At 63.6% G+C, this 56,745-nt stretch carries 55 protein-coding genes (2 of these 55 cut by a window edge); 27 read left to right on the top strand and 28 right to left on the bottom strand.

From position 1 onward, the window contains the following. The 3 genes in view from BM222_RS04720 to cysG are tightly spaced (at most 11 nt apart) and all read right to left on the bottom strand, a layout consistent with a single transcriptional unit that may run on beyond the window. On the bottom strand, positions 1 to 1,572 hold the 5' portion of the coding sequence (locus tag BM222_RS04720; RefSeq protein ID WP_092227097.1) for a nitrite/sulfite reductase. The gene continues 84 nt to the left of window position 1, outside the view; only the first 1,572 of its 1,656 coding nucleotides appear in the window; its start codon is at positions 1,570 to 1,572; its stop codon lies beyond the left edge, outside the window. Positions 1,573 to 1,583: 11 nt separating this feature from the next. Next, on the bottom strand, positions 1,584 to 1,901 hold the full coding sequence (locus BM222_RS04715; protein ID WP_092227096.1) for a DUF2849 domain-containing protein: 318 nt from the start codon (positions 1,899 to 1,901) through the stop codon (positions 1,584 to 1,586). Further along, positions 1,898 to 3,322, bottom strand: coding sequence for a siroheme synthase CysG (cysG, locus tag BM222_RS04710; RefSeq protein WP_092227095.1), 1,425 nt, complete (start codon positions 3,320 to 3,322; stop codon positions 1,898 to 1,900). Before cysG ends, BM222_RS04715 begins: the two co-directional genes overlap by 4 nt. 245 nt (positions 3,323 to 3,567) lie before the next feature. Between cysG and cysD the strand changes: the two genes are divergently transcribed. The 3 genes from cysD to BM222_RS04695 all read left to right on the top strand — a co-directional run bounded on the left by cysD (position 3,568) and on the right by BM222_RS04695 (position 8,777). Beyond that, positions 3,568 to 4,362: a sulfate adenylyltransferase subunit CysD gene (gene cysD / locus BM222_RS04705; protein WP_092227297.1), complete on the top strand. Its 795-nt coding sequence runs from the start codon at positions 3,568 to 3,570 to the stop codon at positions 4,360 to 4,362. Positions 4,363 to 4,382: 20 nt separating this feature from the next. Next, positions 4,383 to 6,320: an adenylyl-sulfate kinase gene (cysC, locus tag BM222_RS04700; RefSeq protein ID WP_092227094.1), complete on the top strand. Its 1,938-nt coding sequence runs from the start codon at positions 4,383 to 4,385 to the stop codon at positions 6,318 to 6,320. A 291-nt stretch (positions 6,321 to 6,611) separates the two neighbouring features. Then, on the top strand, positions 6,612 to 8,777 hold the full coding sequence (locus BM222_RS04695) for a malate synthase G (protein ID WP_092227093.1): 2,166 nt from the start codon (positions 6,612 to 6,614) through the stop codon (positions 8,775 to 8,777). Positions 8,778 to 8,838: 61 nt separating this feature from the next. Here the strand turns inward: BM222_RS04695 and BM222_RS04690 are convergent, their stop codons facing one another. Then, the gene (locus tag BM222_RS04690) at positions 8,839 to 8,994 is read right to left on the bottom strand and encodes a Thivi_2564 family membrane protein (protein ID WP_008546817.1); all 156 of its coding nucleotides are present in this window, start codon (positions 8,992 to 8,994) and stop codon (positions 8,839 to 8,841) included. Between the two features lie 234 nt (positions 8,995 to 9,228). On the opposite strand from BM222_RS04690, the gene BM222_RS04685 reads away from it, so the two are divergent. Further along, positions 9,229 to 11,322: a methyl-accepting chemotaxis protein gene (locus BM222_RS04685; protein WP_092227296.1), complete on the top strand. Its 2,094-nt coding sequence runs from the start codon at positions 9,229 to 9,231 to the stop codon at positions 11,320 to 11,322. A gap of 6 nt (positions 11,323 to 11,328) precedes the next feature. On the opposite strand, the gene BM222_RS04680 is transcribed toward BM222_RS04685, so the two are convergent. Next, complete coding sequence (locus BM222_RS04680) at positions 11,329 to 11,982, bottom strand: DUF2865 domain-containing protein (RefSeq protein ID WP_092227092.1); 654 nt, start codon at positions 11,980 to 11,982, stop codon at positions 11,329 to 11,331. Positions 11,983 to 12,000: 18 nt separating this feature from the next. Beyond that, positions 12,001 to 12,771: a L,D-transpeptidase gene (locus BM222_RS04675; RefSeq protein WP_092227091.1), complete on the bottom strand. Its 771-nt coding sequence runs from the start codon at positions 12,769 to 12,771 to the stop codon at positions 12,001 to 12,003. 208 nt (positions 12,772 to 12,979) lie between these two features. Between BM222_RS04675 and BM222_RS04670 the strand changes: the two genes are divergently transcribed. The 6 genes from BM222_RS04670 to BM222_RS04645 all read left to right on the top strand — a co-directional run bounded on the left by BM222_RS04670 (position 12,980) and on the right by BM222_RS04645 (position 17,547). Beyond that, positions 12,980 to 14,092, top strand: coding sequence for an AI-2E family transporter (locus tag BM222_RS04670; protein ID WP_092227090.1), 1,113 nt, complete (start codon positions 12,980 to 12,982; stop codon positions 14,090 to 14,092). 79 nt (positions 14,093 to 14,171) lie between these two features. Continuing rightward, entirely contained in the window at positions 14,172 to 14,543 is a 372-nt protein-coding gene (locus BM222_RS04665) for an ElaB/YgaM/YqjD family protein (protein WP_092227089.1), read from the top strand. 90 nt (positions 14,544 to 14,633) lie between these two features. Further along, positions 14,634 to 15,086: a hypothetical protein gene (locus BM222_RS04660; RefSeq protein WP_092227088.1), complete on the top strand. Its 453-nt coding sequence runs from the start codon at positions 14,634 to 14,636 to the stop codon at positions 15,084 to 15,086. 189 nt (positions 15,087 to 15,275) lie between these two features. Next, positions 15,276 to 16,418 carry an OpgC domain-containing protein gene (locus tag BM222_RS04655; RefSeq protein WP_092227087.1) on the top strand — a complete coding sequence of 381 codons (1,143 nt, stop codon included), beginning with the start codon at positions 15,276 to 15,278 and terminating at the stop codon, positions 16,416 to 16,418. 104 nt (positions 16,419 to 16,522) lie between these two features. After that, on the top strand, positions 16,523 to 17,131 hold the full coding sequence (locus BM222_RS04650; protein WP_177243015.1) for a TetR/AcrR family transcriptional regulator: 609 nt from the start codon (positions 16,523 to 16,525) through the stop codon (positions 17,129 to 17,131). A gap of 59 nt (positions 17,132 to 17,190) precedes the next feature. Beyond that, complete coding sequence (locus tag BM222_RS04645; protein WP_092227294.1) at positions 17,191 to 17,547, top strand: RidA family protein; 357 nt, start codon at positions 17,191 to 17,193, stop codon at positions 17,545 to 17,547. Positions 17,548 to 17,557: 10 nt separating this feature from the next. Here the strand turns inward: BM222_RS04645 and BM222_RS04640 are convergent, their stop codons facing one another. The 16 genes from BM222_RS04640 to urtA form a co-directional block, all read right to left on the bottom strand. Further along, positions 17,558 to 19,216 (bottom strand): CHASE domain-containing protein, encoded by a 1,659-nt coding sequence (locus tag BM222_RS04640; protein ID WP_092227086.1) that lies wholly within the window; start codon positions 19,214 to 19,216, stop codon positions 17,558 to 17,560. Positions 19,217 to 19,515: 299 nt separating this feature from the next. Further along, a complete protein-coding gene (ureG, locus tag BM222_RS04635) occupies positions 19,516 to 20,139 on the bottom strand; it encodes an urease accessory protein UreG (protein ID WP_092227085.1) in 624 nt (207 codons plus the stop codon). A 39-nt stretch (positions 20,140 to 20,178) separates the two neighbouring features. Next, on the bottom strand, positions 20,179 to 20,907 hold the full coding sequence (locus BM222_RS04630) for an urease accessory protein UreF (RefSeq protein ID WP_092227084.1): 729 nt from the start codon (positions 20,905 to 20,907) through the stop codon (positions 20,179 to 20,181). Beyond that, complete coding sequence (gene ureE / locus BM222_RS04625; RefSeq protein WP_092227083.1) at positions 20,888 to 21,505, bottom strand: urease accessory protein UreE; 618 nt, start codon at positions 21,503 to 21,505, stop codon at positions 20,888 to 20,890. Before ureE ends, BM222_RS04630 begins: the two co-directional genes overlap by 20 nt. Before the next feature lie 6 nt (positions 21,506 to 21,511). Continuing rightward, positions 21,512 to 21,811, bottom strand: a complete 300-nt coding sequence (locus BM222_RS04620) for a putative quinol monooxygenase (protein ID WP_092227082.1) — start codon at positions 21,809 to 21,811, stop codon at positions 21,512 to 21,514. A 140-nt stretch (positions 21,812 to 21,951) separates the two neighbouring features. Beyond that, entirely contained in the window at positions 21,952 to 23,667 is a 1,716-nt protein-coding gene (gene ureC, locus BM222_RS04615) for an urease subunit alpha (protein WP_092227081.1), read from the bottom strand. 34 nt (positions 23,668 to 23,701) lie between these two features. After that, the gene (locus BM222_RS04610; RefSeq protein ID WP_092227080.1) at positions 23,702 to 24,241 is read right to left on the bottom strand and encodes an HD domain-containing protein; all 540 of its coding nucleotides are present in this window, start codon (positions 24,239 to 24,241) and stop codon (positions 23,702 to 23,704) included. 3 nt (positions 24,242 to 24,244) lie between these two features. Further along, positions 24,245 to 24,625 carry an endonuclease domain-containing protein gene (locus BM222_RS04605; RefSeq protein ID WP_244547010.1) on the bottom strand — a complete coding sequence of 127 codons (381 nt, stop codon included), beginning with the start codon at positions 24,623 to 24,625 and terminating at the stop codon, positions 24,245 to 24,247. A 98-nt stretch (positions 24,626 to 24,723) separates the two neighbouring features. Continuing rightward, a complete protein-coding gene (locus tag BM222_RS04600; RefSeq protein WP_092227079.1) occupies positions 24,724 to 25,029 on the bottom strand; it encodes an urease subunit beta in 306 nt (101 codons plus the stop codon). A 9-nt stretch (positions 25,030 to 25,038) separates the two neighbouring features. Beyond that, positions 25,039 to 25,341 carry an urease subunit gamma gene (locus tag BM222_RS04595; protein ID WP_007605424.1) on the bottom strand — a complete coding sequence of 101 codons (303 nt, stop codon included), beginning with the start codon at positions 25,339 to 25,341 and terminating at the stop codon, positions 25,039 to 25,041. Between the two features lie 24 nt (positions 25,342 to 25,365). Then, positions 25,366 to 26,208 (bottom strand): urease accessory protein UreD, encoded by an 843-nt coding sequence (locus BM222_RS04590; RefSeq protein ID WP_092227078.1) that lies wholly within the window; start codon positions 26,206 to 26,208, stop codon positions 25,366 to 25,368. A gap of 53 nt (positions 26,209 to 26,261) precedes the next feature. Beyond that, positions 26,262 to 26,957, bottom strand: a complete 696-nt coding sequence (urtE, locus tag BM222_RS04585) for an urea ABC transporter ATP-binding subunit UrtE (RefSeq protein ID WP_092227077.1) — start codon at positions 26,955 to 26,957, stop codon at positions 26,262 to 26,264. Positions 26,958 to 26,960: 3 nt separating this feature from the next. Then, positions 26,961 to 27,722, bottom strand: coding sequence for an urea ABC transporter ATP-binding protein UrtD (gene urtD / locus BM222_RS04580; protein WP_092227076.1), 762 nt, complete (start codon positions 27,720 to 27,722; stop codon positions 26,961 to 26,963). A gap of 5 nt (positions 27,723 to 27,727) precedes the next feature. After that, entirely contained in the window at positions 27,728 to 28,891 is a 1,164-nt protein-coding gene (gene urtC, locus BM222_RS04575; RefSeq protein WP_092227075.1) for an urea ABC transporter permease subunit UrtC, read from the bottom strand. Further along, on the bottom strand, positions 28,888 to 30,498 hold the full coding sequence (gene urtB / locus BM222_RS04570; RefSeq protein WP_092227074.1) for an urea ABC transporter permease subunit UrtB: 1,611 nt from the start codon (positions 30,496 to 30,498) through the stop codon (positions 28,888 to 28,890). The genes urtC and urtB overlap by 4 nt, the downstream gene beginning before the upstream one ends. A gap of 82 nt (positions 30,499 to 30,580) precedes the next feature. Beyond that, positions 30,581 to 31,903, bottom strand: a complete 1,323-nt coding sequence (gene urtA, locus BM222_RS04565; protein WP_092227073.1) for an urea ABC transporter substrate-binding protein — start codon at positions 31,901 to 31,903, stop codon at positions 30,581 to 30,583. A 502-nt stretch (positions 31,904 to 32,405) separates the two neighbouring features. On the opposite strand from urtA, the gene BM222_RS04560 reads away from it, so the two are divergent. The 3 genes from BM222_RS04560 to BM222_RS04550 all read left to right on the top strand — a co-directional run bounded on the left by BM222_RS04560 (position 32,406) and on the right by BM222_RS04550 (position 34,744). Beyond that, positions 32,406 to 33,956 (top strand): DEAD/DEAH box helicase, encoded by a 1,551-nt coding sequence (locus BM222_RS04560; RefSeq protein WP_092227072.1) that lies wholly within the window; start codon positions 32,406 to 32,408, stop codon positions 33,954 to 33,956. 23 nt (positions 33,957 to 33,979) lie between these two features. Then, positions 33,980 to 34,267 carry a translation initiation factor IF-1 gene (gene infA, locus BM222_RS04555; RefSeq protein WP_008131890.1) on the top strand — a complete coding sequence of 96 codons (288 nt, stop codon included), beginning with the start codon at positions 33,980 to 33,982 and terminating at the stop codon, positions 34,265 to 34,267. A 264-nt stretch (positions 34,268 to 34,531) separates the two neighbouring features. Next, positions 34,532 to 34,744 carry a cold-shock protein gene (locus BM222_RS04550; protein ID WP_092227071.1) on the top strand — a complete coding sequence of 71 codons (213 nt, stop codon included), beginning with the start codon at positions 34,532 to 34,534 and terminating at the stop codon, positions 34,742 to 34,744. A gap of 235 nt (positions 34,745 to 34,979) precedes the next feature. Here BM222_RS04550 and BM222_RS04545 read toward each other — a convergent pair whose 3' ends face one another. Next, the gene (locus BM222_RS04545) at positions 34,980 to 35,480 is read right to left on the bottom strand and encodes a pilus assembly protein N-terminal domain-containing protein (RefSeq protein WP_092227070.1); all 501 of its coding nucleotides are present in this window, start codon (positions 35,478 to 35,480) and stop codon (positions 34,980 to 34,982) included. A gap of 143 nt (positions 35,481 to 35,623) precedes the next feature. Further along, positions 35,624 to 36,451: a sterol desaturase family protein gene (locus tag BM222_RS04540; protein ID WP_092227292.1), complete on the bottom strand. Its 828-nt coding sequence runs from the start codon at positions 36,449 to 36,451 to the stop codon at positions 35,624 to 35,626. 255 nt (positions 36,452 to 36,706) lie between these two features. On the opposite strand from BM222_RS04540, the gene BM222_RS04535 reads away from it, so the two are divergent. The 10 genes from BM222_RS04535 to BM222_RS04495 all read left to right on the top strand — a co-directional run bounded on the left by BM222_RS04535 (position 36,707) and on the right by BM222_RS04495 (position 45,587). Beyond that, the gene (locus tag BM222_RS04535; RefSeq protein WP_092227069.1) at positions 36,707 to 36,871 is read left to right on the top strand and encodes a Flp family type IVb pilin; all 165 of its coding nucleotides are present in this window, start codon (positions 36,707 to 36,709) and stop codon (positions 36,869 to 36,871) included. Positions 36,872 to 36,942: 71 nt separating this feature from the next. Beyond that, positions 36,943 to 37,089, top strand: coding sequence for a hypothetical protein (locus BM222_RS40885; protein ID WP_177243013.1), 147 nt, complete (start codon positions 36,943 to 36,945; stop codon positions 37,087 to 37,089). Between the two features lie 95 nt (positions 37,090 to 37,184). Beyond that, the gene (locus BM222_RS04530; protein WP_092227068.1) at positions 37,185 to 37,709 is read left to right on the top strand and encodes an A24 family peptidase; all 525 of its coding nucleotides are present in this window, start codon (positions 37,185 to 37,187) and stop codon (positions 37,707 to 37,709) included. Positions 37,710 to 37,834: 125 nt separating this feature from the next. Then, the gene (gene cpaB / locus BM222_RS04525; RefSeq protein ID WP_177243012.1) at positions 37,835 to 38,632 is read left to right on the top strand and encodes a Flp pilus assembly protein CpaB; all 798 of its coding nucleotides are present in this window, start codon (positions 37,835 to 37,837) and stop codon (positions 38,630 to 38,632) included. Between the two features lie 11 nt (positions 38,633 to 38,643). Then, entirely contained in the window at positions 38,644 to 40,107 is a 1,464-nt protein-coding gene (locus BM222_RS04520) for a type II and III secretion system protein family protein (RefSeq protein WP_177243011.1), read from the top strand. 20 nt (positions 40,108 to 40,127) lie between these two features. Beyond that, positions 40,128 to 40,862, top strand: coding sequence for a CpaD family pilus assembly protein (locus tag BM222_RS04515; RefSeq protein ID WP_092227065.1), 735 nt, complete (start codon positions 40,128 to 40,130; stop codon positions 40,860 to 40,862). Then, positions 40,859 to 42,124: a CpaE/TadZ family protein gene (locus tag BM222_RS04510; protein ID WP_092227064.1), complete on the top strand. Its 1,266-nt coding sequence runs from the start codon at positions 40,859 to 40,861 to the stop codon at positions 42,122 to 42,124. Before BM222_RS04515 ends, BM222_RS04510 begins: the two co-directional genes overlap by 4 nt. Positions 42,125 to 42,145: 21 nt before the next feature. Continuing rightward, positions 42,146 to 43,609 (top strand): TadA family conjugal transfer-associated ATPase, encoded by a 1,464-nt coding sequence (locus BM222_RS04505; RefSeq protein WP_092227063.1) that lies wholly within the window; start codon positions 42,146 to 42,148, stop codon positions 43,607 to 43,609. Between the two features lie 16 nt (positions 43,610 to 43,625). Continuing rightward, positions 43,626 to 44,603: a type II secretion system F family protein gene (locus BM222_RS04500; RefSeq protein ID WP_092227291.1), complete on the top strand. Its 978-nt coding sequence runs from the start codon at positions 43,626 to 43,628 to the stop codon at positions 44,601 to 44,603. Positions 44,604 to 44,612: 9 nt separating this feature from the next. After that, entirely contained in the window at positions 44,613 to 45,587 is a 975-nt protein-coding gene (locus BM222_RS04495) for a type II secretion system F family protein (protein WP_092227062.1), read from the top strand. A gap of 130 nt (positions 45,588 to 45,717) precedes the next feature. Here BM222_RS04495 and BM222_RS04490 read toward each other — a convergent pair whose 3' ends face one another. Next, on the bottom strand, positions 45,718 to 46,530 hold the full coding sequence (locus BM222_RS04490; protein ID WP_092227061.1) for a tetratricopeptide repeat protein: 813 nt from the start codon (positions 46,528 to 46,530) through the stop codon (positions 45,718 to 45,720). A 192-nt stretch (positions 46,531 to 46,722) separates the two neighbouring features. Then, a complete protein-coding gene (locus tag BM222_RS04485; RefSeq protein WP_092227060.1) occupies positions 46,723 to 46,926 on the bottom strand; it encodes a hypothetical protein in 204 nt (67 codons plus the stop codon). A gap of 189 nt (positions 46,927 to 47,115) precedes the next feature. On the opposite strand from BM222_RS04485, the gene BM222_RS04480 reads away from it, so the two are divergent. Both BM222_RS04480 and BM222_RS04475 read left to right on the top strand, forming a co-directional pair. Next, a complete protein-coding gene (locus BM222_RS04480; protein WP_092227059.1) occupies positions 47,116 to 48,492 on the top strand; it encodes a leucyl aminopeptidase family protein in 1,377 nt (458 codons plus the stop codon). Then, positions 48,482 to 49,324 carry a C40 family peptidase gene (locus tag BM222_RS04475; RefSeq protein ID WP_092227058.1) on the top strand — a complete coding sequence of 281 codons (843 nt, stop codon included), beginning with the start codon at positions 48,482 to 48,484 and terminating at the stop codon, positions 49,322 to 49,324. The genes BM222_RS04480 and BM222_RS04475 overlap by 11 nt, the downstream gene beginning before the upstream one ends. A 212-nt stretch (positions 49,325 to 49,536) precedes the next feature. Here the strand turns inward: BM222_RS04475 and BM222_RS04470 are convergent, their stop codons facing one another. Both BM222_RS04470 and BM222_RS04465 read right to left on the bottom strand, forming a co-directional pair. Then, positions 49,537 to 52,869, bottom strand: a complete 3,333-nt coding sequence (locus BM222_RS04470; RefSeq protein ID WP_092227057.1) for an adenylate/guanylate cyclase domain-containing protein — start codon at positions 52,867 to 52,869, stop codon at positions 49,537 to 49,539. A 231-nt stretch (positions 52,870 to 53,100) separates the two neighbouring features. Beyond that, the gene (locus BM222_RS04465; protein ID WP_092227056.1) at positions 53,101 to 54,087 is read right to left on the bottom strand and encodes an ABC transporter substrate-binding protein; all 987 of its coding nucleotides are present in this window, start codon (positions 54,085 to 54,087) and stop codon (positions 53,101 to 53,103) included. Positions 54,088 to 54,566: 479 nt separating this feature from the next. Here BM222_RS04465 and BM222_RS04460 point away from each other — a divergent pair, with 479 nt between their 5' ends. Both BM222_RS04460 and BM222_RS04455 read left to right on the top strand, forming a co-directional pair. Then, the gene (locus BM222_RS04460; protein WP_177243010.1) at positions 54,567 to 55,694 is read left to right on the top strand and encodes a substrate-binding protein; all 1,128 of its coding nucleotides are present in this window, start codon (positions 54,567 to 54,569) and stop codon (positions 55,692 to 55,694) included. A gap of 32 nt (positions 55,695 to 55,726) precedes the next feature. Beyond that, positions 55,727 to 56,745 carry the 5' portion of an adenylate/guanylate cyclase domain-containing protein gene (locus BM222_RS04455; protein WP_092227054.1) on the top strand. Its footprint extends 487 nt past the window's final position, so only the first 1,019 of its 1,506 coding nucleotides appear in the window; the start codon lies at positions 55,727 to 55,729; the stop codon falls past the right edge of the window.

The following is a 56,745-nucleotide window of genomic DNA, read 5'->3' as shown; positions in this document are numbered from 1 at the left end:
GCGCAGCGCCAGATAGGCTTCCACGATGTCCTCGATCACGTCGGCGACCTCGTCGAATTTCACGCCGGGACCGATCAGCGTTCCGAGCACAGCCCCTTCGTCGGCGCGGCCGCCGATGGTGATCTGGTAGACCTCCTCGCCGTTCTTCTCGACGCCGAGAATGCCGATATGGCCGACATGGTGATGGCCGCAGGCGTTGATGCAGCCGGAGATGTTGATGTGCAGACGGCCGATCAGATTGGCAAGCTCGTGATTGGCGAAACGCCGCGTCAGCTCCTGCGCGATCGGGATCGAGCGCGCATTCGCCAGCGAGCAATAGTCGAGACCCGGGCACGCGATGATGTCGGTGATCAGATTGACGTTCGGCGTCGCCAGCCCAAGCTTGTCGAGCGCCTTCCACAGCGCCGGCAGGTCGCGTTTGGCGACGTGCGGCAGCGCCAGGTTCTGCTCATGGCCGACGCGGATCTCACCGAACGAATACCTGTCGGCGAGATCGGCCAGCGCATCCATCTGCTCAGCCGTGGCATCGCCCGGAGGCTTGCCGATCGGCTTCAGCGAGATGGTGACGATGGAGTAACCCTGGGCCTTGTGCGGGGCGACCGAGTTCTTGCGCCATGCTTCGAAGTCGGGATCGGCGGCGGCCTGACGCAGCTCGTCAGGCATGTGCGGCAGCTTCTCGTAAGCGGGATAGGTGAAGCGCGAGCGGATGTCCTCGATCACCTCGTCGTCGATCTGGAGCGAGGAATTGCGGATGTGCTGCCATTCCTCCTCGACCTCGCGCGAGAATTTCTCGATGCCGAGCTCGTGCACCAGGATCTTGATGCGGGCCTTGTAGATGTTGTCGCGGCGGCCGTACTGATTGTAGACGCGCAGGATCGCCTCGATATAGCTGAGGATATCGCGGCCATGCACGAATTGCTTGATGGTCTTGGCGATGAACGGCGTACGGCCGAGACCGCCGCCGACCAGCACTTCGAAGCCAGTTTCGCCCTTCTCGTTCTTGATCAGCTTGAGCCCGATGTCGTGGATCTTGATCGCGGCGCGGTCATGGTCCGAAGCGGTGATCGCGATCTTGAACTTGCGCGGCAGGAACGAGAATTCCGGATGCAGCGTGGTGTGCTGGCGGATCAGCTCCGACCAGATCCGGGGATCCTCGATCTCGCCGGGCGCGACGCCGGCCCACTGGTCCGAGGTGACGTTGCGCATGTTGTTGCCGGAGGTCTGCATCGCATGGATGCCGACCTTGGCGAGATCTTCCAGCGCATCCGGCAGCTCGGCGAGCTTGATCCAGTTGAACTGGATGTTCTGCCGTGTGGTGAAATGGCCGTAGCCGCGGTCGTATTTGCGCGCGACATGGGCGAGTGCCCGCAACTGGTTCGTCGCCAGCGTCCCATAGGGAATCGCGACGCGGAACATGTAGGCGTGCAGTTGCAGATAGACGCCGTTCTGCAGGCGCAGGATCTTGAACTCGTCCTCGGTGAGCTCGCCCGAGAGGCGGCGCTTCACCTGGTCGCGGAACTCCGAGACGCGCTCGTTGACGAGCGTGCGATCGATTTCGTCGTAAGCGTACATAAGAGGTTGCCTTAAGCCTGGGCCTGCTGTCCGATGGTCACACCGGTGCGGCGGATCTGCTCGCGCAGATTGCCGGGTTCGATCTTGCCGTCCGCGCCAACCTGCACCGGAGCGATATAGGGGCCAACGGCGCCGACGTCATCAGCGACGGATTCCGCGAGCAAGGCTTTCGCTTCGTCGGAGTTGCGCACGATCGCAGCTTCCGAGAGCTCCGCGGACCAGCCCTTGGCGGCGGTGCGGTACACCACGATGCCGTCCCAGGTGCGGTTGGCGGTCACCACCGAGGGGCCGGCGATCTTGATCTTCTTCTGTTCGAGGGGGGAGGTCATTCGGCTGCATCCAATAGGTCAGAGATGATTTGCTTTGGGGATTGACGGCGAAGCGAGGCGGCATGCCGGACCACGTCGCCGATGATGAGGATGGCGGGACCGCCACTGGTCTGCCGCACGAGCTCGGGCAAGTCGCGCAGCGTGCCGATCGCGCCTCGCGCATCGGGTCGCGTGACGCGGGCGAACACGCCGACCGGCGTCTCCGGCGAACGGCCGGCGGCGAACAGGCCGGCACGAATAGCGGGCGCGGCTGTCATGCCCATGTAGACAACGACGGTCATCTTCGTGTCGGTCAGCGTCGACCAGTCGACGGCCTCTGCATCGCGCGCCTTGTGCGCGGTGAGAAAGGTGATGCGGGTGGCTTCGTGACGGTAAGTCAGGGGCACCTCGAAATCGGCGGCGCCGCCGAGCCCGGCGGTGATGCCCGGAATGATCGAATAGGCGATGCCGGCGGCGCGCAACGCCTCCACCTCTTCGCCACCGCGGCCGAACACGAAGGGATCACCGCCCTTCAGCCGCACCACGCGCTGCCCCGCTTGCGCGGCCTCGATCATGCGCTTGTTGATGGCATCCTGGCCGATGCCGGGCTTGCCGACGCGGCGGCCGACCGCAACGCGCGCGGTGTCGCGCCGGATGCGGTCGAGAATTTCCGCAGAGACCAGTTCGTCGTGGAAGACGATATCGGCATCCTGCAACGCGCGCAGCGCCTTGATGGTGAGAAGATCAGGATCGCCGGGGCCAGCGCCAACGAGCGCGACCGAGCCTTCCGGCTTGTCGGCGCGCGCGAAGGCCGACGGATCGGAGATCGCCTTGAGCGCCGTATCGGCCTCACCGTTGCGGCCGGCCAGCACGGCGGCGCCGATCGGGCCGTCGATCACGCGCTCCCAGAAGCGGCGGCGCAGCGGAAACTCGGCGATGCGCTCGTTGATGGACTTGCGGAAGCCGCCGATGAACTCGGCGAGCTCGCCGATCCGCGCGGGCAGCAGCGCCTCGATCTTCTCGCGCACGCGCCGTGCCACCACCGGCGACGTTCCGCCGGTGCCGACCGCGACCACGACATCGCCGCGATCGACGATGGCCGGAAAGATGAAGCTGGAATGGTCGAGATCGTCCATGACGTTGACGGGCAGGCCGAGCGATTTTGCGCGCGCCGACATGGCCACGCCGACATCACCAGCTCCCGCACAAACGACGGCGATGACGCCTGCAAGGTCAGCCGTGAGTGGATCGCCGGTCGCGATCTCGACACGCGCCGTGACATCGCAGCTCACGCCCAGATCCGGATCGCCATCGATCGCATGCACCCGGAGGCGCGCACCGGCGGCGGCGAGCACGCGCAGTTTGGCGCGCAAAAGCTCACCCGCGCCGATGAGGACCACCGGACCGGCCTTGAGATCGAGGAACACCGGCAAGAACCGCATTCGATACTCGCTTGCCCCACATACGGGGTTGACTGGAATTATTTTCTATATATGTGTCGTTTCGAGCGCGCAAAGAGAAAATTTTTTCTTCTCTTCTGCACCGCAACTATAGAATTTTCGCCTCCAAACGCAAAGTGGCAGAGATGCATCTTCTCAACGACAATTCCGCTGCGGACAGGCTGGACACCCCGGCTCTCGTCGAGCGCGTGAACGCGCAAGATTTTTCTGCTGATGCTGCACCCAGCATGGACCATCTCGATCAGCTTGAGGCGCAGAGCATCTACATCTTCCGCGAGGCCTTCGGCCGTCTCAAGAAGATCGCCCTGCTGTGGTCGCTCGGCAAGGACTCCAATGTCATGATTTGGCTGGCGCGCAAGGCGTTTTTCGGGCGCCTGCCATTCCCGGCCCTTCATGTCGACACCGGCAAGAAGTTTCCGGAGATGTATCGCTTTCGCGATCATTACGGGAAGGAGTGGGAGCTCGATCTGCGCGTCGAGCCCTGCCCGCCCATCGATGCCGTCGACCCCACGCTGCCCCCGGCCGCCCGTTCCGCCGCGCGCAAGACCGAAGGTCTCAAGATGGCGCTGGCGAAATACGGCTTTGACGGCCTGATTGCCGGCATTCGACGCGACGAGGAAGCCACCCGCGCCAAGGAGCGCGTGTTCTCGCCGCGCGGTCTCGAAGGCAATTGGGACGTCCGCGACCAGCCGCCGGAATTCTGGGATCATTTCAACGCATCGCCGCCGCAGGGCGCGCATTTGCGCATTCACCCGATCCTGCATTGGACCGAGGCGGACATCTGGGCCTACACCAAGCGTGAGAACATCCCGATCATCCCGCTGTATCTCGCCAAGGACGGCAAGCGCTATCGCTCGCTGGGTGATCAGGACATCACCAATCCGGTTGCTTCAACGGCATCCAACATCGACGAGATCCTGGCCGAACTCGAGCAGACCAAGGTGCCGGAGCGCGCCGGCCGTGCGCTCGACCACGAGACCGAGGATGCTTTCGAGCGCCTGCGCGTCGCCGGCTATCTCTGATTCAAGGACGCATCACGGCCATGAACATGATCGTCACCCCCTCTTCGTCCGCTACGCCCAACGGGACCACGTCGATGCCAAATGGCACGACGCGACCGCAGGTCCGCATCGTCATCGTCGGCCATGTCGACCACGGCAAGTCGACACTGGTCGGCCGCCTCCTGCACGAGACCGGCAGTCTGCCGGACGGCAAGCTGGAAATGCTGAAGGCCGTCAGCGCGCGGCGCGGCATGCCGTTCGAATGGTCGTTCCTGCTCGATGCGCTCCAGACCGAGCGCGACCAGGGCATCACCATCGACACCACGCAGATCCGCTTTCGCACCAATTCACGCGACATCGTGCTGATCGACGCGCCCGGTCACGCCGAATTCCTGCGCAACATGATCACGGGCGCTTCGCAAGCGGATGGCGCGGTGCTGATCATCGACGCCCTCGAAGGCGTGCGCGACCAGACCCGCCGTCACGGTTATCTCCTGCATCTGCTCGGCGTGAAGCAGGTCGCTGTCGTGGTCAACAAGATGGACCGCGTCGATTTCAGCGCCGATCGCTTCAAGGAGATCAGCAGCGAGATCTCCGCGCATCTCAACGGTCTCGGCGTGACGCCGACAGCGGTGATCCCGATCTCCGCGCGCGACGGCGACGGCGTTGCCGAGCGCACCGACCGCATCGGCTGGTACAAGGGACCGACCGTGGTTGAAGCGCTTGATCGGCTCGAGCCGGCGCGACCGCTGGAAGCCTTGGCGCTGCGCCTCCCGGTGCAGGCGATCTACAAGTTCGACGATCGCCGCATCATCGCCGGCCGCATCGAATCCGGCAGCCTGGTTGCCGGCGACGAGATCGTGATCATGCCGGCCGGCAAGATCGCCAAGATCAAGACGGTCGAGAGCTGGCCGGTGACGCCGGTGGCGACGCGCCAGGGCGCCGGCCGGTCGGTCGGCATCACGCTCGACCGCGAATTGTTCATCGAGCGCGGCGACATCATCGCGCACGCCAACGCTGCTCCGCGCGAGACGCGGCGGCTGCGCGCGCGCATCTTCTGGCTGCACGACAAGCCGCTCGCCAAGGGCGACCAGATCCTGGTCCGCTCGGGGCCGAAGGAGAGCCGGGCCACCGTGGTGGCCATCGAAAAGGCGGTCGATCCCGGCGAGCTCGAGAGCCGCGAGAACAAGGCGATCGGCCGTAATCATGTCGGCGAGATCGACATCTCCCTGTCCAATCCGATTGCAGCCGATCCCTATACCGAGAACCCGCGCACGGGCCGCCTCGTGATCGAGGTGTCCGGGCGCATCGCCGGCGGCGGGCTGGTGCTGTCCGTCGATGCCGGGCAGCGCGCCGTGCCGGTCGACATCGTGCCGGTAGAATCCGCACTCCGTCCCGACGAACGCTCCGCGCGCTATCAGCACAACGGCGCGGTCGTCTGGCTCACCGGCCTGCCGGCCTCCGGCAAGTCGACGCTGGCGAAGGCACTGGAGCGGCGTCTGTTCACCAATGGCGGCTCGCCGATCCTGCTCGACGGCGACACGCTGCGGGCCGGGCTCAACAGCGATCTCGGTTTCTCGGCCGCCGATCGCAGTGAGAACATCCGCCGTCTGGCCGAGGTCGCGATGCACCTGGCGCGGAACGGCCATATCGCCATCGTCGCCGCCGTCTCGCCCGGCCGCGAAGACCGCGCCACCGCGCGCCGCATCGCCGACACTGCGTTCCGCGAGATCCATGTCGCGACGCCGGCCAGGATCTGCGAGGAGCGCGACCCCAAGGGCCATTACAAGAAAGCTCGCGCGGGTGCGCTTGCGTCGTTCACCGGCATCGGCAACGACTACGAGGTGCCGGAAGCGGCCGAGCTCGTGATCGATACGTCGAGACGGACAGTCGCCGAAGCGGCGGATGAGATCGAACAGATGCTGAAGACAACAGGCGTACTGTTCGACGAAGTCGTGGACCTCGCCGCGAATATTTGAGGCGACTGCTATTTCCCGCTGTGGTCGCCCGGCTTGACCGGGCGACTCGGTATTCCAGAGACAGCCTTGGGATACGGAGAAGCCGCAGCGTACTGGATTCCCCGCTTTCGCGGGGAATGACACCGGCGCGCGCCGCGCCCACGGTTTGACATTTTGACAACCCGCCGGGGGTCTTCTCACCGCCCCGATTTTGGGGCTAATAGGTCCCGAAAGCCGCCCCTCGCGGGCGCATTTTGCTGCTGGCCGGTCAAAAGCAGCCAAAAACAGCCATTTCCAACGAGAAAGACCATCATGAAACGCGTTGACGCCCACGGATTGAAGATCGCCCCGGTCCTTTTCGATTTCATCGCCAAGGAAGGCGCCCCGAAAACCGGGATCGCGCCGGATGCGTTCTGGGCCGGGGTGGCGGGCCTCATCGGGGAGTTGGGGCCGAAGAACCGGTCGCTGCTCGCTGTCCGTGATCAGCTGCAGGCCAAGATCGACGACTGGCATCGCGCCAACAAGGGCATGGCGTTCGACCTCGAGGCCTATACCGCCTTCCTGAAGGAGATCGGCTATCTGGTCCCGGAGCCGGCGACGCAGAAGGTCGAGACCGCCAATGTGGATGAGGAGATCAGCAAGATCTGCGGCCCGCAGCTCGTCGTGCCGCTCACCAATGCACGTTATGCGCTGAACGCGGCAAATGCGCGCTGGGGCTCGCTCTACGACGCCTTCTACGGCACCGACGCAATCCCGCATGACCCATCCGAGGGCGGCAAGGGCTACAAGAAGGCCCGCGGCGACAAGGTGATCGCGAAAGCCAAAGCGTTCCTCGACGCCGCCGTGCCGCTGGCGACCGGCAGCCACACCGACGTCACCGCCTATAGCGTCGTCGCGGGCCAGCTCGCCGTGAAGCTGAAGAGCGGCAACGCCACCGCGCTGAAGAGCGCCGCGCAATTCGCCGGTTTCCAGGGCGATGCGGGCGCGCCGAGCGCCGTGCTGCTCGTCAACAACGGCTTGCATGTCGAAGTGAAGATCGACCGCAGCAGCGCGATCGGAAAGGACGACCCGGCCGGCGTCGCCGACATGATCATGGAATCAGCCGTGTCGACGATCCTCGACATGGAAGACTCGGTCGCCGCTGTCGATGCCGAGGACAAGGTGCTGGTCTATCGCAATACGCTCGGCCTGATGAACGGCACGCTGTCGGCCGACTTCGAAAAAGGCGGCAAGACGCTGACGCGTTCGCTCAACGCCGACCGCAGCTACAAGACGCCTGACGGCAAGGGTGAAGTGAAGCTGCACGGCCGCAGCCTGCTCTTGATGCGCAATTGCGGTCACCACATGTTCACCGACGCGGTGCTCGACGAGAAGGGTGAGGAGGTGCCGGAAGGGCTACTCGACGCCGCCGTTTCCGGCCTGCTCGCGATCCACGACCTCAAAGGCAACTCCAAGGTCAAGAACAGCCGCACCGGCTCGGCCTATATCGTCAAGCCGAAGATGCACGGCCCGGACGAGGTCTCGTTCACCTGCGAGATCTTCGACCGCGTCGAGAAGATGCTGGGCTTGCCAGAGAACACGCTCAAGGTCGGCATCATGGACGAGGAGCGGCGCACCACCGTCAACCTCAAGGCCTGCATCCAGCGCGCCTCGAAGCGCATCATGTTCATCAACACCGGCTTCCTCGACCGCACCGGTGACGAGATCCACACCTCGATGGAAGCGGGTCCGATGATCCGCAAGAACGAGATGAAGGCGCAGGCCTGGATCAAGGCCTATGAGGACTGGAACGTCGACATGGGCCTGATCGATGGCCTTCCCGGCCATGCCCAGATCGGCAAGGGCATGTGGGCCGCCCCCGACAAGATGGCCGACATGCTCCAGCAGAAGCTCAGCCATCCGCAGGCCGGCGCCACTACCGCCTGGGTGCCCTCGCCGACCGCGGCGACGCTGCACGCGCTGCACTACCACCAGGTCAACGTCATCGCACGCCAGCAGGAGCTGACCAAAGGCGGGCCGCGCGCCAAGCTCTCGGACATTCTCACCATTCCGGTGTCGAAGTCGAATTGGGCGCCCGATGACGTCAAGCAGGAGATCGACAACAACTGCCAGGGCATTCTGGGCTACGTCGTGCGCTGGATCGACCAGGGCGTCGGCTGCTCCAAGGTGCCTGACATTCACGATGTCGGCCTGATGGAAGACCGCGCGACGTTGCGCATCTCCAGTCAGCACCTCGCCAACTGGCTGCATCAGGGCGTCATCACCGAGGCGCAGGTGATGGAATCGCTCAAGCGCATGGCTGTCGTGGTCGACAAGCAGAACGCCGGCGATCCGATCTACAAGCCGATGGCGCCCGCCTTCGACGGCGTCGCCTTCAAGGCCGCCTGCGACCTCGTCTTCAAAGGCCGCGAGCAGCCGAACGGCTACACCGAATACATCCTCACCGCGCGCCGCCGCGAGGCGAAAGCGGCGGGCTGAGGCCCCTGTTCGACATCAAAAGCCCCGGCTCACGCCGGGGCTTTTTTGTTGGCCATCGTAGCTAGAACACCGCGAGATATTTCAGCAAGGACACGATGCCGATGATGATGACGATGACGCGCGCGATCTGCTTGGCGCGGCCGTCCATCGGCAGCATGTTAATGAGATAAAGAACGAGAATGACGACCAGGAATGTGACGAGGACGCCGACCAGCATTGCAAGCCCCCTTCAGGCCAGTTGTTAACGTGGCTTAACGTCGAGGCGGCGCATCGGGTTCCATATTTGAAACCCGGCGGGCAGCCGTAATCCTCCGGTCGCGACCAAGTTTTTACTCTTTTGTGGCCAAATGCCCGGAGACTTGCCGCCAAGCGACGCGCAAATGCCCGCTTTGCGCGCCCCGTTCGAATTCGGGGGCGCTGTCGAGTTTCATGATTTCTGGGGATGGGCGCCATGTTGAACCGCTTGACGGTATCCGCACTGCTGAGAAGCGTAATCCTGACCACCTCCTGCTGCGTGGTCGTCGGAGCCTTGCTCATCGCCTGGGATTCCTGGCAACGTCTCCAGATCGCCAACCGCATTGCTGTCATCGCTGACGCATCCGCCGACATGTTCAAGGCGATGGACCGGATGCGAGCCGACCGTTCCACCTCGAACCGCGTGATTCACAACGACCAATCGCTGGATCCGGCGATCGAAAAATATCTGCGCGATCTGCACGACGTCGAGATGCCCGCAATGGTCCGGGCACGCGATCTGCTCGGCAGCATCGAATTTGCCGAGAAGCCGGCGCTGCTCTCCGAATTCGACCGACTGTTCGGCGCTCTCGTGAGCATGCAGAAGGAATTTTGGCAGGAGATTGCGAAACCCAAGGCCGCGCGCCGCGTCGCTCTCGGCAAGGAATACATGGATACCGAAACCGGACTGGTCGTATTGCTCGACAAGGTGTCTGGAGTTCTCGCCGCCTCCATCAACCATCAGGACGCAGCCGTCGATCAGTTGCTGATCATCAAGCAGACAGCATGGCTATTGCGCAACACTGCGGGCGACGCTTCAATTCTCGTTTCCAACGGTCTCGGTACCGGAAAGGTCACCCCGGAGGCACGACTATCCTACATCAGGCTGGTCGGAGGCGTAGAGGCCGCCTGGCAGGCGCTGGAGGTCTCCATCGCCGGCATGCACTTGCCGGCGGCGCTTTCGGAGGCAATCACCAAGAACAAGCGCGCATATTTCGACCCGCAGTATGTGGACCTGCGCGATCGCCTGATGAACGCACTGGCATCGGGCGAAAAGCCCGAGATGGTAGCCAACGAATGGAGTCCGTTCAGCGTCGCGCGGCTGGTCGCCGCGGTCGGTGTGGCCGAGGCAGCGCTTGATGCGGCCCGCGAACACATCGCCGCCCAGCGCGCTTCCGCTCTGCACGCCCTGATCCTGCAACTGGTGCTGGTTCTCCTGGCCATCTGCCTCGCCGTTGGTCCGATGCTGGCCGTGAGCCGGCGCGTCATCAAGCCGCTGCACGACATGCGCGACGCCATGTTGAAGGTTGCGGGTGGCGACCTTTCCGTCGAGACGGGATACGAAGACAGGATGGATGAGATCGGCGCGCTGGCAGGCGCGCTGGAGACGTTCAAGCAGCAGGCCGCCGACAAGCTGCAGATCGAAGCCAGGGATCGCGAGCAAAATGCCGCGGCCGCGAGCCGTCAGCGGGCCATGGAGATCCACATCGGCGAATTCGAGGGGCTCGTGCGCAAGGCAATCGAGGAGCTGAGTGAAGCCTCCGGCGAAATGCGGAAAACCTCATCCGATCTCTCGGCAGTGTCGCGGCAGACCAATGATCGGGTTCGGTCTGCTGAAAAGGCGGCCGGAGACGCGTCCCTGAGCGTCGACAGTGTCGCTGCTGCGTCCGAGGAGCTGAGCTGTTCCATCAACGACATCAGCCAACAGGCGGCGCATGCCGCGGGCATCGCCAGCCGGGCCGTGGCTCAGGCGGAGCAGACCGATGGGACTGTGCAAGGACTTGCCCGATCCGCAGGCCGCATCGGCGAGGTCGTCGGCCTCATCAACACCATCGCGGCACAGACCAATCTGCTCGCGCTCAACGCGACGATCGAGGCCGCCCGCGCCGGCGAAGCGGGCCGCGGCTTTGCGGTCGTCGCCTCCGAGGTCAAAACGCTGGCCAGCCAGACCGCGAAGGCGACGGAGGAGATCTCGGAGCAGATCGCCGACATCCAGAAGGTTGCCGGCGACGCCATCAACGCGATCCAGGCGATCGGCGGCATCATCGGCGAAGTCAACGAGGTCGCCACCGCGATTGCGGCCGCCGTGCAGGAGCAGGGCGCAGCCACGCAGGAGATCACCCGCAGCACGCAATACGCGGCGCAGGGCACCAAGAACGTCTCCGACAACATCACCGGCGTGAAGACCGACGCCGACAGCGCAGCCGGCGCCGCCGACAATGTCAAGCAGGCCGCCGAAATGCTGGAGACCCAGAGCCTTCAGCTCGGCAATCAGGTCAGCGATTTTCTCGGCAAGATCCGCGCGGCGTAAAGCTTCCTACTCCTTCGCCACCACCGGTACCTGATGGAATTTGGCGCGCATCCTGTCCGGCAATGGCGAGAAATTCATTGCGACGCCGCGGCGATCATTGGCGTTGCGATTGGCGACGACGAGGCCATCGGCGCCTGCAACGATGTCGCCTTTGCGCAGGGTCGGATCGTCCTCGATCTTGACCTGCGCGAGCCCGACCGGGTCCTTGCCGTTGCACGTGCAGCCCGCGACGATCTCGTTGCGATAGCGGAAGGCGTTCGGCAGGTCGGAATATGATTTGCCCTTGTCCGTCGTGGCGTCGTCGATATCGCTGCCATAGACCAGCGAGGTCTCTGAGGCGGGGCAGAAGCTCTTGCAGGATTGCGCCTTGCTCTCGGCGTCGTTGCCTTGCGCCGGGAAGTAACGGCCGTCGCAGCCGCGCACGCAATAGGCAGTGCCGCCGCCATGGGACGCGCGCTGGCGCGGCGCTTCGTAGCGGGGCATGTCGTCGTTCTGGAACGGCACTCGGATCTCAGGCGGCGGCCGCATGTGGAAGCCACCGAACAGCGCGGAGAAGAAATCCTCTGCATGCGCGGAAGGCGTCAGCGCGAGGCCCAGGGAAGCGATCGCGACGAACGCGGCCGTTGCGCAAGCCAGTTTGCTGGTCGAACGTTTAATCATCTGACCTCACACCGACCTTTAGTCCACCGACGACGCCGGGATGTTCAGCGCCTGGCGCCCCGAGTGCAACGTCGACACCGCCGGCCGCTTCCGGGCGGGATCGGCCCCGCGCGCCATCAGTGGTGCGTTCTTCGGCAACACGACGACCTTCGTGCCGATGCCGACGCGGTTGAAGAGATCGCTGACGTCCTCATTGGTGAGGCGGATGCAACCGGAGGAGACGAACTTGCCGATCGTCGTGGGATCGTTGGTGCCGTGGATGCGGTATTCGCTGGAGCCGAGATACATCGCGCGCGCACCGAGCGGGTTGCCGGGGCCGCCGGCGACGAAGCGCGGCAGATAAGGTTGGCGCGCGATCATCTCAGCCGGCGGATGCCAATCCGGCCACTCCGCCTTGCGGCTGATGCTCTGCACGCCCGACCAGGTGAACCCCTCGCGCCCGACGCCGACGCCGTAGCGCATCGCGCGGCCGTTGCCGAGGACGAGATAGAGATAGGTGTTGGCGGTATCGATGACGATGGTGCCGGCCGGTTCGTTACGGTCGAAGTTCACGATCTGCCGCCGGAGCCGATCCGGCAGCGCCGCATCCTCGTCCGCAGGCTGCGGCGCTTGGTTCGTGTAGCCCTGCGAATAGATCTGGTCCTGCGAATATGTCTGTGGCTGCATCGGCACATAGCCGAGCGTTTGCGCCTGAGCCGCGAACGGCACCGTCAGCAAAGCTGTCGTAAAAACACAAGCGGCGATGCTTCGCGGCGAGAAGCTGCGACGGACCACAGAGAACCTTGTCATGTGCTGCCCCGTTGGATGTGTGCATCTGGGTGATGCTGCTGCCCCGTAAACGCAGCAGCGCCGACGCAAGTTCCGGCACTGCGTGAGGCAGCCGCGTCACAGTCAAGCGAGCACGGCGTCACGAAGCCGCGATGGAACCGCGGCACTCCCCAAGCGTTTTCTCGTCGTCAATGGGCGCCCGGAAGCCTTCCGTGCGGGGAGAGATATTGTGCGCGTCCTTCCCAGTGAACGACTGATTTCCGGCGACGGCGAAGGCGCCCCGCTTCCCGAGAGCCATAGCGAACTCCCACCGGTGATCCGGCGCACGGAGTTCGTCGCCTTTGCGCTTGCCGGTTTGCTTCTGATCGCCGTCGTCGCGGTGCTCTATGTCGCCAAGGCGTTCTTCCTGCCGGTCGTAATGGCCGTCGTCGCCGGTACCATGCTGTCGCCGGCCGCGACCTTCCTGGAAAAACAAAGGGTACCGCGGGCCGTCGGGGCGGTACTCATCGTGGTCGCTGTGACCGCGATGGTCGCTTTCGTCGTCGCGCTGATTGCGGCGCCGGTCATGGAATGGAGCTCGCGCCTGCCTGAGCTCGCTGCGCAGCTCAAGGACAAGCTGCACGTGTTCGATCGGCCGCTCGCGCTGTGGCGTGAGCTGCAAACCATGGTCGGCGGCTCCGATGGGTTGCCGAGCCTGCAGATTCCCAAGTTCGATTGGGTGCAGCCGACGCTCGAATTCCTGTCGCCGACTTTCGCCGAATTCCTGCTGTTCTTCGCCACCCTGATCCTGTTCATCGCGAGCTGGCGCGACCTGCGGCGCGCCTTGATCATGACCTTCGGTGAACGCGACGCGCGGCTGCGCACGTTACGGATCCTCAACGAGATCGAAATCCATCTTGGCAATTATCTGCTGACGGTGGCGATCATCAATATCGGCGTGGGCATCGCAGCAGGCCTCGTCTGCGCAGTGACCCGCATGCCAAACCCGGCCGCCCTCGGCGCGCTTGCCGCCACCCTCAACTTCATCCCCATCATCGGGCCGGTTGCAATGTTCCTCGTGCTGGCCGTGGTAGGGCTGGTCGCCTTCCCAACCATCGGCGGCGGCCTGGCCGCGGCGATCGCCTTCGCCGGCATCACTTTCCTGGAAGGGCACTTCGTCACGCCCACCATTATCGGCCGGAGGCTGGCCCTGAATGCGCTCGCGGTGTTCATCGCACTCGCCTTCTGGACCTGGCTATGGGGCCCGATGGGCGCGTTTCTGTCGTCGCCGCTGCTGATCGTCGGGCTGATCCTGAAGGAGCATCTGTTGCCGGAGAATTCGCCGCAGCTTCCGGAGGCGTGACCGCTGGTGCGAAAGGGAACTTCCCCGAAGACGGGGCGTTTTCCGGCTATCTTCGCCAATGCGAGTTTTGGAGCCCCCGATGTCTATGACCAATGGCGAAACCGGGATGAGAGACTGGACCGACAAAGCCACCGCAGAACGTCTCGAGAAGGATGTAGCAGCCGTGAAAAGCGATATCGCCGCCCTCACCGACCAGATCACCGACGCGCTCAACACGTTCGCCAACGCCTCGGGCAAGCAAGCCCGCCGCGGGTACAAGCAGGCGCGCGAGAACATGGATTCGACGCTCGACGACTTCTCGGAGCGCGGCAGCGCGATGATGGATGCGGCGCAGGATGCCTACGGCTCGATCGAGGAGACGCTCGAAGAAGCCATCACGCAACGGCCACTCGCCACCGTCGGCCTCGCGCTCGGCATCGGCTTCCTGATCGGGTTCGCCTGGCGCCGATAACGCGCGCGATGGGTTTTACGGTCACGACGGCCTGAGCCGCCGTGACCTTCCGGTGATGAATTGGCTTGTGGGGATCTGAGGAGTAAGGCCGTGTTTCAGCGCATCATCGACGGCATCAGCGCATCGACGGGCACGACCGTTCGGTTGGCTTCGCTGGCGGCAGGTGCAGCGCTCGCGCTCTTCGTCACCACTTGCTTCCTTTGCGCGGCGGCTTTCATCTCGGTTCTCGAAAAATACGGCCCCGTGCAGGCCTGCCTCGCGGGCGCGGGCGTCTTCTTCCTGCTGACGATCGCCGCTGCGGGAAGCTATTGGGGCTACAAGCGGGAGGTGCGGACTCGCGCGCGCATCGCCGCCGAGCGCGCCGCCAAGGCGGCTCCGAGCATGCTTGCCGATCCCATGCTGCTCGCCACGGGCTTGCAGATCGTGCGCGCCATCGGAGTCAAGCGGCTGTTGCCGATCCTGGCCGTCGGCGGCGTCGCGCTTGGAATCCTGGCAAGCCGCGCCGGAGCGGCAGACGAGACTTCGGCCGAGCCGGCCGAGTGAGGGCGGGTCCGCGTTAATAAAGTTGCGCCCCTGCCCCAACCAGCGGGTCGGCTGGAATTCCTTTGTCCTGTTCTGCGCAATTTTTCATCAGGCCTGTGCAATCCGCGCTGCTTCACGCAAACGCTACTCGGACAAGCAGGTGGTTGCCGCTAAAAGCATCGCCCCTGATTCCAGAAGTTATTTTCCGCAATGAAACCGTCCGTCAAGCCGAACCTTGCCGCATTTCAGCACGACGCCAGGCTCTATTTGACGCTCGGCATTGCCAACTGGTCGATATTCGTCGACCACATCCCGAACAATGTCGTGAACCTGCTGACGCTGCGCAACTTCGGCTTTAGCGGCGCGGCCGACCTGTTCGTGTTCGTGGTGGGCTATGGTGTTGCCATCATCCACGGCAGGATGGCGCTGGAGCGCGGCTATGTCGTCGCGGCGACGCGCATCTTCCGCCGCGTCTGGCGGCTCTATGCCGCCTATGTCGTGCTGTTCGTGATCTACATCGACACCATCGCCTATGTCGCTTCGCAATCGATGGCACCGGAGATCATCAGCGATTACAACATCTCCGGTATTCTCGAGCATCCGCTCAGAACGCTGATCCAGGGACTGGTGCTTCAGGAAGAACCGCTCAATCTCGACCTGCTTCAGCTGATGATTCCGCTGATGGCATTCTTCCCGTTCGTGCTGTGGGGACTGCTGCGAAGCCCCAACCTCACTCTCGCCGCATCGGTCGCGCTATATCTCGCCGCACGCTGGTTCGGCTGGAATTTTCACGCCTATCCCGACCTGGAATGGACCTTCAACCCGCTGTGCTGGCAGATGCTGATGGTGCTGGGCGGCTGGTTCGCCGTCACCGGCGTCTCAGGCCGGAGCTTGCGCAAAATATCCTGGCTCCGCGTGGCGGCGGGCGCCTATCTCGTGCTGGCGATGGCCATCACCCTGATGCGCCATTCGCCGGCGCTTTCAGCCTATTTGCCAGAAATCGTGCTCAATGGCATCTCTTCGAGCGAAAAGGAATACCTCGCACCCTATCGCGTGATCCATTTCCTCGCACTGGCCTTCATCGCAACCCATCTCGTTCCGCCCGACCATCCGTGGCTGCAACGGAAGTCACTCCAGATGGTGACCAAATGCGGCGAGGAATGGCTCGCGGTGTTCTGCATCGGCGTGTTCCTGTCCTTCGCCGGCCATCTCATCCTGATCACCGGTGCCAATCTGGTCGTGATGCAGATCGGGGTGAGCCTTGCCGGCTTCGCGGCGATGACGGCGGTGGCTTACTATATTTCCTGGTCGAAGCGACAGGACGAACCGGCGGCCCTGCGTCAGCGGGCCTAGGCGCGGTGACCACGCGATTCCGCTAGGCCGGGCGCCGCAGCTGCGCTATGCGGGACGGAGCGGCCGCGGGAATGGCGGTTCGTTGCAAGGAGACCGGCTTGGTCATGGCGAAGGGCACGTCTGAAGCAGCCGAGGGGGCGCCCCGGCGCGGCCGGCCGCGCTCGATCGAGACCGCCAACGCCATCCTCGAAAGCGCCTACGCCCTGATGGCCGCGACCGGCCTTGCCGCAACCACGATCGACGCGGTCGCACGCCACTCCAACGTCTCCAAGATGACGATCTACAAATGGTGGTCGTCGCGAGAGGCGCTGCTGATCGACGCCTTCCTGCATCACGCCGCCCAAATGCTGCCGCTGCCGCCGGTGAGCGCAGGCACGGCAGCAGCGCGCGCGCGTGGCCACGCGGCGGCCTATGCCGAAGCCTTGCAAGGCGAATTCGGCAAGGTCCAGCTCGCGGTCATATCCGAATGCATTTCCAAGACGGGATCGGCCGAACTGTTCTATGCCCGTTATCTGCAATTCCGCCGCGGCACGCTGGTCGAGATGATCGCCGCCGGCCAGCGCGACGGCAGCATTCTGGCCGAGGCTCCGCCAGAAGATCTCTACGACGCGATCTATGGCAGCTTGTTCTACCGTTACATCTTCGGCATCGCGCCGATCACGCCGGCCTACGCGCGTCATCTGGTCGATCTTGTGTTGCGGCCCAAGGCCTAGGCCTGATGCTCGCGGCGACCATATCTCATGCCACATTCGACAGGAGCATCGTTCTCATCATGATCAAGCGCATCTTGCCATACGAAGGTTTGCTCCACGAAGTGGTCGAGCATGGAGGCGTGCTCTACATCGGCGGCATCGTCCCCGAGGACACCAGCCTGGACATGTCGGGTCAGGCGAATGTGCTTGGCCAGCTATCGCGTTTGCTCCAGGCTCTCGGGTCCGACCTGGCCAACGTATTGCAAGTGACCATCTTCATGACCGATCTCGGCGAGAAGGCTGCGTTCAATGCGGCCTGGAAGGCGCACTTTGCGGAAGCTCATTTGCCGGCGCGTGCCGCCGTCGGCGTGGCCGATCTCGGTCCGAACGTCAAACTCGAGATGACCGCCATCGCCGCGCGATCGACCCCGACCTGAGCGGCATGGTCTACCGCACCGGCTGCACCGGCTGCGAGAGCTTTTCCGTGCGGTCGCGTTCGGTCATGTCGACGACCGTCTCCATCGGCGCGGTCAGCTCGTAGACATAGGAAACGTCGGTGAAATATCGCTTGGCGGTGCCGCCGAGCGCTTCGGGCGCCACGCGATCGAGCAGGATCAAGCCGAAATCCGAATCCGGCCGCCGCGTCGCCTCGCTGGTGTTGAACTCCTCCCAGCGGAAACGAAACACCGTCTCGGGCTCCTCACCCGTCACCGTCCAGTTCGCGGTGATGTGCGGATGCTTGCCGACCAACGACAGGCCTTCGTCCGAGTGCGAGGCAAGCTCGAAGAACAGCAGCGACAGGCTCTGCGCGGCGCGCGCGCTGACCGCGATGTCAGGGCCGCTGACGGCGATACGATCGGCATGCGGGATGGCGCGAGCTTCGAACAGGCCCTTCAGTTTGACACCTTGCCATTGGCTCTCGCTGAGCAGCGACACCACGTTGGACATGGCGTGGATACGGCCGATCAGGAGCTCTCGCGCGACGTCGATGTCCGAGCCGTGGCGCAGCGTGCGCGTCACGATCGACTGGATCACCGCAAGGATGTTCTTGACCCGGTGATTCAGCTCGTCGATGACGGCCGTCAACCGCCGCTCGAAGCCGATCCGCACCTGGATTTCGCGGCTGAGCCGCAGATTGTTGTAGGCGACGTAGCCGAACAGGCCGCACACCATCGCGGTGATGGCGAAGCCGATCGCCGCCACGATGATCGCAGTCTGCTCGGCGCGCCGCGCCGAATTGGTCTTGGCGTAATAGCCGAGCTGCCAGTCGCGGCCGCCGAAGCTGACGTTGCGTGTCGCCGACGGCGCCGGCCCGTCGGGCGTCGTCATGCGGGTGGAGACGACACCCTGATCGTTGGCCACCAGCTCGCTGCCCTCCTTGCGCGGATCCTTCAGTGCGACCGAGAACAACGACAGGTCGTCATTGGTCAGCATCAGCGAGGCGAGCTCGTAGGAAAACGTGATGAAGCCGACCGGCTCGGTGGCACCTTCGGGAATGACCGGGGCAGCTACGATCACACCGATCGGCCCGTTGTCGCGCAAGAGCGGCACGGGGTCGGAGGCGACCGACCGCTTCTCGACCCTGGCGCGAGCGAGCATTGCATTGCGAACCGGGTCGTCATCATAGCTGCGCCCAGGCAGCGCCTTGGTCTCGTCGCTGCGGGGCTCCAGGTCCATCAGCACGTCGATCGGCTGCGTCAGGCTTGCCGGATCGATCGGCTTGTCGCTGGTGTCGCGTATCTCGGGATTCGGGAAGCCGGCGGCCGCGATGGCAGCTCGTGCCGCGGCGAGCTCGCTGGGCCGCAGCCGGGCGACCCAGGCGGCCACCACGAAATCGGTCTTGAAGGCGTAGATCGCCGAGCGCAGCGGCTCCAGCATATTGGGCTTCAGCACCGACGGCGCGCGGAACAGGCCTGAAGCGACACGTGCCAGCAGCTCTCGTTCCGTTGACCGATCCTGGACGAGGCTGGCATGAACGTCGATCGCACGCGCCAGCGCAATCCGGTCCAGCGCCAGCTCCTGGTCGTGGACGCGATAGGCTGCAAGCCCGGAGAGGAGAGCTCCGAGCAGAGCGATAAAGCCGATGATGAAACCCAACCGGACCACGCGACTACTCAGGCGAAGGCAGGAGGTCGGCAATAAACACGGAGCATATCAACGCCGTTCGAACGGCCATGTGCCGAAACAGGGTGAGCCCAGTGGCAGAGATAATGACGGAGGAGGCATCTGTACGCAACTTGGGTCGCCCAAAAAGCTTAATCCGCCCGGCCGATGATCCGGCCAATAGCGGCTTTTCTCCGGGCACCGAAGGTAGACAATCGCCGTGTCAGAAATTGGTTCCGTCTGGCCCGCTTTGCCTCATACGTTAACGGCGGAATAGGCCTGCGCGATGTCGCCGCGGCCCGTCAGCCCGCCCGTTTCAACCCACCCTTGGTTTCGATGAAGCCGACGATGCGCTCGAGCCCCTCGCTCTTCTTCAGATTGGTCATGACAAAGGGGCGCTCGCCGCGCATGCGCCTGGCGTCGGTGTCCATCTTCTCGAGGGAGGCACCGACATGGGGCGCGAGGTCGGTCTTGTTGATGACCAGGAGATCGGAACGGGTGATGCCGGGGCCGCCTTTGGACGGGATCTTGTCGCCGGCGGCAACGTCGATCACGTAGATCGTGAGGTCGGCAAGCTCCGGGGAAAAAGTGGCAGCGAGGTTATCGCCGCCGGATTCGATCAGCACGAGATCGAGCCCGGGAAACTTGGCGCGCATGTCCGCAACCGCTGCGAGATTCATCGAGGCATCTTCGCGGATCGCGGTGTGCGGGCACCCCCCGGTCTCGACGCCGGCGATACGGTCCGGGGTCAGCGAACCTGAGCGCACCAGGAATTCCGCATCCCATTTGGTGTAGATGTCGTTGGTGATCGCGGCGATGTCGTAGCGCTCACGCATGGTCTTGCAAAGCAGGTCCATCAGCGCGGTCTTGCCCGATCCAACGGGGCCACCGACGCCGACACGCAGGGGGCCGTGAGATTTCGACATATGGCTTGCTCTCTCTTGGTCAGTGAAAGGCCGCACCGCTCACGAGCGAAACAGCCGTGTATATTGCGTCTCGTGCCGCAGGCTGGCGAGATCGGCGCGGAAGGTCGCGCTGCCGAGATCGTCCAGCGTCGCGTTCAGCGCCCGATTGGCGGTTGCTGCCACGGCGGCTTCCAGTTTCACCAGCACACGCTGGCTGTCAGTCTGGCCGAGCGGAACGAGCCGGCTCGCCGCGGAAATCCAGTTCGAGACCAGCGCATGCAGGAAAGCGTGCAACGTCGGTGCCAGCGGCACACCATGCAGCGCCGCGACGACGCCGACGGCGACCGGATAGACCAGTGGCGTGCGGCATGCCGCGACCACGGCATCAAGGCCCTCGGCATGCCACGCGGCACGGGAGATGTCGATGAAGGCGCGCCCCTGGGAGGTAGTCTCGAGCTGGCGCTCGCGCGACGGCACGAAAGCGGCGGCGAGCTCGGCGACTTCGCTCAGAGCAGCGTCCTCGCCGGCCTCTGCGGCACGATAGGCTTGAACCAGGAATGTCGCATCACAAAAGCCCGAGCCGTCCCCCAGCATGGCATCGAGCCAATCGGCGAGCGTTGCGAGGTCGGTGATATCACCTGCTTCGACCGCCCACTCGATACCGCTCGAATAGGAAAAACCGCCGACGGGAAACGCCGGTGACAGCCATGTCATCAGCCGGTATAGCGCCGCCGCCTCGCGCTCTGCGAGGTCGCCGGCACTGACGGGCTCATTTGTGCTCATGAGCATGCTTGTGGCCGTGGTGATGGTCGGGATGGTCGCAATGCCCGTCGTGGGGTTGGTGGTCATGCGCGGCGTGATCATGATGATGATCATGGTGACCGTGATCGTGATGACCATGGTGATGATGTCCGTGATCGTGGTGTGCATGGTCGTCGTGACCGTGCGCATGACTGGCCTCGGCGTAGGCGCCGCCTTCGGGATCGAACGGCGCCTCGATCTCGACGACGCGGGCACCGAGGCCCTTCACCATCGCCTCAATGACGTGATCGCGGCGGATGCGCAGGCTCTTGGCCATGATCTGCGTCGGCAGATGACGGTTGCCGAGATGCCAGCCGACACGGATGAGATGGTGCGGGTCGTGGCCGCGGATCTCCAGCAGCGGCTCGGGCGCCGCGACCACTTCGACCAACCTTCCGTCCTCCAGCACCAGCGCATCGCCGCCGCGCAGCGCCACCGCATGCTCGAGGTCAAGCAGGAATTCGAGCCCCCGCGTCCCCGTCATGGCCATGCGACGGCGGTGCCGATCGTCGAAATCGAGCACGACCGTATCCGCCGGCGTTTCCGTGAAGCGGTGCTGTCCCCTAACCTGCGTCGCCCGGATCATGCGTTGTTACCTCGTCTCGACTTTCTCAGGCGTGATCACCTCGATCTTCGGCGGCGCCGTGAAGCACTTCACCGCGACACGACCGAACGTCTTCATGTGCTCCCGGCCGCGATGCGGCACCATCGCCTCGGCGTTTTCCCACTGCTCCACGAACACCATCTTGGTGGGATCGGTGACGCTCTCGTGCAGATCGTAGGCGATATTGCCGGGCTCTTTCCGCGATTCCCTGATGCAGGCGGTGGCGGCTGCAATGAATTCGGCGCGCGTTTCGGGCTTGATGGTCAGGGTGGCGACGACGTAGATCATGAGAAATCCTCCCGGCTTTTCTTCTGGGTTACGATGACCGGGCGGGACATTAGACCAGCCGGGATCGAACGCAAAACCGGAAAAGCCGTCCCAGGACATGCAGTGCGACATGCGCCGGGGACATGCGTTGAGGCGCTATTTCAGTACATGAAATATCGCTGCGCCATCGGCAGCACCTCGGCGGGCGGACAAGTGAGCAGCTCGCCGTCGGCGCGCACCTCATAGGTCTCCGGATCGACCTCTATATCGGGCGTGGCGTCGTTGTGGATCATGCTCTTCTTGGAGATCTTGCTGCGGGTGTTCTGGACCGCATAGAGCTTCTTCTCGATGCCGAGCTTTCGCGCGAGACCACTCGCGACGGCAGCCTTCGAGGTGAACACCACGGAGGACGCCGTGCGCGCCTTGCCGAAGGCACCGAACATCGGCTGGTAGTGCACCGGCTGCGGCGTCGGAATCGAGGCGTTGGGATCGCCCATGGGCGCGGCGACGATCGAGCCGCCCTTGACGATGCAGTCCGGCTTGACGCCGAAGAATGCCGGCGACCACAGCACGAGATCGGCGAGCTTGCCCTTTTCCACCGAGCCGATCAGCTTCGATACGCCGTGCGCGATCGCCGGGTTGATCGTGTACTTGGCGATGTAGCGCTTGACGCGGAAATTGTCGTTGTCCTTGCCCTTGTCCTGCGGCAGCGATCCGCGCTGCTTCTTCATCTTGTCGGCAGTCTGCCAGGTCCGGATGATGACCTCGCCGAGACGACCCATCGCCTGCGAATCCGAAGACATCATCGAGAGCGCGCCGAGATCATGCAGGATGTCCTCGGCCGCGATGGTCTCCTTGCGGATGCGGCTTTCGGCGAACGCCAGATCTTCCGCGATCGAGGGATCGAGGTGGTGGCACACCATCAGCATGTCGAGATGCTCATCGATGGTGTTGCGCGTGAACGGCCGCGTCGGATTGGTCGAGGACGGCAGCACGTTCTTCAGTCCCGCGACCTTGATGATGTCAGGGGCGTGGCCGCCGCCGGCGCCTTCGGTGTGGAACGCATGAATGGTGCGTCCCTTGAACGCCTTGATGGTGTCCTCGACGAAGCCGGATTCGTTCAGCGTGTCGGAATGCAGCATGACCTGAATGTCGTGGTCGTCAGCCACCGATAGGCAGTTGTCGATCGCGGCCGGCGTGGTGCCCCAATCCTCATGCAGCTTCAACGCACAGGCACCGGCCTTGATCATCTCGACCAGCGCTGCGGGCCGCGAGGCGTTCCCCTTGCCGGAGATCCCGAGATTGACCGGGAAGGCGTCGAACGACTGGATCATCCGCGCGATGTGCCAGGGACCGGGCGTGCAGGTGGTGGCGAAGGTGCCGTGCGAGGGGCCGGTGCCGCCTCCGAGCATCGAGGTGACGCCGGACATCAGCGCATGCTCGATCTGCTGCGGGCAGATGAAATGGATGTGGCTGTCGAAGCCGCCGGCGGTGAGTATCTTTCCCTCGCCCGCGATCACATCGGTACCAGGGCCGATGATGATCGTCACGCCCGGCTGGATGTCGGGATTGCCGGCCTTGCCGATCGCGGAGATCATGCCGTCCTTGATGGCGACGTCGGCTTTGACGATGCCCCAGTGGTCGACGATCAGCGCATTGGTGATGACGGTGTCGGCAGCACCCTGCTTGTTGGTCACCTGCGACTGCCCCATGCCGTCGCGGATCACCTTGCCGCCGCCGAACTTCACCTCCTCGCCGTAGGTGGTGAAATCCTTCTCCACCTCGATGATGAGGTCGGTGTCGGCGAGACGCACCTTGTCGCCGGTGGTCGGGCCGAACATGTCGGCATAGACGGAACGCTTCATTTTGACGGACATCACAAGCCCCGTTTGCGATTGAACTGTTGGCTGGTCACAGCAAAGCCCTCGCTGCTTTCACGGCATCGTCGAATTTCGTATCAAGCCAGGCGCTCCCGCCGCGACAACCGGCGACCACCTGTTCGGCCCAGCCGGTGTAGTCGGCGAGGTCGTCGCGCTCATCGGCGCTCGGATCGGACTGAATACGCGCGCCGATATTGCTGATCTTGTCGGCGATCTTGATCAGTTTTGCACCGGAAGATTTGTGCGGAGCGTCCTCGATCTGCTTGCGTCGTCGCTCGGCCTTCGGCAGGCTCATGTCGTCGGTGCATTCGACGACGAGTGAGGCGACACGCTCGGAGAATGTGTGCGCAAGCTCCGCGCGCGTGGTGTCGGTATCCTCGATCGAATCATGCAGCCAACCCGCCGCGACGAGCTCGGCGTCGACACCATCGGTCGCAGTGGCGAGTAGGTTGGCGACCTCGGCGAGATGATTGATATAGGGCTCATTGCCGCGCCCCTTGCGCGCCATGCCATTGTGGCGATGCGCAGCGAGATCGGCAGCTTCAGAGACAAGGCGGATCGGTGAGAGCATGGTTTAAGTCTCCTCCATGCCGTTGGACGTACCGCTCTCTCCGTTCCCTCCCCCCTTGCGGGGGAGGGGCAGGGAGGGGGGTGCTCCGGGCTCCGCTGCCTGAAGGATGGCGAGAGACACCCCCTCCAGGTTCCTCATCACGTCTTCATTCGTAAAGCGCAGCACGCGATAGCCGCGAGAAGCGAACCACGTGTCGCGCGTTTCGTCCTTGCGAAGGCGCTCCTCGAAATCGTGACTCTCGCCGTCCACCTCAACGACGAGCTTGCAGGAGTGGGCAACGAAATCGGCAATGTAGTTGCCCATCGGAGCTTGTCGGCGGAAGCCGAGGCGACCCAGGCGATGCGCTTTGAGATGACGCCACAGCAACGTCTCCGCGCGCGTCACCTCGCGCCGCCCCTCCCCAACCCTCCCCCGCAGGGGGGGAGGGAGCCCGTCGGACGTGCTCACCTCACTGCAGATCACGGCACTCATCTCGGCTTATGTCACAGCTTCCCCATGACGTCGCCGCGAAAGCCGTAGATCGTCTTCTTGCCCGCCAAGGCGACGAGCTGGACGTCGCGGGTCTGGCCGGGCTCGAAGCGGACGGCGGTGCCGGCGGCGATGTCGAGGCGCATGCCGCGGGACTTCTTGCGGTCGAACTTCAACGCCGGGTTGGTCTCGAAGAAGTGGTAATGCGAGCCGACCTGGATCGGACGATCACCGGTGTTGGCCACCGTCAACGTCACGGTTTTGCGGCCGGCATTGAGCTCGATCTCGCCGTCCTGAATGAAGAGTTCGCCGGGGATCATGCTTCGCTCCTATCGAATCGGTTCGTGCACGGTGACGAGCTTCGTGCCGTCGGGGAACGTCGCCTCGACCTGGATGTCGTGGATCATCTCGGGGATGCCGGGCATCACCTGGTCGCGGGTCAGCACCTGGGCGCCTGACTGCATCAGCTCGGCGACCGTGCGCCCGTCGCGCGCACCTTCGAGGATGAAGTCGGAGATAATCGCGATCGCCTCGGGATGGTTGAGCTTGACGCCGCGGTCCAGCCTGCGGCGTGCCACGATGGCCGCCATCGAAATCAGAAGCTTGTCCTTTTCGCGGGGAGACAGGTTCATGAAGAATCTCTTCCGTTCAACACTTCAATTCAGCCACAAGCGCGGCAGTGCGGCACCGGTGCGCGCCAGCACGGCCAACATGTCGGCGCGCAAACGCGCCGTATCTTGGGCACAGAACCGCGCCATTGCAAAGCCATTCCAGGCGGATATCCCGACCTCGCCGGAGAACGAGTCCGACGCTTCGCGGATGCGCTCGACCAGCGCCTCGTCGCCGGGAACGATCAACGCGGTGCCGATTGCAGCACCACCCTTGGCGACCGCGGATCGAACCAGTCTTGCGCCGATATCGCCGTCGAGCCTGACGGTCTCCGCGAAGACCAGCCTGCCGCCGCGGCGCAACCGCCAGCGATCGACAAACTCGCCCTGCTCCATGCGCTCGCCCATGGCGGTGCGGCCGAATACGACGATTTCACAAAGCAGCAGCGAGGCGGCCTCATCGAGCTCGATGTCGAAGCGGCGATGGACCCGGGCACGGTTGAACAGGATGGTCTCCTGGGGCAGCCAGCCGAGGTGCGCGCCTGCAGCGACCTTCAAGGAAATGTTGAGCTGCGCCGCCGCCCCCGGCGCGCGATAGACCTTTTCCGCGGCCGCCGTCGTCAGCGTCAAGCGCGCGGCGTCAGTGGCCGTGATCTCGATGCCGAAGCGATCGCCGCCGGCAACGCCGCCGGCCGTGTTGACGAACACGCCAGACAGGCCATCGTCCTCGGGCGAGGGAAAGCGCACGCGGAGCGAGCCGGATTCATGCAAGGCGCCGCGCCGCGTCACGCCGTCGCGGGCGTGCACGTCGAAGTGGACCGCGCCGCGCGCACGGTTGGCTTCGAACACCGAAGATGTCGCCAAAGAACTCACCAAGGCGTCGCTGCGCATCCGTCTCCCCCAGCCGGCCGCGGCAGGAGTTTTCCAGCCTACAATGTCCCGGCTTACAGCGCCATCTGGCGGCTGATCTCGCTTCGGTCGAGATTGGAGCGGTGGCAGGTGAACTTCACCGCGCCGCGATCCATCACCGCGAAACTGTCACCGAGTTCGCAGGCAAAGTCGAGATATTGTTCGACCAGCACGATGGCGATGTTGCCGAGATTGCGCAAGTATGAGATGGCCCGGCCGATGTCCTTGATGATGGAGGGCTGGATGCCCTCGGTCGGCTCGTCGAGCAGCAACAATTTCGGCCGCATCACCAGCGCGCGCCCGATCGCGAGCTGCTGCTGCTGGCCGCCCGACAGATCGCCGCCGCGCCGGCCGAGCATGGATTCCAGCACCGGAAACAGCGAGAACACGTCGTCCGGGATATGCTTGTCCTGGCGCTTGAGCGGGCCGAAGCCGGTCTTGAGGTTTTCCTCGACCGTCAGCAACGGAAAGATCTCGCGGCCCTGCGGCACGAAGGCGATGCCCTTGCGCGCCCGCTCATAGGGCTTGAGGCCGGTGATATCGCTGCCGTCGAACACGATGGCGCCCGATGAAATCGGGTATTGCCCGACCATGGCGCGGAGCAGCGAGGTCTTGCCGACGCCGTTCCGCCCGAGCACGCAAGTCACCTTGCCCGGCTCCGCCGCAATCGAGACACCGCGCAGCGCCTGCGCCGCGCCATAGAACAGGTTGATGTCCTTGACCTCAAGCATCGCTCAGCGTCCCAGATAGACTTCGATGACCCGCTCGTTGGACGAGACCTGGTCGATGGTTCCTTCGGCGAGCACCGTGCCTTCATGCAGGCACGTCACCTTGACCCCGAGCTCGCGCACGAACGTCATGTCGTGCTCGACCACCATGACGGTGTGGGTCTTGTTGATCTCTTTCAGCAGCTCGGCGGTGAGATGCGTCTCGACGTCGGTCATGCCCGCGACGGGCTCATCGACGAGAAGCAGCTTCGGATCCTGGGCCAGCAGCATGCCGATCTCGAGCCATTGCTTCTGGCCGTGGCTGAGGCTGCCGGCGAGGCGGTTGCGGGCATCGGTGAGCCGGATCGTCTCCAGCACCTTGTCGATGCGCTCCGACTCCGCCCTGCTTCCGCGCCAGAACAGCGTGCTGCGGACCGAGTGATCAACATTGAGCGCGAGCAAGAGATTGTCCTGTACGGTCTGGCTCTCGAACACCGTCGGCTTCTGGAATTTACGGCCGATGCCGAGCTCGGCGATACGGGTCTCGTCGAGGCGCGTCAGGTCCGTGACACCGTCGAACAGCACCGTGCCCTCGTCCGGCTTGGTCTTGCCGGTGATGATGTCCATCATCGTGGTCTTGCCGGCGCCGTTGGGACCGATGATGGCGCGCATCTCGCCGGGCTCGAGCGTCAGCGACAGATTGTTGATGGCGTGGAAACCGTCGAACGAGACGTGCACGCCGTCGAGATAGAGCATCGCGGAGGTCGCGCGGGTATCCATGACGTTCATGACCGCTACTCCGCCATCTTTGGTTCGGTGATGCCGTCTTCGGCCGCCACACTCGCCGCAGCAGGGCGCCTCTCTCGCGACGCCTCACGCCAGGCGTTGAATGTGCCGACGATGCCCTTGGGCAGCAGCAGCGTCACCAGAATGAACAGCGCACCCAGCATGAACAGCCAGTACGGCGCCAGCACGCCCGAGGTGAAGAACGTCTTGGCGTAGTTGACCACGATCGCGCCAAGCGCCGCACCGATCAGCGTGCCGCGGCCGCCGACCGCGACCCAGATCACCGCCTCGATCGAGTTGCCCGGTGCGAATTCGGATGGATTGATGATGCCGACCTGCGGCACATAGAGCGCGCCGGCGACGCCGGCCATGCAGGCCGACAGCGTGAATACGAACAACTTGTAGGATTCGACACGGTAGCCGAGGAAGCGGCTGCGCGACTCCGCGTCCCGGATCGCGATCAGCACCTTGCCGAGCTTGGAGGACACAACCGAGCGGCAGATCAGGAAGCTGAGGATCAGCGCCAGACAGCTGAGCGCGAACAGCGCGGCGCGCGTGCCCTCGGCCTGGACGTTGAAGCCGAGGATGTCCTTGAAGTCGGTCAGGCCGTTGTTGCCGCCGAAACCGAAATCGTTGCGGAAGAAGGCGAGCAGCAGCGCATAGGTCATCGCCTGCGTGATGATCGACAGATACACGCCGGTGACGCGGGAGCGGAAGGCGAGCCAGCCGAAGCAGAAGGCCAGCAGACCCGGCACGAACAGCACCATCAGCGCCGCGAACCAGAACATGTCGAAGCCGTGCCAGTACCACGGCAGCTTCTGCCAGTTCAGGAACACCATGAAGTCGGGCAGTACGGGATTGCCGTAGACGCCGCGGGTACCGATCTGCCGCATCAGGTACATGCCCATCGCATAGCCGCCGAGCGCGAAGAAAGCACCGTGACCGAGCGAGAGGATGCCGCAATAGCCCCAAATCAGGTCGATCGAGAGCGCCAGGATGGCGTAGCAGACATATTTGCCCCAGAGCGCGACAAGATAGGTCGGCACTTGCAGAACCGAGCCCGCCGGCAGCAGCAAATTGGAGAGTGGGATGAGGACGCCGCAGGCGGCGACGACCATCACGAAGATCGTCGCGCCGCGGTCCAGTGATCGCGTCAGCATGTGAGGGGTCATGCTTCCACCGCACGGCCCTTGAGCGCGAACAGGCCGCGCGGCCGCTTTTGAATGAACAGGATGATCAGGACCAGGATCGCGATCTTGCCGAGCACGGCGCCGGCGACCGGCTCCAAGAACTTGTTGGCGATACCGAGCGTGAAGGCGCCGACGAGGGTGCCCCAGAGATTGCCGACCCCGCCGAACACCACGACCATGAAGCTGTCGATGATGTAGCTCTGGCCGAGATTAGGGCTGACATTGTCGATTTGCGACAGCGCCACGCCCGCGATGCCGGCAATGCCCGAACCGAGGCCGAAGGTCAAGGCGTCGACGCGCGAGGTGGCGATGCCCATCGAGGCCGCCATGCGGCGGTTCTGCGTCACGGCGCGCATCTCGAGGCCGAGCGCCGTGTAGCGCAACATCGCGAGCAGGATCACGAAGACCGCAAGGGTGAAGCAGAGGATCCAGAGCCGGTTGTAGGTGATGGTGATCTGCCCGAGCTCGAACGCGCCGCTCATCCAGGAGGGATTGCCGACCTCGCGATTGGTTGGGCCGAACATGGTGCGCACCGCCTGCTGCAGCACCAGCGACAGGCCCCAGGTGGCAAGCAGCGTCTCCAGCGGCCGGCCGTAGAGGAAGCGGATGATGCTGCGTTCGATCAGCACGCCGATTGCGCCTGCGACGAGAAAGGCGAGCGGCACGGCGATGAGCAGCGAATAGTCGAACAGTGCGGGATAACGGGTGCGGATCACCTCCTGCACCGCGAAGGTGGTGTAGGCGCCGATCATCACCATTTCGCCATGCGCCATGTTGATGACGCCCATCACGCCGAAGGTGATGGCAAGGCCGATCGCGGCGAGCAGAAGCACCGAGCCGAGCGACAGGCCGTACCAGGCATTCTGCACCATGGACCAGACCGCGAGCGAGTTCTGGATCGAGCTGATGGCGCTCGTCGCGGCTTTGGTCACCGAGGCAGGCTGGTCGCTGCCGATGTCGGACAGCAGCGCCAGCGCTTCCTGATCGCCGCGCGCCTTGATGGTGGCGACGGCCTCAAGCTTCTGCACTTCGGTGGCGTCGGATTTGAACAGCAGGATCGCGGCCCGCGCCTCGCCGAGCACGGCCTTGACCGATCGGTTGGTTTCCTTGGCGAGCGCGCTCTCGACCGGCTCGAGCGCGGTCTCTTCATGCGACTTGAAGACGGACTGCGCAGCCTGGAGCCGCGTGCCGAGATCGGGCGACTGCAGCGTCAGGCTGCCGAGCGCAGCGTCGACACTGCGGCGCAGGCGGTTGTTGAGGCGGACGGCGCTGGCACTGTCAGGCACGCTGGCAACGGACTCACCGGTGGCGGCATCGATCGACTTGCCGTCGGTGCCGGTGACGTAAACCTTCTTGCTATCAGGATCGGCCATGAGACGGCCCTCCTGGAGCGCATTGATGATCGGAAAAGCCAGCTTGTTGCCGCTGCTTGCGACGACGCCGATCGCTTCATCCGTGTCGGAAAAATCGTCGTTGGCGAATTTGGCGACCGCATCCTCGAACGGACCGGCAAAGGCCGGCAGCGCAAACGCGATCAGGAACAGCGAGAGGACAAAGGTAGAGAGACGAGCGGACAGATTGGTTGGCACTTTGGTTCACCCCGGCAGAAGTGGGGAGAAGACGGCGGAATAGCCGTCTTCTCCCGTCGTGCAGTCGAATGTCAGGTCCGGATCAGGAGCCGGAGCCGAGGCACTTGTTGGTCTTGGTGTTGAAGTTGCCGCACTTCTTGCCGACCCAGTCGCCGATCAGGTCCTTGGAGCCATCGAGCTCCTTCGACCAGGCGTCGCCAGCCACGAGACCCGGGGTCTTCCAGACCACGTCGAACTGGCCGTTGCCCTTGATCTCGCCGATGAACACCGGCTTGGTGATGTGGTGGTTCGGCAGCATCTTCGAGGTGCCACCGGTCAGGTTCGCAGCCTCGATGCCGGGAAGCGCGTCGATCACCTTGTCCGGATCGGTCGACTTCACCTTCTCGACGGCCTTCACCCACATGTTGAAGCCGATCACGTGGGCTTCCATCGGGTCGTTGGTCGTACGCTTCGGGTTCTTGGTGTAGGCCTGCCAATCCTTGATGAACTTCTCGTTCGCCGGGGTCTTGATCGACTCGAAGTAGTTCCAGGCGGCGAGATGACCGACCAGCGGCTTGGTGTCGATGCCGGCGAGTTCTTCCTCACCCACCGAGAACGCGACCACCGGGATGTCCTTCGCCTTGATGCCCTGGTTGCCGAGCTCCTTGTAGAAGGGGACGTTGGCGTCGCCGTTGATGGTCGAGACCACCGCCGTCTTCTTGCCGGCCGAGCCGAACTTCTTGATGTCGGCCACGATCGTCTGCCAGTCGGAGTGACCGAACGGCGTGTAGTTGATCATGATGTCTTCCTGGGCGACACCCTTGGACTTCAGATAGGCTTCCAGGATTTTGTTGGTGGTGCGCGGATAGACGTAGTCGGTGCCCGCGAGCACCCAGCGCTTCACCTTCTCTTCCTTCATCAGATAGTCGACGGCGGGGATCGCCTGCTGGTTCGGCGCGGCACCCGTGTAGAACACGTTGCGCTCGGACTCCTCGCCCTCGTACTGGACGGGGTAGAACAGGATGTTGTTGAGCTCCTTGAACACCGGGAGCACCGACTTGCGCGACACCGAGGTCCAGCAGCCGAACACCACGGCGACCTTGTCCTTGGTGATCAGCTCGCGCGCCTTTTCGGCGAACAGTGGCCAGTTCGAGGCGGGGTCGACGACGACGGCCTCGAGCTTCTTGCCGAGCACGCCGCCCTTCTTGTTCTGCTCGTCGATGAGGAAGAGGATGGTGTCCTTCAGCGTGGTTTCGCTGATGGCCATGGTGCCGGAGAGGGAGTGCAGGACACCGACCTTGATGGTGTCGTCCGCGGCCTTCGCGCCGGAAATGGAAGCCAGACCAAGCATCAGTCCGGCGGTCGCGGCGAGCACGCCGCGGCGGCTAAATGACGCCGCTATATCGTGAATGGATTTGGTAGGCATGGATGTATCATCTCCCTGACGCAGACGTGAAAACGCTGCGAAACGGCCCCACGGCCGCCTGCGATTAACGGAATCGCAAGAACCGTGCCATGGGCTTGGCGCCTGCCAAGTTGTTGATAAGACTTGATAATTTTGACGCAAACGAAGTTTCGACGCGGTCTATCCGCCCAAATATTGGGCGGACAAAATGTATGCTTATGCGGCAATCAGCCTATTTTATGAGCAAAATCTACCTATTGGCTAAATTTCCGGCATTACTATTTTTGCACGGCAATCGACGCCAGATGAAGCCTGCCTTGAAAGCGCCCCCTCGATGTTCCATATAGTGGTGTAGATCGCTCGCGAATCGAGCGGTCATAGCGAGCCGCGTGTTCTTAAGCCCGTACGGGCCTCTGGCTTGCCCCATATCTCCCAGGCCATCCGACACCCCAAACACGCAGGTGTCTTCTCGACACCCTTTTGCGCGCGCCCCGCCGATTGCGTAGGGCCGATCGCATTTGACATGGAAAGAACCCATCTTTTGACTTCGTTTCAGGACTTCGGCCTCGCCGAACCCATCGCACGTGCTCTCGCCGAAGAGAATTACGTCACCCCTACCCCCATCCAGGCCCAGACGATCCCCACGGCGCTGACCGGCCGTGACGTCGTCGGCATCGCCCAGACCGGCACCGGCAAGACAGCGTCCTTTGCGCTGCCGATCCTGCACCGCCTGCTCGAGAACCGCATCAAGCCGCAGCCCAAGACGGCCCGCGTCCTGGTGCTGTCGCCGACCCGCGAGCTTTCGGGGCAGATCCTCGACAGCTTCAACGCCTATGGTCGCCACATCCGTCTATCCTCGACGCTCGCCATCGGCGGCGTGCCGATGGGCCGCCAGGTCCGCGCCCTGATGCAGGGCGTCGATGTGCTGGTCGCCACCCCCGGCCGCCTGCTCGACCTCGTGCAGAGCAACGGACTGAAGCTCAGCAGCGTCGAATTCCTCGTGCTCGACGAGGCCGACCGCATGCTCGACATGGGCTTCATCAACGACATCCGCAAAATCGTCGCGAAACTCCCGATCAAGCGGCAGACGCTGTTCTTCTCGGCCACCATGCCGAAGGACATCGCCGAACTCGCCGACGCCATGCTGCGCGATCCGGCGCGGGTCGCGGTGACGCCGGTCTCCTCGACCGCCGAGCGTATCAATCAGCGCATCATCCAGGTCGATTTCTCGGCCAAGGCCACCTTCCTGACCAAGCTCCTGAAGGACGAGCCGATCAACCGCGCGCTGGTCTTCACCCGCACCAAGCACGGCGCCGACAAGGTCGTGAAGACGCTCGAGAGGACGGGCATCGCCGCCAGCGCCATTCACGGCAACAAGTCGCAGAACCATCGCGAACGGACGCTCGCGCAATTCCGCTCCGGCGAGATCCGCACCCTGGTCGCCACCGACATCGCCGCCCGCGGCATCGATGTCGACGGCATCACCCACGTCATCAATTACGACCTGCCCAATGTGCCCGAGACCTACGTGCATCGCATCGGCCGCACCGCGCGCGCCGGCGCCGACGGCACCGCGATCTCGCTGGTGGCCGGCGGCGAGGAGCTCGGCTATCTGCGCGATATCGAGAAGCTGATCCGCGTGGCGCTGCCGCGCGAGGACCTCCGAACCGATGCGGGGCGCCGCGATGCCGGTGCTCCCCCACCGCAGCAACGGCAGGGCCGGCCGGGCGGCCGCCCGGGCCAGCGTCCGCAAGGCGCACGCCACGGCGACGGACGGCGTAACGATGAACGGCGCGGAGACGGACGCCACCACAGCGCCGGCAAGCCGAGCGACGGACGGCCCGGTGAGGGCCGCCATGGCGAGGCGCGACACCTCGACGGACGGCCCGGCAACAACGCGAAGGGGTCGCGCCGTCCTCGCTCCGGTGGAAAGATGCATTCTTCGGCAAACGACCGCCCGGAACAGCGCTCCGCGCATAGCGCCGGAGCGCCCGATGGGATACAAGGCGTGGCCTTTTTGCGCCGTGAGAGTCGGCCGAATGGCCACCCGAACCGCAAACCCCATTCGCACTAGCCGTCCACGACCTGGAGAAATTCATGGCTAAGGAAGAGCTGATCCAGTTCGAAGGACTGGTCACCGAAATCCTCCCCGACGCGCGCTACCGCGTGCAGCTCGACGCCGGGCACGAGATCGTCGCCTACACCGCCGGCAAGATGAAGAAGAACCGCATCAAGACGCTGGCGGGAGACCGCGTGACGGTGGAGATGTCGCCCTACGACCTCGAAAAGGGCCGGCTGATTTTCCGCCACAAGGACGAACGGCCGAGTGGGGTGGGCGGACCTCCCCGCCCCGGACAACGCGGCGGCCAATTCCGTCGCCGTTAATGGTTCCCCGCGCGTCAGCGTGGAATAAAGCTGCTGATTGAACGCTGATCCGCCGTGGCTTCACGGTGGATCAAAAAATCGTGCGCGTCAGGATTGTTTTGGCGCCTTGATTCCAATAAAATGAACACATCGATTTTCGGCCGGACGATATTAGCATCCACCGGTATAGCCGGTTCAGACACGCTGACGACCCTTCCAAAATTCGATCTAACCGGCCTGCGCGAGCAGGCTCTTGCATTGTGTATCTGAGAAGGGACTACCCCTGTGAGCATGGGAACCGTGAAGTGGTTTAACGCAACCAAGGGCTATGGCTTCATCCAGCCCGATGATGGCGGCAGCGACGTGTTCGTTCACATCAGCGCCGTCGAGCGCGCCGGCCTCGGCTCGCTGCGCGAAGGCCAGAAGCTTTCCTACGAGATCGTCGCCGATCGCCGGTCCGGTAAGTCGGCCGCCGACAACCTCCGCGACGCCGGCTGATCTCCAGCGCGCATCCTCGCAGGACGCGCAAGGATCAGGGCAAGCGCCTGGAATATGGAAAAGGCCGTGCGGGATGCACGGCCTTTTTCGTTCTTGGTGTCTTAGAGAGTGCGAACTGGCCCGAGCGAACCGTTAAGACCTGTTAACCACGCTGCCTCTGCGCGGTTACCGACGCGCCGGCGCCCGCGCGGGACCAGAGGTCCCGCCGGTTGCCGTGGCCGCTTGATTTGCCTTGCTAGTTCGTCTTTGCGGCCGCCGCGCCGCCGGTGCCGCTGGCATTGCTGTTCAGCGCACCAGCCTGACTCATGGTGGTGTTGAAGTAGGTGTCGCTGTCGCCGAGCGTAACCCGGCGCTGGCAGAGCGGCATGCAGCTGTAGGACTCCCGATCGACCCCGCGATAGACGGTGACGAGCCGGTCGCTGGGGCCCTCTACCTGAATCTGCCGGTCGACCAGGATCTCTCCGCCGCGATCGAGCGCGATGAAATTGGTGGCACCGTAGCCTTTGCCTGTGACGACGATCATCCCGCCAGGCTGGAGCGTGACATCGGCGATCAAGGGATTACCGACCACGATCGTCGCCACTTTGCCGGGCAGCCGAACGAGCTTGGCCTGGTCGACATTCACGGCGATGGTATCGATGGTGGGCTCGGCAAGGCCAATCGAAGGCGAAGCCAGCACACTGGTCGCAACCAGCAGACAGATGCGCGCATGACGGCGCAGGAACACTTTACGCATACTCTTACCCCGGGACGTCACAAACCGGCAGAATCGATCACCAAGCGGAGCCGGCGCCCGACCCGGTTAACCTGCCTGTAATTCGTGAACGTTCCCCAAATTCGCCGACTATTGTTCTAACGGACTGACGTTTTATGGCCCGCCTATTGCCGGAACGGATAGGCAAGCTGGCCGGCGATCTCCTTCGGCATGGCCGCTTCGTCCTTGCCGTAATCCTTCGGCAGTTCGCCCATCGGCATGCGGAAGGTCCCGAACAGCACGTCCCAGATCGGGAAGGTGCCGGCGAAATTGGTGTCGCCGCCCTCTTCGAGCGCAGTGTGGTGCCAGCGATGGAACACCGGCGTCGCCAGCAGATATCTGAAAGGCCCGAAGGTCCAGTTCAGATTGGCGTGCACGAAGGCCGAATGGAAGGTCGTGAACGGGCCGACCCAGATCATCACGTTCGGCGAAATGCCGGCCATCAGCAGTACGACGTCGACGCCGATCGTGCCGAGCATCAGATTGACCGGATGGAAGCGGGCGGCCGAAATCCAGCTGATCTCCTCCGAGGAGTGATGGATCGCATGATATTTCCAGAACTCGCCGCCATGAAACAGCCGGTGCAGCCAGTACAGCATGAAGTCGGCGAGTACCAGGAACAGCACACCTTGCAACCAGAGCGGCAGCTGCGACAGCGGCCCGTGCCCGTTGTCGTAGAAGGCGATCAGCTCGTCGGCGTCGTGGATGTTGAAGAAGAAGCCGGCGGTAACGATCAGGAGTCCGATCCGCATGGTGCGGGCGAACACCGGAACGAAGAACCAGTAGCAGATGTCGGTTACGATCTCGCGCTTGCGCCACCAGGACGGACCGGGATTGCAGGCCCAGAAATGCTCGAGCACCGTGAACAGGACTGCGAGCATGAAGGTGACCGGAATCACCTTCTCGATGGTCTCGCCGAGCATCAGGGCGACTTGCATGGGCAGGCTCGACATCATCGCTTCTCTTCCTTGCGGCTGATCTCTCTACGCCTACTCCGCTAAATTTAAGGGAGGATGAAGTTGACGCCACGTTCCGAACCGAAGGAATTGCGATAATCGCCTTAAGGTGAAATTCACTTTGGCCGAAAGCATCGCGCGAGACGCGGGTTTGACCGATCGAATTAACTCGACCGAAAGAGCTCGGCTCACATGGTCGTCACGTCAATGCAGCGCCGAACGAGGCGACCACACCCAGATGGAGTTTAGTCCATGAAGAACCTGATTGCGCGTTTCGCCAAAGATGAATCCGGCGCCACGGCCATCGAATACGGCCTGATTGCCGCCGGCATCGCGCTGGCCATCATCACCGTCGTCAACCAGCTCGGCACCTCGCTGAACACCAAGTTCGGCTCGATCAGCTCCTCGCTGAAGTAAGCCGACCGGGAAACGAACGGCAAACGCCCCGGATCTCCGGGGCCTTTGTTTTTTGGACGGGGCGAGTTCCAGTGGCGTTGCGTAAACACAGGACCGCTGCCGCGGTTGCGGCGAGCGAGGCGGACACGGCGCGCATCGACACGTCGGCCTATTGGGTCTGCCTTGCGCTGCTGCTCGCCGTAGCCACGCTCGCAATACGCATCGTCAGCATGTGGTGAGGCCGCCGACACCCGTTGTCGGTTTGTTTAGCACTGCCTTCTAGCATGCGCCGGCGCCCCGATCCGGCAATAGACCCAGGCCCAAGACGCAGCCAATGATCCTCGACCTCGCGCGCCTTCTGCTCTTCCCGGCCCTGATGGCGTTCGCAGCCGCCAGCGATCTCTTCACCATGACCATCTCGAACCGCGTCTCGCTGGCGCTGATCGCCGGCTTCTTCGTGCTCGCCTTTGCCGGTGGGATGGCACCATACGAGGTGCTCAGCCATCTCGGCGCCGGCGCGCTGATCCTCGTCGTGGCTTTCACCTGCTTTGCGATGGGCTGGATGGGCGGCGGCGACGCCAAGGTCGCGGCTTCCGTGGCGCTCTGGTTCGGCTTCGCGCAATTGATGGACTTCCTGCTCTACGCTTCACTGTTCGGCGGAGCGCTGACCCTGCTCCTGCTCCAGTTTCGGCAATGGCCGTTGCCTTACGGGCTTGCCGGCCAGGCCTGGCTCGCACGGCTGCACGACAAGCAGACCGGCATTCCCTATGGCATCGCGCTCGCGCTCGGCGCGCTGCTGATCTACCCCGAAACCGAGTGGGTGAAGGCGATCGATCTCGCTCACCTCGCGCTGCGCTAGACGCCGCGATAACCCGGCGTTAAGGCGATTTAGATACGCCTCATTAACCATGCTTTGACGAATAGCTGGTCAACTGCCGAATACGGCGGCGGCAGCGTCGCGGCGTTCTGTGGAAAGTGAAGCGTATGAATAGGGCACGCATAGTCGTCCTGACGGTCGCCATCTGCGCCGGCGGCTTCGCCGCGTATCTGGCGAGCGGCTCGGACTCTGCGCCGCCTCCAGCAGCTCCCGTCGCGCAGCTTCCCACCACCGACGTTCTGGTCGCCAAGAACGACATCGGTCTCGGCCAGACCGTGAAGCCCGAAGACGTGCAGTGGCAGACCTGGCCGACCGCGACAGCCAGCTCCACCTTCATTCGCCGCAACGAGCGCCCCGACGGCGCGACCCAGGTCGCCGGGTCGATCGCGCGTGCCCCCTTCATCCAGGGTGAACCGATCCGCGACCAGAAGCTGGTGAAGGCCGATGGCTCCGGATTCATGGCCGCGATCCTGCCATCAGGCATGCGCGCGATCTCGACCGAAATCTCGCCGGAAACCGGCGCCGGCGGCTTCATCCTGCCGAACGACCGGGTCGACGTGCTGCTGACGCGCCGCCTCAAGAACCCCGATCAGACCGGCGGTGGCCAGGACATCATCAACACCGAGGTCATTTTGGTGAACGTCCGCGTGCTCGCCATCGATCAGGCTCCGAAGGAGAAGGACGGCCAGAACACGGTGCTCGGCAAGACCGTGACGCTGGAACTCAATCCCGCGCAGGCCCAGCAGCTCGCGTCGTCCCGCCAGGCGGGAACGCTGTCGCTGGCGCTGCGCAGCATTGCCGACGTCAAGTCGACCGAGATCACGCTCGATGACTCCGCGCAGAAGCGCGACGGCATTTCGATCATTCGCTACGGCGTCGCAACCCAGGCGACGAAGGCACGATGAGGACAGTCGATATGAAATGCAGGGCAAATCCGACGACGATGCGGACCTCGATCGTTCGCGCCCTGTCGTTCTCGGCCGCTGTCGCGCTGGCGCTGACGCCCGTGATCGCCGCTGATTACCGTGCCGCAGCGCCGGTTGCGGCCGACGGCCAGATGAACGCGCGCTTCCTCTCGCTCGGCGTCGGCAAGTCGATCGTGATCGACCTGCCGCGCGACATCAAGGACGTGCTGGTCGCTGATCCCAAGATCGCCAATGCGGTGGTCCGCTCCGCCCAACGCGCCTACATCATCGGCGCCTCGGTCGGCCAAACCAACATCGTGTTCTTCGATTCCGCCGGACAGCAGATCGCGGCCTATGACATCGCGGTCAAGCGCGACCTCAACGGCGCACGCGCCGCGCTCAAGCAGATACTGCCCAATTCCGACATCCAGATCGACGGCCTCGGCGACGGCATCATCCTCACCGGGACGGCGGCCAATCCTGTCGAAGCGCAGCAGGCCAACGATCTCGCCGCACGCCTCGCCGGTGGGCCCGACAAGGTGGTGAATTCGATCGTGGTCCGCGGCCGCGACCAGGTCATGCTGAAGGTGACGGTTGCCGAAGTCGCGCGCAACATCGTCAAGCAGCTCGGCATCGACCTTTCCGCAAACCTCAACTACGGCACCTCGGTGGTGAGCTTCAACAACTCCAATCCGTTCACCGCACTCGGCCACAATCTCGTGGACGGCAATAGTCTGACCACGAAGTTCGGCGCAACCCCGTCGGTGCAGGCGACGCTCCGCGCGATGGAAACCGCGGGCGTGATCCGCACGCTGGCCGAACCGAACCTGACCGCAATCTCGGGTGAATCGGCGACCTTCATCGCCGGCGGCGAATTCCCGGTCCCGGCAGGCTATGCCTGCGATCCCACCACGCATGTCTGCACCACCCAGATCAGCTTCAAGAAGTTCGGCATCTCGCTCAACTTCACCCCTGTCGTGCTGACCGAGGGCAAGATCAGCCTGCGGGTGATGACCGAGGTGTCGGAACTCTCCAACGACAATGCGATCACACTGTCGCAAGCCGTGACCTCGTCGTCGGTCAACTCGCTGACGGTACCTTCGATCAGGACGCGCCGCGCGGAAACCTCGCTCGAAATTCCCTCCGGCGGCGCGATGGCGATGGCCGGGCTGATCCAGCAGCAGACCAAGCAGGCTGTCAGCGGATTGCCGGGCCTGATGCAGCTGCCGATTCTCGGCACGCTTTTCCGCAGCCGCGACTTCGTCAACAACACGACCGAGCTGGTCGTGATCGTCACGCCTTATGTCGTTCGCGCAGCCGCGCCGAAGGACTTGTCGCGGCCGGATGACGGCTTCGCGACGCCGTCGGATCCGCAGGCCGAACTGATCGGCAACATCAACCGCATCTATGGCGTGCCGGGCCGGTCCGAACCGGCAAAGAACTACCGCGGCACCTACGGCTTCATCACCGACTGACGCGGAACGGGGACCCAGTTATGATCACACCACGACCCCACACCCGCCACCGCGCCGCCGGCCTCGGTGGTGTGCTCGTCGGTATCGCGCTCGCGCTCGGCGGCTGCCAGCATGACGAGGTGGCCACCGGCTCCATTCCCGACGACTACAAGCAACGTCATCCGATTGCGATCGAGGAGCAGAACCGCTCGATCGTCGTTTTCGTCGGCCACGCCCGCGGCGGTTTGACCGCCGCCCAGCGTGCCGACGTGATGGGCCTGGCGTCGACCTGGATGCACGAAGGCACCGGCGCAATCCACATCGATGTGCCCACGGGAACGCCCAATGCGCGTCCGGCGGCGGAATCCATGCGCGAGATTCAGGCCATGCTGGCGGCGGCTGGCGTTCCCCCGCGCGGCATCATCACCCGCCCCTATCAGCCGGAAGACAAGCAGTTCCTGCCGCCGATCCGCCTGACCTATTCGAAGATCGCGGCGGTCGCAGGCCCCTGCGGCCTCTGGCCGGAGGATGTCGGCCCCTCCATGAAGAACAAGAGCTGGTTCGAGAACAAGGACTATTACAATTTCGGCTGCTCTTATCAGCGGAACATGGCGGCCATGATCGACAATCCGTCGGACCTCGAGCAGCCGCGGCCTGAGACCCCCGCCTACACGGCGCGGCGTATCACCGCCTTCGAGAAATACCGCAAGGGCACTACGACGACGACCACCTATCCCGAGGCCGAGAAGGCCAAACTCAGCGACTCCGGCAAATGATCAGCTACGCGCGCCAGACTCAGGAAGAGCAGCCGGAGGCCCCGTCGCCGGCCGAGGAGCATATTGCGCCCGCGCCGCGTGTCTCGGTCCAGGCATTCTGCGAAACCGTGGAGACCGCCGCCGCCGTACAATCGGCCGGCGAGGATCGCCGTCTCGGCAAGGCCCATCTGAAAATCCAGATGGGCGGCATGGCAGCCGCAATCGAAGCTTATCGCTCGGCGCCGACGCCGAACGTGATCGTGCTCGAGAGCGATGCCCGCAACGATTTGTTGACCGGGCTCGACCAGCTCGCCACCGTGTGCGACGCCGGTACCCGCGTGGTCGTGATCGGCAGCATCAACGATGTCATGCTCTATCGCGAGCTGGTGCGCCGCGGAGTCAGCGATTACGTGCTTGCACCGGTCAGCGCGATCGACGTCGTGCGCTCGATCTGCAACCTGTTCTCGGCGCCGGAAGCCAAGGCGGTCGGCCGTATCATCGCCGTGGTCGGCGCCAAGGGTGGCGTCGGCGCCTCCACCGTCTCCCACAACGTCGCCTGGGCGATCGCACGGGATCTCGCCATGGACGCGGTGGTCGCCGATCTCGACCTCGCCTTCGGGACCGCCGGGCTCGATTACAACCAGGACCCGCCCCAGGGTATCGCGGATGCCGTGTTCTCGCCCGACCGGGTCGATACGGCCTTCATCGACCGCCTGCTGTCGAAATGCACGGACCATCTCAGCCTGCTGGCGGCGCCTGCGACGCTCGACCGGGTCTATGATTTCGGCACGGACGCCTTCGATGCCGTGTTCGACACGCTGCGCTCGACCATGCCCTGCATCGTGCTCGACATCCCGCACCAATGGTCGGGCTGGACCAAGCGCGCCCTGATCGGCGCCGACGACATTTTGATCGTGGCGGCACCTGATCTCGCCAATTTGCGCAACACCAAGAACCTGTTCGATCTGCTGAAGGCCGCGCGTCCGAACGACCGCCCGCCGCTGTACTGCCTGAACCAGGTCGGCATTCCCAAGCGGCCCGAGATCGCCGCCACCGAATTCGCCAAGGCGATCGAGAGCCAGCCGGTGGTCTCGATCCCGTTCGAGCCGCAGATCTTCGGCGCGGCTGCCAACAACGGCCAGATGATCGCGGAGATCTCCGCCAATCACAAGTCGATCGAAATGTTCCTCCAGATCGCCCAACGCCTGACCGGCCGGAGCGAGACGAAGAAACAAAAGTCGTCCCTGCTTTCACCGCTGATTGGGAAGTTGCGGGGAAAATAGGCCGCCGCATGGAGTTGTTAAGTGTTCGGTAAGCGTAGCGGAACAGACACCGACTTTCGGGCTCCCAAGCCCGGCGCCGTGTCGTCAGAGCCTGCCACGGCTCCGGCGCCGACGGTGTCGCGCGCGCCGCCCCCGCCGGCCGTTGCCTCCCCGCCGCTCGCCCCCTCCCGGCCCGCGCCGGCCATGGAAAGCCGTCGCTCGGACAATTATTACGAGGTCAAGGCGACCATCTTCGGCGCGCTGATCGAGGCCATCGACCTCGCCCAGCTCGCCAAGCTCGATTCCGAATCCGCGCGCGAGGAAATCCGCGACATCGTCAACGAGATCATCGCGATCAAGAACATCGTGATGTCGATCGCCGAGCAGGAAGAGCTGCTCGACGATATCTGCAACGACGTGCTGGGCTATGGTCCGCTCGAGCCGCTGCTCGCCCGCGACGACATCGCCGACATCATGGTGAACGGGGCCGGCACCGTCTTCATCGAAGTCGGAGGCAAGATCCAGCGCACCGGAATCCGGTTCCGCGACAACCAGCAGCTCCTCAACATCTGCCAACGCATCGTCAGCCAGGTCGGCCGGCGCGTCGACGAATCTTCGCCGATCTGCGACGCCCGCCTCGCCGACGGCTCCCGCGTCAACGCCATCGTGCCGCCGCTCGCGATCGACGGTCCCGCGCTCACCATCCGCAAATTCAAAAAGGACAAGCTGACGCTCGATCAGCTGGTCAAGTTCGGCGCGATCTCGCCGGAAGGCGCGGAAATCCTCCAGATCATCGGACGTGTCCGCTGCAACGTGCTGATCTCCGGCGGTACCGGCTCTGGCAAAACCACGCTGCTCAACTGCCTGACCAACTACATCGAACATGACGAGCGCGTCATCACCTGCGAGGACGCAGCCGAACTTCAGCTCCAGCAGCCCCACGTGGTCCGGCTCGAAACCCGTCCGCCCAACATCGAGGGCGAAGGCCAGGTCACCATGCGCGAGCTGGTGCGCAACTGCCTGCGTATGCGTCCCGAGCGCATCATCGTCGGCGAAGTCCGCGGCCCGGAAGCATTCGATCTGCTCCAGGCCATGAACACCGGCCACGACGGCTCGATGGGAACGCTGCACGCCAACAATCCCCGCGAAGCGCTGTCGCGCTGCGAATCCATGATCACGATGGGCGGCTTCTCCCTGCCCTCCCGCACCATTCGCGAGATGATCTGCGCCTCGATCGATGTCATCGTCCAGGCCGCGCGTCTGCGCGACGGCTCGCGCCGCATCACCCACATCACCGAGGTGATGGGCATGGAAGGCGATACCATCATCACCCAGGACGTCTTCCTGTACGACCTGATCGGCGAAGACGCCAACGGCAAGATCATCGGCAAGCATCGTTCGACCGGCATCGGACGCCCGAAATTCTGGGAACGTGCGCGCTATTACGGTGAAGAGAAGCGCCTTGCCGCAGCCCTCGACGCCGCGGAAGCGGGGCCGAAGTCGTGAGCAGGTCGGCACAGCGATGAACATGCAGGTCCTTGCCCTCGCTTTTCTGGCCACCGCTGCCGTCGGCGGCATCGCCTGGGTTTTCCTCTACCCGATGCTGTCAGGCGAGCGGAAGGCCGAAAGTCGCCGCGCTTCGATCGGGCGCGCCGATGCGCCCGCAGCCAAGCAGGCCGAAAAGAGCCAGCGATCGCGCCGTGAGCAAGTCGAAAGTTCGCTCAAGGATCTCGAGGCGCGGCGCGCACAGGAGAAGAGCGTTCCGCTCAACATCCGCCTGTCGCAGGCCGGCCTCGACTGGACGACGCAGAAATTCTGGATCGTGTCCGGCGTCGTGGCGGGTGTGTTTTTCTTCGGCGCGCTGTTCGGCGGCGGCGGCCTGCTCGGCGCTGCCGGTCTGGCCTTTGCCGGCGGCTTCGGCCTGCCGCGCTGGGCACTGGGTTTCCTGAAGAAGCGTCGCGAAGACAAATTCCTGAAGGCGCTGCCCGACGCCGTCGACGTCATCGTCCGCGGCATCAAGGCCGGCCTGCCACTGTTCGAATCCATCAAGGTCGTCGCGGCCGACGCGCCGGAACCGCTGCGCAGCGAGTTCCTGGCCATCATCGAGACGCAGGCCATCGGCATGCCGCTCGGCGACGCCTGCTCGCGGCTCTACGACCGCATGCCGCTGCCCGAGGCCAATTTCTTCGGCATCGTGGTGTCGATCCAGCAGAAGTCGGGCGGCAATCTCTCCGAAGCGCTGGGCAATCTCTCCAAGGTGCTGCGCGACCGCAAGAAGATGAAGGAAAAGATCCAGGCGATGTCGATGGAGGCCAAGGCCTCGGCCGGCATCATCGGCTCGCTACCGCCGATCGTGATGTTCCTCGTCTATCTCACCACGCCTGGCTACATCTCGCTGCTCTGGACCCATCCCACCGGCCAGCTGATGCTGGTCGGCTGCGTCGTCTGGATGTCGATCGGCATCATGGTGATGAAGAAGATGATCAACTTCGATTTTTGATGGTGCCGTATGGTTGATTTGCTCGTCACGAAGCTGCACGACGTCCACTTCATGACCATGTTGCTGGCGGCCATCGCGGCCAGCGCCACGGTGTATACCTTGGTCATGCCGATGTTTGGCGGCGAAGGGCTCGCCAAGCGGATGAAGGCCGTGGCGAGCGAGCGCGAGAGAATCCGGCAGCGCGAGCGCGAACGCCTCCACAAGAGCGAGAAGGTCTCGCTGCGCCAGACGCCCAAGCAGCTCGTCTCCAAGGTCGTCGAGGACTTCAACCTCACCAAATGGCTGGCGCAGGAGGCTGCGCGCGACAAGCTGATCATGGCGGGCTATCGCGGCCAGGCACCCTACATCACCTTCCTGTTCGCACGCATGGTGACGCCGCTCGTGCTGTTCATCGGTGCGGTGATCTACGTGTTCCTGATCGCCCACATGGACCGCCCGATGCCGATCAAGATCGGCATCTGCGTCGGCGCGGCTTATCTCGGCCTGCAGGCGCCGATGCTGTTCCTGAAGAACGCGATCTCCAAGCGTCAGCTCTCGATCAAGCGCGCCTTTCCCGATGCGCTCGATTTGCTGCTGATCTGCATCGAATCCGGCATGTCGGTGGAGATGGCGTTTCGCAAGGTCGCCACCGAAATCGTGGGACAGTCGATCGCGCTGTCGGAAGAATTCACCCTGACCACCGCCGAGCTGTCCTACCTGCAGGACCGCAAGGTGGCGTACGAAAACCTGGCGAAGCGCACTGGGCTCGAAGGCGTCAAATCGGTGTGTCTCGCGCTTCAGCAGGCCGAACGCTACGGCACCCCGCTCGGGCAATCATTGCGCGTCATGGCGCAGGAAAACCGCGACATGCGCATGAACGAAGCCGAGAAGAAGGCTGCCGCGCTGCCGCCGAAGCTGACAGTGCCGATGATCCTGTTCTTCCTGCCGGTGCTGTTCGTCGTCATTCTCGGACCGACAGGTATCAAGATCTCCGAGCTGCACTGAGGCCGGACCAAAACCGCGAAAACAACCCCATGCACAGTAGCCGGCCACCGCCGGCGCCCGTGGCATCTGGATCGCGGCAAACCTTCGAACTGTCGGGCGAAATTCACGTCATCGCGCCACAGGCGGCGGATCAGCCGGGCTGGCTGAGCGAGGCGACCGGCGTCCGCTTCGATCCACCACGCGGGCCGTCGTGGCGGTTCAGCATGTCCTTGAGATAGGCGACATTCGCCGCCGCCTCGTCCGGCGGCAGGTCCGCCTTCACGATGCTCTCGGCTTCAGCGAAGCGACCCTGGAGCCCGACCACCAGGCCGAGATTCTGCCGCACCCGCGAGCTCGCACGCGGCGAAGCGTAAGCCTGCCGCAGCGTCTCTTCCGCCTTGGGCAGATCGCGCGACAGCATGTAGGACAGGCCGAGATTGGACAGCACGCCGGGATCGCCAGGCGCGATCTTCAGGGCGCTCGTATAATAGGCGCGCGCCTCGTCGTGGCGCCCCATCTGGTCGAGGCAGGTGCCCTGCACCGAGAGCAGGCGCCAGTCCGGATTGTCGGGCGAATGCGCCTTCGACAGCACGTCGTAGGCCTGCTGGAAATTACCGTTGTCGGCGAGCGCGCGGCCATATTGGGCCAGCAACGGCTTGTTGCCGGGGTTGGCGATGGTCGCCTGCTCGAGCACGGCGGCAGCCTGGGCGCGCTGGCCGTTGGCACGCAAGGCCTGCCCGTAGGCCAACCCCGTTTCGGGATCCCTGGGGTTGGCGCGGTAGCGCTCGCCATAGACTTCGACGGCGCGCGCCGGATCGGCAGGCGCCGCTTCCGCCCTTGGCCCGATCGATCCGGTGACATCGGAGAGCTTGGAGGTTGCCGTGCAGCCGCCGAGGCCCGCGGCCACCAGCGCGATCAGCGAAGCGGAGGCGAGAAGCCGGACTGGGCAGAACCGTTGACGCATGACGCTTTTGACTCTCGAGCCTGATGATCGAGCCGAATGCGTCAGCAATAGACTGTTAACCCTAATGGCCGGTTAACGCCGGGAGCCGCCGCTCTCCGGCGCATGCCAGATCGTCACGATTGGCGCGGAGCCGCTCGCAAGCGTCGTCAGGCTCGCACTGTTGGAAGTCCTCAGCTGTTTCGTGAGGCGCGATCAATATTGGATGGCAAGACGCTTGCGGATCTCGTCGATGCGCTTGTCGAGTGCATCGAACCGCGCGTGAACCGAACGATCATGCAGATAGAAGACGTAACCACCTGCGAGGAACGCGAAGACCCAGTGGTGATGCTCGACATAGCCAAACAGCGCCTCGACCACCTGGCCAACGAATGTGATCCCGCTCCACACAAATTCCATGGCGACTCCTCCCGGCACGCTTCGTCTTCGGTTGCCGGCGTTCTCTGCGCAGCGAACAACCACTGCCGGAACCTAGCATGGCTGCATCTGCGCGAGTAGCGGCTCACCGGGCGGTGACCGCAAAGCCGATTGCAGCCGCGGCCAAACTCTGCGAAGTCTGCTGCAGCCGAATGACCTCCGAGCCTGCCAATGCCTTCCGTTTTCGCGACATCGACCACGGCCACCCCGATCACCTTCGCCACCAAGTCGGGCTGGGAGGCCCTGCGCGAGGCGCTGCCGCCAGCGCAGCGCCAATACGCCATGGCAAACGCCTTCGCAGCCAAGCCGGGCGGCTATCTCGCGCTGCCCGCGCCCGACGGCACGATCGCGCAGGTGCTGTTCGGCCTCGAGGACGACGGCACCAGATCGCGCGATCTGTTCCGGCCGGGCGCGCTACCCGGCCTGCTGCCGCCGGGCACCTATCGGTTTGCCAATGCACCGCATGATACACGACTGGCCGCGCTGGCCTTTGCATTGGGGAGCTACCGCTTCGCCCGTTACCGCAAGGCCGAGAGGCCCGAGGTCCGGCTGGTCGCGCCTGAAGGCGTCGACGTCGCCGAGATCGACCGCATGGCCGGCGCCGCGATGCTGGCGCGCGATCTCATCAACACGCCGTCCAACGACATGGGGCCGGCGGAGCTTGCCGCCGCCGCGAAAGCGCTCGCAGAGGAGTTCGGCGCGAGCTATTCCTGTACCATCGGCGAGGAGCTGGAAAAGAACTTTCCGCTGATCCACGCCGTCGGCATGGCCTCGAGCCGCGCGCCACGCCTGATCGACATCGGCTGGGGCGACCCCGCCCATCCCAAGGTGACGCTGGTCGGCAAGGGTGTCTGCTTCGACACCGGCGGGCTCGACCTGAAACCGTCGAGCGGCATGCTGATCATGAAGAAGGACATGGGCGGCGCCGCCAATGTGCTGGCGCTGGCGCGCATGGTGATGGATGCGAAGCTGAAGGTGCGGCTGCGTGTCCTCACTCCTGCTGTCGAGAACGCGGTCGCCGGCAATGCCTTCCGCCCGCTCGACATCTTCACCTCCCGCAAGGGCATCACGGTCGAGATCGGCAACACCGACGCGGAGGGCCGGCTGGTGCTCGCCGACGCGCTGGCGCTGGCCGACGAGGAGAAGCCGGAGCTGCTGATCGATCTGGGCACGCTGACCGGCGCCGCACGCGTCGCGCTGGGGCCGGATTTGCCGCCCTTTTACACCCATGATGAGACGCTGGCGGCCGACGTGGCGCGTTGCGCGGCGAAGGAGAACGATCCGTTGTGGCGCATGCCGCTGTGGCCGCCTTACGACGCGTGGCTGGATTCCAAGACCGCCACCATCACCAACGCCCCATCGGGCGGCTTTGCCGGCTCGATCACTTGCGCGCTGTTTTTGCAGCGCTTCGTCGAGCACGCCAAGAGCTGGCTTCACGTGGATATTTACGGCTGGACGCCGTCGGCGAAGCCGGCGCGGCCCGAAGGCGGCGAATGCCAGGCCGCCCGCGCCATCTACAAGGTGCTGAGCGAGCGCTATGCTGGATAAGCGGCTGACCCCGGCGCGCGGCGACCTCGCCGCCAAATATCTCGAGGGCCAAGTGCAGGCCGATCGCTTCGTGACCGGCGAGGAATTCGAGGTGATCGCACCGATCGCGCCGGTACGCGAACAGCCGTCATCGAACGCCATGCTGATGACGGAAGCGCTGCGCGGCGAGCGCGTCACGGTCTATGATCACAACGGCGAGGGCTGGGCGTGGGGCCAGCTCGGCGGCGACGGCTATGTCGGCTGGCTGCCCGATGCCGCGCTGATGAAGCCGGCGGCCGCACCGACACACAAGGTGAGCGCGCTGCGCACGCTCGCCTTCCCCGGACCCTCGATCAAGCTGCCGCCGGCCGATGCGCTGGTGCTGGGATCGAAGCTCACGATCGTGCGGGAGGATGGCCCTTTCGTCGTCACGCGCGAAGGGACATTCGTGCCGAAGGGTCACCTCGCGCCGCTCGACCATCACGAGGGCGACTTCGTCGCGGTCGCCGAGCGCTTCGCCGGCACGCCCTATCTCTGGGGCGGCAAGAGCAGCCTCGGCATCGATTGCTCCGGCCTGGTCCAGGTCTCGCTGACCGTATCAGGCACCGGCTGCCCCCGCGACAGCGACATGCAGCAGGCCGGTCTCGGCCGTGCGCTGGAGCCCCATGAGCGCAATACGCTACAACGCGGCGATCTGATCTTCTGGAAGGGCCACGTCGCCATCGTGCGCGATAGTCGCACGATGGTGCACGCCAACGCGCATCACATGGCAACGATGATCGAGCCGATCGCGCCGGCCATTGCGCGGATCAAGGCGACGGGCAGCGAGGTCGTGGCGATCAAGCGGCTGTAGCTCGCCTGGTCGTAAATCGGGCGCGTTCGCTTTGCTCTCGGAAGGCTACATTGAAGCCGCTGTGGCCAATGTCTTAGGCGACATGTGCAGTGCAAAAAAGCGCAAGTTTATTCGATGATCTCATCGGCACGCAGCAGGAACGAAATCTGCGCGCTTTAAATTGATCGAAGCGCATTGGGTCGCCTTTGTCTCTTTCACTCTGGCCTGCTCCGTCACGCCTCCAGCAGCACCTTGGCGTCTTTGAGGTCGGGCGAGTCGAAACCTTCGGCGAAGTAATTGTAAATCGGCGCGAGAAGGTCGTGAGCCTTCTGCCGCTCGCCGGTGTCGACCCAGAGCTTGGCAAGGGAGTTCGCCGCGCGCAGCTCCAAGGATCGCGCTGATTGGTTCCGGGCGACCTTCATCGCCTGGTCAAACGCCGTCGAAGCCTCTCGAATTTCACCTACGTCTCGCGCGATTTCGCCGCGAACCCGATGGTTCTCCGCCCACCAGAGGTGCTCGTTGGACCGCTCGATCATCTGAAGCGAACTGTCGAGCACGGCTCTTGCCTCGAGAAATTGACGATCGATCCGCAGTAAATCGGCGAGGCACACGTGCCATGCCGAAACCAGGAACCCGCCCCACAATGAGTGAAACTCATCGATGCCGCCCCGCAACCATGCAAGGCCACCAGAAGCGTCGCCGCTCCGACCCAAACACCATCCGTGGCCGATCTTCCCCAAAGCCAGCCAATGCGAAAACCCGTGCTCTTCACAATGAGCGATGAGCTTCGGCGTCAGACTGCGAAGCGCTTCGAGATCGTGGGTGCACAGATGGAGGAACGTAGCCCACCCGTAAGCCAGGGCAAGGTTGGGCGAATGTTCGGATTCGATTGCAAGACGGATGGAAGCCTCGCTGGCCGCGAGTGCTCCGGATAGTTTTCCCTGAAACCAGAGGGTCCATGAGAGATAGCCGTTGCAGGTTGTCCCTGGATCATAGCCGTAAAGCAAGGTGTTGCCCCGATGCTTCTCAGGCTCATAGAGGGCTAGAGCGTCTCGAAGCCTCTGCTCTGCGGTTGAATGCTCGGCCATGTAGACAGCTGTGGAGCCAAGCAGCCGATACGCCTCGATGAGCATTGCCGTGTCAGCCTCTTGCCGAGCGAGAGCGAGGCACTCCTCAGCGAGGGCCTTGGCGCCGAGCCAGTCAGCGCGTCCTGCCTTCGCTGTCCAGAGCCCGAAGAGGATCTGAAACATCTGCCGCGTGTCGCCGCCCCGTTGACACAGGTCGCGGGCCCGCAGCAACGTCGCGACCAGCTCGTCGCTGCCGTAGCCCTTGGCGATCCGGAGGACGACAGCTCGAGTTGTGAGGAATTTTATCGCCTCTTGGCGGACCTCAGTCGAATCCGGCATTGAGTCGAGGAGCTCCAAGCCGCGAGCAAGATGGCTTAGTGCCTCTGCGTTGCCCGAGCGTCGGGCTGCTTGCTGTCCAGCCTTCAGCCAGTAGGTCACGGCCTTATGAAGGTCGCCGCTTTCCGTGCAGTGACGCCCCAGCAGCTCCGGCTGGCTCGCAGCGATCTCGGTGAATTGCGTTTCGAGCGTCTCGGCAATACGGGCATGAAGCTCACGTCGCGGCTCGCGCAGCAGCGTGCCATAGGCGGCGTCCTGCACCAGCGCATGCTTGAATAGATAACGTGCATGTGGTGGCATGCCCTGCCGAAACAACAAGCGGGCCGCAATGAGCCGATCGAGAGCGGAATTTAATTCTGTCTGCGGCTTGTCTATCAACGCGGCCAACAATCCGTGAGAGAATTCCCGACCGATCGCAGCGCCGATCTGAGCCACTTCCTTAGCGGGCCCGAGCCGATCGAGTCGTGCCATCAGCGAAGCGTGCAAGCTTGCGGGGACGGCCAAGGCCGGGAAAGGAGCCGCCGCAGCAACATGCGCGGCCGCGCCCTCGCTCTCCGCCTCCAGTACCGCCTTGGTCATCTCCTCAACGAACAGGGGAATGCCGTCGGTTCGCTCGATGATCTCCAGTCGAATGCTTGCCGACAGGAGATTGTTGCCAACAATGCGGTCAATCATTGCGGCTATGTCGCGCTGTTCCAGCCGATTGATAGTCAGCGCGGTCACATGCGGCTGTCCGATCCAGGGCGGATCAAATTCAGGCCGGAACGTCACGATCAGCAGCACCGGAAGGGTCGCGATCCGATCTACGACCTGATCAAAGACTTCCAGACTTGTAGGGTCGATCCAATGCGCATCCTCGGCTATCATCAGTACGGGATTTTGGCGAGTTAGGGCCGCGAGTTGCGAAACAAGCGCTTCCAGCGTTCTTGCCTTGCGGCGCTGTGGGGTCAATTCAAGTGCGGGATAGCGGCCATCGTTCGGAAGCGACAGCATCTCGGCAAGGATCGCGATGTCTTCGATCGGGGTCGAGGTCCGCGCAAGTACGGCATCAAGCCTGTCCCGCTTTGCTCGCGGTGTGTCGTCGTGCCTGAAGCCGGCGGCCCGTTCCATCTGACCCATGATTGGATAAAGCGCGCTATCCGTGTGCTGTGGGGAGCAAAAATAACGCAGACGCGTGTGCTGTTCACCGGCGACGCGTTCCAGCAGCGCGGCTGTGAGCCGCGACTTTCCAATGCCGGGCTCGCCGGACAGCAGGATGACCTGGCCTTCGCCGGCCTTTGCTCTGGACCAGCGCCGAAGCAGCAATTCCAGCTCTTCTTCGCGGCCGACGAGGGCCGCGAGGTGACCGCCATGCAGTGCGTCGAAGCGGCTCTCAGCTGAGCTTGGCCGCAGCGCAGCCCAGACAGGCATTGGGCGCGCGATGCCTTTAAGGGATCGTGTCCCGAGCGCTTCGAGTTCAAACAGGTCGCCCAGGAGCTTGCGGGTGGACTCGGCGATGACCACTGCGTTTGGCTCAGCGATGCCTTGCAGGCGCGCGGCGAGGTTCGGCGTTTCTCCGATGATGCCGCGCTCCTGTGCCTCTCCCGATCCGGTCAGATCGCCGACGACCACCAGGCCGGTCGCAATACCGACGCGGGTTTGCAGCGGAACAGATGATTTGAGCCTGCCAAGTGCGGCGGTCGCTTCTAGTCCTGCGCGCACGGCCCGCTCGGCGTCGTCCTCGTGCGCCTGCGGATAGCCGAAGTAGACGAGCACGCCGTCACCCATGTACTTGGCGACGAAGCCGCCGAAGCGACGTACGGTCTCCGTGACGCAATTCTGATACGCTGCAATCACCTCGCGCAAATCCTCCGGGTCCATGCGCGCGGACAGCGCCGTCGAGCCGACTAGGTCGGAAAACATTACGGTGACTTGACGGCGCTCCGCGCCATCGCGAGGCCTCGCCTCCGAGCCGACAACGGGTTGAGCGACCGGCTCGCCGGCTCTCGCAAGTTCGGCGATGGCTGCAAGCATTATCCGGCGATGCCCGAGCAGGACACCGATCTCCTTGAGGTCTTGATCGGTCAGATGGCGGAGAGCTGCGATACCGATCCCGTTTTCGGCAAAGCGTTGCGCATACTCGGACATGCCGAGTCTTTCGAGCCAGTCCACAATCTGCTGCATCGCGGTACCCTTCCCAGGATTACCCCGACCGACTGCCTACATTATCCTGCTCGTCCGGTAATTGCAGCCTTCTCCCCACCGGCTCATGTCCGGTAGGGATCATGAGGGTCGTCCTCTGCACCCGACGGCGGCCTGCCCACTTCCGCTCTGCCCTGTTTGCGACCGAGATCGCGCGGCGGTGCAATGTGTCGCGACGGGCCAATTCCGCACTCAACTCCCCACCATCAAAACCTACTCGATCACCTCGTCGGCTCTGGCGACCAATCCGGCCGGTATTTCGAGGCCGAGCGCCCTTGCTGTTTTCAGATTGATCGCGAGGACGAATTTCGTCGGTTGAGAGACGGGGGTATCCGCTATCTTAGTGCCACTGAGAACCTGGCCCACGGCATCAGCAAAGCGGTCCGCATAATCGCTCCAGTCCGCCGCGTAAGACAGGAGTCCGGGACCGTTCTCGACAACGTCGGGAGACCAACCAATCGAAGGTAACCTATATTTCAAGGCTAAATCAGCGATGAGTTTTCTGTAAGTGAAATTACCACCCAGCCCGTTAAACATGAGCGCGTCTGCGGACTGCTGGCCTATGGTCTCAAATGCTCGACGATAGTCCTCTTCCTCCGCCCAATGGTCCATCGGTATGCCGATAATTGAAATGCCCGAATTGCGCCCAGCCTGGACTACCGCATGCCCCCAAGTCCCTTCCCAATCGTAGCGGTTTGAAAGATAGGCGATGCGGGATGCAGTTGGGACGGCCTGCCGCAGGATGTCGAGGTGTTTTCCCTGCATCTCGATCCCGGCGTCCCAGGCGACACCGCTGATATTGCCTTCCGGCCGAGCAGGGTTGCGCACAAATCCCGCGTCGAGCGATGGCATTTGCCAAAGAATCGGGATCGTGGATGTCTCTTTAGCGACCTGCGCTATGAGCTGGTTGTCCCAGGATACCACGATCACATCGGGCTTTGCCTGGACAGCCTTGCGTGCGATCTCTGCGTAGCGTTCAGGCCGATCCTCAGCGAAATATCCATCTGCGATCAAATTCTTGCCCTCGATGTAACCGAGCTGGTGTAAGCGATCGAATATCCGGATCGCAACGGGTCCCCGCGGCGACCGCTTGAAATGATTGCAAAACGCCAGCCGGTAGACCCTGTTTGGCTCAGCAGCTCGCACGGCGGTGGCCGTTGTCGTCGCCAACAATCCTGCAAGAAGGTCCCGCCGTCGCATGCGCCCCTCCCTCCACGAACCCACGCCTGTGGGATGAGAAGGTTAGCACTTTCTCATGCGCGAGAGCGATAAATTGAGGACTGCAGGTCGCCTTCGGGTCTCACAAGCTACCCTCGGCAGCCCATAGCCAGTATCGGCTCCAGTCCCGGAAGCGGACCTTGCGGTGTGCATGGCGTGGGTCAGCAACTTCACAGGAACGGAAAATGTCGGAAACTGTTTGTCGGGCCAAATCGTTCGGATGCGCGCATCGGCTACTTGCGACAAGGGCGGAGCCGAGGATACATTAAACGCGTTATCAGCACGGGCAGCTCGACGCACCGACTTTCTGATCGCGCTTGCGATGCGGCCGATTTGGCCACTCGGTAGCGATAGTTTGCAATCCGGCGCGTAGGCGGATGCGGGTTTGCCGACACCGCCGGAATTGAAGTAGAGGAGCGGAGCAACGGCTGGCGCGCGCAAAGCTCATGGGAGCACCTGCCATGACACAAGCGTCCATCAAAGTCGGCATGATCGCGGAGGAGACCGGAGCACTTTCGTTCATGGGCCGCGCCAACGCCAACGTGGCAAGGATGGTGGTTGACGAGATCAACGCCAGCGGCGGTCTGCTGGGGCGGAAGATCAAGCTCTATCTCGAGGACGGTGCAACGACCGACGCCGTCGCGGCGGCCAAGGCGACCAAGCTTGTGTCGCAGGACAAGGTGGACGTGATCTTCGGCGGCATCTACAGCTCGACGCGGCAGGCCATCAAGGGCCCCGCCGTCGTGAAGGGCAGGACGCTCTACATCTACCCCGAGCAATACGAAGGGCAGGAATGCGACCCGCTGATCTTCTGCACCGGACCGGTGCCGGCGCAGCAGCTCGACCCCCTCATTCCCTGGCTGATGCACAAGACCGGTGCCAAGACATTTCACCTGCCGTCCGCAGACTACATCTGGCCGCGCGTGATGAACGAGAGGGTCCGCCAGCTCGTCATCGCCAATGGCGGCAGCATCGTCGGCGAGGAATACTATCCCCTCGATCACTTGGAGTACGAAGAGACGGTTGGGAGGATCATGGCCAGCGGCGCGGAAGTGGTCTTCAACACCATCGTTCCGCCTGGAGTCGTGCCCTTCTTCGCGCAACTCCATAATGCCGGTTTTCAGAACCGCGGTGGACAGCTGATCTGCACCTATTTCGACGAGAACCTGCTCGGCCTGCTGCCCGCGCCGCATGTGGAAGGCCTCTACGGCTGCCTCGACTTCTATCAGAACGTCAGCGATCCCTTCAGCAAAACGCTGCTCGGCGCGTACAACAAACGCTATCCCGGCAAAGAACAGTTTACGGGAGGCAGCGCCTGCTCCGGCCTCTACCGTGGGATGAAGCTCTGGGCGGCGGCCGTGAACGAGGCCGGCTCGCTACGCCAGGAGGACGTCATTGCGGCGCTCGATCACGCCGGGATCGCCGAGGGGCCGGGCGGTCCGGCGGAAATGGTTCCGGGCCAGCACCACGTCCGCATGAACATGTATATCGCCCAGGCGAAGAGCGGCCGTTTCGAGATCGTCGAGAGCTTGGGGGCCATCGATCCGGACGAGGCGATGGTGCCGTCCGTCGCGGAGGGAGACCGGTAGCGTAGTCGGCCCATCAAAAAGGGGTGCTTGAGATGAGTGTCCTGTCCCCGGTCAACGAGAGCCTCCTGAGCCAGCGCCTCGGCGCGCTCAGATCGGTAAAAAGCTGGGCGCCGAATGTCCTCTCGGAGCTCGAAAAGCTCATCCGTACTGCCGACGACTATGATCTCTTTCGCGTCAACCCCATCCAATACGGCGGCCTCGTCGGCCTGTCCGAGGCGGACGCGATAGAGCTGTTCGTGCACACCGCCAAGGTGGGCCTGTTCGACATGGACTGGCTGCTCATCTGCGCCTATTGCCCGCAGGTCGCCGGCAGCTTTCGCGAGCTCGATCAGGTCCATCCACGCTTTCAGTGCGCGTTCTGCAACGCGATCAACGATGTGTCGCTGGACGACTACATTCAGGTCACCTTTACGGTCTCGAGTGGCGTGCGCGACATCATATTCCGCCATCCCGAAATGCTGTCTGTCGAGGATTTTTATCTGCGCTACAACTTTTCCAAGGGCTTCATCGCTCCGCACGGGATGACGCACCAGCAGCTCGTTGCTGCCCTCTCACGAGGATTCGCCGATATCAAGGCCCATGAGCGCCGCAGCTTCGACTTCGATGTCACGGCTGGCCGTTTCGAGGTGCTGGACCTCTGCCATAAACTTCTTTTAGTCTTCTTCGCGGGCGGGGAGCCGGCAGAACCGCAGGGGACGCTGGTCCAGCTCGAGTCGGGCCGCTTTGTGCTACCGGACCGGCCCACGGCGCCGAGAGACATGGTCCTCGGGGACGGACGCTTTTCGTTCCGGCAGACGGCCGATCTCAGCCCAGGCAAGCACACCATCCGGATCGAAAACCGCAGTGACGATCGCGGTCGCTTCTGGTTCGTCCAGTATCCCCCGGGTTTCGAGCCCCATCTGGTCGAATATGAGCCGTTTCTTTCCGGCAAGCGGTTGCTGCTCACCCCGAGCTTCCGCGAACTCTACAAGGCGCAGCTTGTTGATGAGGGCGAGAGCATCAAAGTCTCAGACATGACTTTCCTGTTCACCGATCTGAAGCAGTCGACCCC

It is taken from the genome of Bradyrhizobium sp. Gha (assembly GCF_900113735.1).
GTDB lineage: Bacteria > Pseudomonadota > Alphaproteobacteria > Rhizobiales > Xanthobacteraceae > Bradyrhizobium.
Note: the sequence above shows the minus strand (reverse complement) of the source record. Positions and strands in the feature narration are given on the sequence as shown.

Bases quoted from the DNA above. Each gene is read 5' to 3' on its own strand.
- BM222_RS04645 (WP_092227294.1), top strand. From the start codon at position 17,191: ATGATCAAGCGCATCTTGCCATACGAAGGTTTGCTCCACGAAGTGGTC.
- BM222_RS04465 (WP_092227056.1), bottom strand. From the start codon at position 54,087: ATGCGACGGCGGGACCTTCTTGCAGGATTGTTGGCGACGACAACGGCC.
- BM222_RS04600 (WP_092227079.1), bottom strand. From the start codon at position 25,029: ATGATCCCCGGCGAACTCTTCATTCAGGACGGCGAGATCGAGCTCAAT.
- BM222_RS04695 (WP_092227093.1), top strand. From the start codon at position 6,612: ATGAAACGCGTTGACGCCCACGGATTGAAGATCGCCCCGGTCCTTTTC.
- BM222_RS04715 (WP_092227096.1), bottom strand. From the start codon at position 1,901: ATGACCTCCCCCCTCGAACAGAAGAAGATCAAGATCGCCGGCCCCTCG.
- cysG (WP_092227095.1), bottom strand. From the start codon at position 3,322: ATGCGGTTCTTGCCGGTGTTCCTCGATCTCAAGGCCGGTCCGGTGGTC.
- BM222_RS04460 (WP_177243010.1), top strand. From the start codon at position 54,567: ATGACACAAGCGTCCATCAAAGTCGGCATGATCGCGGAGGAGACCGGA.
- BM222_RS04595 (WP_007605424.1), bottom strand. From the start codon at position 25,341: ATGAACCTGTCTCCCCGCGAAAAGGACAAGCTTCTGATTTCGATGGCG.
- BM222_RS04500 (WP_092227291.1), top strand. From the start codon at position 43,626: ATGAACATGCAGGTCCTTGCCCTCGCTTTTCTGGCCACCGCTGCCGTC.
- BM222_RS04515 (WP_092227065.1), top strand. From the start codon at position 40,128: ATGATCACACCACGACCCCACACCCGCCACCGCGCCGCCGGCCTCGGT.
- infA (WP_008131890.1), top strand. From the start codon at position 33,980: ATGGCTAAGGAAGAGCTGATCCAGTTCGAAGGACTGGTCACCGAAATC.
- BM222_RS04590 (WP_092227078.1), bottom strand. From the start codon at position 26,208: ATGCGCAGCGACGCCTTGGTGAGTTCTTTGGCGACATCTTCGGTGTTC.
- BM222_RS04610 (WP_092227080.1), bottom strand. From the start codon at position 24,241: ATGCTCTCACCGATCCGCCTTGTCTCTGAAGCTGCCGATCTCGCTGCG.
- BM222_RS04475 (WP_092227058.1), top strand. From the start codon at position 48,482: ATGCTGGATAAGCGGCTGACCCCGGCGCGCGGCGACCTCGCCGCCAAA.
- BM222_RS04650 (WP_177243015.1), top strand. From the start codon at position 16,523: ATGGCGAAGGGCACGTCTGAAGCAGCCGAGGGGGCGCCCCGGCGCGGC.
- BM222_RS04540 (WP_092227292.1), bottom strand. From the start codon at position 36,451: ATGTCGAGCCTGCCCATGCAAGTCGCCCTGATGCTCGGCGAGACCATC.
- urtC (WP_092227075.1), bottom strand. From the start codon at position 28,891: ATGACCCCTCACATGCTGACGCGATCACTGGACCGCGGCGCGACGATC.
- BM222_RS04470 (WP_092227057.1), bottom strand. From the start codon at position 52,869: ATGCAGCAGATTGTGGACTGGCTCGAAAGACTCGGCATGTCCGAGTAT.
- BM222_RS04665 (WP_092227089.1), top strand. From the start codon at position 14,172: ATGTCTATGACCAATGGCGAAACCGGGATGAGAGACTGGACCGACAAA.
- BM222_RS04685 (WP_092227296.1), top strand. From the start codon at position 9,229: ATGTTGAACCGCTTGACGGTATCCGCACTGCTGAGAAGCGTAATCCTG.
- BM222_RS04480 (WP_092227059.1), top strand. From the start codon at position 47,116: ATGCCTTCCGTTTTCGCGACATCGACCACGGCCACCCCGATCACCTTC.
- ureE (WP_092227083.1), bottom strand. From the start codon at position 21,505: ATGATCCGGGCGACGCAGGTTAGGGGACAGCACCGCTTCACGGAAACG.
- BM222_RS04485 (WP_092227060.1), bottom strand. From the start codon at position 46,926: ATGGAATTTGTGTGGAGCGGGATCACATTCGTTGGCCAGGTGGTCGAG.
- BM222_RS04680 (WP_092227092.1), bottom strand. From the start codon at position 11,982: ATGATTAAACGTTCGACCAGCAAACTGGCTTGCGCAACGGCCGCGTTC.
- BM222_RS04630 (WP_092227084.1), bottom strand. From the start codon at position 20,907: ATGCTCATGAGCACAAATGAGCCCGTCAGTGCCGGCGACCTCGCAGAG.
- cysC (WP_092227094.1), top strand. From the start codon at position 4,383: ATGAACATGATCGTCACCCCCTCTTCGTCCGCTACGCCCAACGGGACC.
- BM222_RS04520 (WP_177243011.1), top strand. From the start codon at position 38,644: ATGAAATGCAGGGCAAATCCGACGACGATGCGGACCTCGATCGTTCGC.
- BM222_RS04545 (WP_092227070.1), bottom strand. From the start codon at position 35,480: ATGCGTAAAGTGTTCCTGCGCCGTCATGCGCGCATCTGTCTGCTGGTT.
- BM222_RS04495 (WP_092227062.1), top strand. From the start codon at position 44,613: ATGGTTGATTTGCTCGTCACGAAGCTGCACGACGTCCACTTCATGACC.
- cpaB (WP_177243012.1), top strand. From the start codon at position 37,835: ATGAATAGGGCACGCATAGTCGTCCTGACGGTCGCCATCTGCGCCGGC.
- BM222_RS04510 (WP_092227064.1), top strand. From the start codon at position 40,859: ATGATCAGCTACGCGCGCCAGACTCAGGAAGAGCAGCCGGAGGCCCCG.
- BM222_RS04490 (WP_092227061.1), bottom strand. From the start codon at position 46,530: ATGCGTCAACGGTTCTGCCCAGTCCGGCTTCTCGCCTCCGCTTCGCTG.
- BM222_RS04530 (WP_092227068.1), top strand. From the start codon at position 37,185: ATGATCCTCGACCTCGCGCGCCTTCTGCTCTTCCCGGCCCTGATGGCG.
- ureG (WP_092227085.1), bottom strand. From the start codon at position 20,139: ATGTCGAAATCTCACGGCCCCCTGCGTGTCGGCGTCGGTGGCCCCGTT.
- urtE (WP_092227077.1), bottom strand. From the start codon at position 26,957: ATGCTTGAGGTCAAGGACATCAACCTGTTCTATGGCGCGGCGCAGGCG.
- urtA (WP_092227073.1), bottom strand. From the start codon at position 31,903: ATGCCTACCAAATCCATTCACGATATAGCGGCGTCATTTAGCCGCCGC.
- BM222_RS04620 (WP_092227082.1), bottom strand. From the start codon at position 21,811: ATGATCTACGTCGTCGCCACCCTGACCATCAAGCCCGAAACGCGCGCC.
- ureC (WP_092227081.1), bottom strand. From the start codon at position 23,667: ATGTCCGTCAAAATGAAGCGTTCCGTCTATGCCGACATGTTCGGCCCG.
- urtD (WP_092227076.1), bottom strand. From the start codon at position 27,722: ATGAACGTCATGGATACCCGCGCGACCTCCGCGATGCTCTATCTCGAC.
- BM222_RS04675 (WP_092227091.1), bottom strand. From the start codon at position 12,771: ATGACAAGGTTCTCTGTGGTCCGTCGCAGCTTCTCGCCGCGAAGCATC.
- BM222_RS04655 (WP_092227087.1), top strand. From the start codon at position 15,276: ATGAAACCGTCCGTCAAGCCGAACCTTGCCGCATTTCAGCACGACGCC.
- BM222_RS04535 (WP_092227069.1), top strand. From the start codon at position 36,707: ATGAAGAACCTGATTGCGCGTTTCGCCAAAGATGAATCCGGCGCCACG.
- BM222_RS04560 (WP_092227072.1), top strand. From the start codon at position 32,406: ATGGAAAGAACCCATCTTTTGACTTCGTTTCAGGACTTCGGCCTCGCC.
- cysD (WP_092227297.1), top strand. From the start codon at position 3,568: ATGGACCATCTCGATCAGCTTGAGGCGCAGAGCATCTACATCTTCCGC.
- BM222_RS04690 (WP_008546817.1), bottom strand. From the start codon at position 8,994: ATGCTGGTCGGCGTCCTCGTCACATTCCTGGTCGTCATTCTCGTTCTT.